Consider the following 55,893-nt stretch of genomic DNA (forward strand, 5'->3'; position numbering starts at 1 on the left):
GCACTCGCCGGGCGCGACGCCGAACGGCCGGCCACGCCTGTCGCGCCGGCCGCGCCCGGCGTAGGCCTGACGGGCACGCTGGCCAGTGCGACGGCGGCGGCCCCGGCCGGCGATACCGTCAAGCTCAGCGGCCCTGCCCAGCAATGGCAGGAACCGCTGCGCGAAGCGCTGGGCGAGCGCCTGCAGACGCAGATCTGGCGCAACAGCGAGCACGCGACGATCCGCCTCGAGCCGCCGATGCTGGGACGCATCGACATTTCCATCCGCCACGCGGCCGGCACGCTGCAGGTCAACGTCACGGCGTCGAACCCGGAAGTGCTGCGCCAGCTGCAGGGCATCGGCGACAACCTGCGCAGCGACCTGGCGCAGCGCCAGTACACCGAGGTGGCCGTGAATATCGGCGCCACCCCGCGCAGCCCCGCCGCCCAGGCCTTCGCCGAGGGCGATGCGCGCGGCCAGCGTCAGCCGGGGCGCCAGGATGACGATGCGGAACCGGGACGCGCCCTGTCCGACGGCAGCACTGCCCCCACCACTTACGCCATGCATGAGCGAGAGACTGCCTGATGAATATGAAAATGAAACTGATCGCCGGCTTCATCGCCGTGGCCGTGCTGGCCGCCGGCGCGGCCGGCGGCGCCATGTGGTACCTGGCCAAGCCGGTCGCCGGCCATGCCGATGCCGCCGAAGCGAAAGCCCCGCCGCCGCCCGCCACGGGCAAGAAGGCGCGCAAGTTCATCACGCTCGACAAGGTCATCGTGATGCTGCGCCGCGGCCCCGGCGACACGGACACGCACTACCTGTCGGCCGACCTGGTGATCGCCACCACGGAAGAGAAGGAAAAGCTGACCAAGGACCACCTGCCCCTGATGCGCTCGATCGCCGTCAGCACCCTGTCGAGCTTCCCGGTGGACAAGGCACAGACCATGACCGTGGAACAGTATGCGGAACAGATCAACAAGGCCTTCAATGTCAGCTATGAGCGCGAACAAATGGAAAAGCCCTTCACCGAAGTCATGGTGGGCAAGCTGATCATTGAATAAGCCGACACGCCAGCCGACCTAGTGGGAGATCCCTTGGCCTATGTAGAGCAATACCAGGAAGCGTACGGCGCCGGCGAATATGCGGCCGCCAGCGCTTGCGCGGCCGTGCTCAGCGTTGCTGAAGAGCAACAACATCTGGTGGCATACGCACCGCTGGTCAAGCGCATCGTGCGCCAGCTCAATTCGCAGGTGTCGGGCGCCATCGACCGCGACGACATGGAACAGATCGGCCTGATGGGCCTGCTCGAAGCCTTGCGCCGCTACGGCGTGCCCGACCAGTCCTTCGGCAGCTATGCCAGCCTGCGCATCCGCGGCGCCATCCTCGACGAACTGCGGCGCCAGGACTGGCGACCGCGCGCCGTGCGCCAGGAAAGCCACCGCCTGCGCGACAGCGTGCGCGCCCTGACCCGGCGCCTGGGGCGCGAGCCGCAGGAAGGGGAAATCATGGCCGCCCTGAAGCTGACGCCGGAAGCCTACCAGGAGTACCAGCTGGCGGAAAACGCCGAGCTGATCGCCAGTTTCGACGAAGTGCTGCAGGAAAGCCTGGGACAGGCCGACAGCGCACCGAGCCCGGAAGAGCAATTGATGGTGCGGCGCAGCCTGGAGCAGGCCCTGCGCGCGCTGGACGAGCGCGAACAGCGCGTGGTGCAGATGTATTACGAATTCGAACTGAGCTATAAGGAAATTGCCGCCGTGCTGGACCTGAGCGACGCCCGCGTCTGCCAGCTGAACAAGACGGCACTGGGCAAGATGAAAGCCATGCTGCAGGACGCATAAAGTTAAGCAACATCCATAAATTGACGCAGCACAATGACGCAGAAAGGCAGTTGACATGGTAATTATCGGTATCTTAATCGTGATGGGGTGTGTATTCGGAGGCTTCGCCCTGATGGGCGGCACCGTCCACGCGATCTGGCAACCGGTCGAGTTGATCATCATCATCGGCGCCGCCGTTGGCGCCCTGGTGCTGGGCAACCCCAAGCATGTACTCGGTGAAATGCTGCACCAGATGCGCAAGATCGTTACGCACAAGAAACAAGGCTCGGAATTCCAGCGCCAGTTGCTGCTGCTGATGTATGAACTGCTGCAGACGGCCGCCGGCGGCCTGAAGGCGCTCGACGCGCACGTCGAGGCGCCGCGCGAAAGCGCCCTGTTCCAGCGCTATCCGTTGGTGCTGGAAGAGCCGAAACTGCTGGCCTTCATCGTCGACAACTTCCGTTTGATGGCGATGGGCAAGATCAACGCGCATGAGCTTGAAGGCGTGCTGGAGCAGGAACTGGAAGCCATCCACGACGAATTGCTGCAACCGTCGAAGTCGCTGCACAAGATCGCCGAAGCCATGCCCGGCTTCGGCATCCTGGCTGCCGTGCTTGGCATCGTGATGGCCATGAATTCCGTGGCCGACGGCGCCGATGCGGCGGAAATCTCGGAAAAAGTGGGCGCCGCCATGGTCGGCACCTTCATCGGCATCTTCTTCTGCTACGGCGTGCTCGATCCGATGTGCAACATGATGAAGCAGCTGGTGGGCGAGGAAGGCTCGACCATGGAATGCGTGAAAGTCGTGCTCGTCACGCACGTGGCGGGCAAGCCGCCCCTGCTGGCCATCGATGCGGGCCGCCGCCTGGTGCAGCTGAACATCAAGCCGAGCTTCGCCCAGCTGGAAAGCTGGATCAATGCGCTGGAAGATGGCGGCGCGGAACAAGAGCAAGGCCAAGGCCGGGGAGGCCGCCGTGCTAAAGCCGCATGAGAAACATGAACAGGCCATCATCAAGCGGGCCGGCCGCAAGCACGATGACGATGCCCACGGCGGCGCCTGGAAGGTAGCGTTCGCCGACTTTTGCCTGGCCCTGCTATCGCTGTTCCTCGTGCTGTGGCTGATGGCCGCGCGCGAGCAGCAGGCGATGAAGGAAATCATGATGGACGCGACGGCGGGCAGCCGCCAGGGCGAAGGCCAGGGTGTCATGCCGGAACAGAAAGGCGGCCCGCGCGGCAGCCTGATCGAGCGCTTCCCCATGCCCCGCAAGGGCACGGGCGACACGCGCACGGAAGGCAAGCAGTCGCAGGACGGCAAGGCCGGTTCGGCCCCGCCCAACCAGACCAAGGTCAGCTACCAGTCGCCGGAAGACTTGCTGGCGCTGTCGCGCGCGCTCGACAAGCTCAGCGATGAAGCGGGACTGAAAAGCAACCTGCAATCCGTGATCACGCCCTACGGCCTGCGCGTCATGCTGCACGATACGGACAAGCAAGGCATGTTCGTGCGCGGCAGCGCCGTGCCGACGGACCGCTTCCGCAAGCTGCTGCGCCAGATGGGCCCGGTCTTTGCCCAGATGGAGAACCAGATGCTGATCGTCGGCCATACCGACTCGATGCAATACGCGAATACTGGCTATGAAGGCTATTCCAACTGGACCCTGTCGGCCAACCGCGCCATGTCGGCACGGGCGCAATTATTGATCGGCAGCATGAGTCCGGAAAGCGTGCTGCAAGTGGTGGGCATGGCCGACCGCGCGCCGCTGGACGTGAAAAATGCCAGCGCCGGCATCAACCGCCGCATCGAACTGTTAATATTGACGCGTGGCCAGGCCGACAGCATCGCCGCCATGTTCGGCATGGCCGGGCAAAAGGTGCAGGGCGAAGAGCTGCAAGTGGGTGAACCGGACGCGGGAACCTTGCAACGCCTGCGCGACAAGCTGGGCCTGCCCGCAAAGAAAGAACGGGATGAGCATGCAAATTAAGGGCAAGGGACAACGAATGAAAATCTCCTCCGGCAATACGGGCGCCACCGTGCGCAGCGGCGCCGTGGCGCCCGCCGAGGCGATCGCCGAGAACGGGGCCGCGGGCGCCGCCATGGCCGGCTCGTCGGCCGGGGCGGAACTGCAGTCGGCCGTGCTGCAGCCGGCCATGGCCGCCCTGCGCGCCATGCCCGAAATCGACCACGACAGGGTCGCCATGCTGCGCGACGCGCTGGCCAAGGGCGAATTGCCGTTCGACCCGTCGAAACTGGCGGGCCTGATCCAGCGCTTCCACGGCGGTGAGTCGTGACCGCAGCACGCAAGGGCATCACGCGCCAGGAAGCCGTGCGCCGCGTACTGCAAGGCATCGCCGATGATCATCAAGGCTATGCGGCCCTGTTGGCCTTGCTGGAAGAACAATTCCACGCCACCTTGCGCCACCAGAACGCGCAGCTGGCGGCGCTGGCCGAGCAGGTCATCGCCGCCGTCGAGTCGCTCGATGCGCGCCGGCGCCAGCGCGTCAGCCTCGTCACTGCCCTGCTGGGGCCGGAAGGCGACATGCCGAAATTATTTGCATCGCTGCCGGAAGATGCGCGCGCCACGGCGCAGCGCGACTGGGCCGCGCTGGAACAGATGGTGCTCGAATGCAAGCGCCTGAATGCCCGCAACAGCGAATTATTAACAGAACAATACAGCATCATGCAGCGCGTGCTGCATGGCGAGGAAGATACGTATGCGCCAGGCTGATTTCCCCACCCTCCGCGCCACGGCGGCGACACCATCGACGATGGCCGCCACGCCGGTGCAAAGCAATATGCGCGCCACCGATGCCACGGGTTCCGGCGGCAGCTTCGGCAGCGTGTTCCGGCAGGTACAGGGCGAAGTGGCCCGCTTCATCGAACAGGGCGGCGGCAGCGCCACCACCCTGCAGCCGCAGGGCCGCGCCTACCTGGAGCAGAGCCAGCCCGTGAACGTGCTGGGCAGCATCAACCAGGGTGGCGAGATCGGCGAAGTGCAGCAGCAGTTCCTTGCCTCGATCAAGCCGTGGACGGAAGAAACGGGCGCGCGCCTGGGCGTGGCGCCGGAAATCGTCGCCGCCCACGCGGCGCTGGAATCGGGCTGGGGCCAGCGTCCCCTGCGCCAGGGCACGGGGGCCGACACGAATAATTTGTTCGGCATCAAGGCCGGCGGCAAATGGCAGGGCGACGTGGCCAGCAATGTCACCACCGAATACGAGGCGGGCAGCGGCACGGCCCTGAAGAAGACGGAACGCTTCCGCAGCTACCCGGACCAGGCCAGCGCCTTCCGCGACTATGCGCAAGTGCTGCTGGACAATCCCCGCTACCGCGCCGCCCTGAACACGGGCAGCGACGCGGGCGCCTTCGCGCAAGGCCTGGCGCGCGGCGGCTATGCCACCGATCCCCAGTACGCCGCCAAGCTGACCCAGTTGGCGACGCGGCTGCAGCGCACGGCCGCCGCCGAGTAGTTCCCTTACCAGCCGGGCATCCCGGCCGGCTCTCCCCCCTTAACGGCCGGGAATGTCGGCCGGTTCCACCACGCCCGCATCGACCACCCTGGCCCGTATCACCGTGCCGCTGGTGGCGTTGCGCACGCGAATCACCTGCCCCAGCGCACCCGGGTCCATGGCTTCGCCGGCCATGCTCACTTCCACCTGCTCCTTGCGCGCGACGATGCTGACGGCACTGCCCCGCTTGACCAGCACGGGCGCGGCCAGCTGGCCCTGGCGCAGCACTTCGCCCGCGCGCAGGCTGCGCCGGCTCGTCAGGCCCACGGCATCGGCCGGGGAAGCAATGCTGTCCGGCAGCATCGTCACGTCGCGCCGCGCCAGCGCCACGTCGCCTGCCTGCAGCGGCGTGTTCGCCGTCACGGGCACGCCCGTCACGGCGACCTGGGCCGTGACGCTGCCGCGCACCAGCATTTCGTAACGCCAACCGTTGCTCCCAGGACACACTGCCACGAAGCGCATGCGCTGCGCCGAACGGCTGTCCGCCGTCTCGAGCGCGACAGGCGCCGCGCAGGCCGGCACGGGGCGCGTGCTTTTCACCACGGCGACCTGGAACTGCGGTTCCTGCAGTCCGGCCGCGGCGGCCTGCTGCGCCAATTGCTCGCGCGCCAATTGTTCCACACGCGAAAATATATTGTCGGCTGGCAATTCTGCGCGTCCTGCACTACTATATAGGCTGGTCAGTAAAAAGAGGCCCGGGAGCAGTATGTGAGGAGGTGGCAGCTTGTTTCGAATCATGGAAATACTGTTGAAATGAATCATTGCTAACCTTAATCAAAGATACTGAAGCGGCATGACCTTACCATGCGTCAACATGACCAGGCTGGGATTTTACCTCTGCAGTCACTATTTTCTAGCCCGAACAGCAAAAAGCACGATCGAATTCAACACAAAGGATGACCATGGGGATTAATTTCAAGGATGCGCTTGGCGTGCATGCCGATGCACTCGCGCTGCGTGCCGACCGTACCCGCGTGCTGGCGGCCAACATTGCCAATGAAAACACGCCCGGCTTCCAGGCCATGGACATGGATTTCGGCAGCGCCCTGCAGCAACTGCAGGACAATGAAGCTGGCCTGCTGTCGACCGATGACGATGCCAGCGCCCTGTACCGCGTACCCTACCACCCCAGCCGCGACGGCAACACCGTCGAAATCGGCGTCGAACAGGCGGCCTTCTCGCAGAATGCCACCGATTTCCAGACCAGCCTCACTTTCGTCAACATGAAACTGAAGGGTCTGGCCAAGGCCATTTCCGGACAATAAGGACCAGCATGAGCTTCCAGGATATTTCCAAGATCGCCGGATCGGCGATGGCGGCGCAAACCGTGCGCCTCAATACCATCGCCAGCAACCTGGCCAATGCCGATTCCGTTGCCGGTTCCGAAGGCGAGACTTACCGCGCGCGCAAGCCCGTGTTTTCCGCCGTGATGGATGGCCCTGGCGCCAGCGGCGCGGGCGGCCGCGTGCAGGTGCTCGACGTGGTGCAGAGCGATGAACCGCTGCGCAAGGTCTACGAGCCGGGTCACCCGATGGCCAATGCCGATGGCATGGTGTTCTACCCCAACGTCAATCAGGTGGCCGAGATGACCGACATGATGTCGGCCTCGCGCGCGTTTGAAACGAATGTCGAAGTTCTGGGCCGCATCAAGTCGATGCAGCAATCGCTCCTCAAATTAGGTGAAGCATAAGTCATGGAAACCACTCTCTTTACAAATAACAGCAGCAGCGGCTCCGGCAGCTCCAGCAATGCCGTGGCATCGCAAAACAATGCCACCCAGGACATGTTCACCAAGCTGCTGGTGGCGCAGATCAAGAACCAGGACCCGCTCTCGCCGACCGACCCGAGCCAGTTCGTCAACCAGCTGACGCAGCAGGCGCAGACGGAAGCGATGCAGAACCTGTCCGCGCTGACGAGCGCCAATGCCAGCGTGCTGCAAACCATGCAGGTGCTGGCACTGGGCGCGCAGGTGGGCTCGGAAGTGATGGTCAACAGCACCACCGTGCAACTCGACAGCAGCAAGGTCAACGGCAGCATTTCGCTGGCGGCCAACAGCAGCAGCACGACGGTGACCCTGAAGGGCGCCGACGACAAGGAATACAAGATCGAACTGGGCGCCAAGGCGGCCGGCAGCGTGGCCTTCACCATCGATCCCGTGGCACTGGGCTTGCCTGCAGGCACGTACACCATGGATGTCACTACCAGCAGCGCCGAAAAACCGACGGTCGACATCGCTGGCAAGCTCAATAGTGTTCGCCTGTCCGCCACGGGCAGCATGATACTCAGCGTCGCCAACCTGGGCGAGATCAACCCCGGCGCCATTACCGGCTTTAACGGCAAGACCAGCTGATACCAGCCAGCCACCCTGCTTCCTGACCAATTAATCCTGTCCTTCATTTAAGGAAACGACCATGAGTTTCGACATCGCACTGTCCGGCATCCAGGCCATCAACCAGCAGCTGAACACCAGCAGTAACAATATCGCCAATGCCGGCACCTACGGTTTCCGCAGCAGCCGCGCCAACTTCTCGTCCATGTATGCGGGTGCGCGCGCCACGGGCGTGGAAGTCGGTTCCGTCACTCAGAGCATGTCGCTCAATGGCGGCGTGCTCAATACGGGCCGCACGCTCGACGCGGCCATCGACGGCCGCGGCTACTTCGTCAGCCGCGATGCGCAGAACACCCTCACGTACAGCCGGGTTGGTATCTTCTCGGCAAGCAACAGCGGCTACCTGACGGACTCGAACGGCAAGCTGGTGCAAGGCTACGCCACCGTTCCCGGCCTCAACACCCTGGGCCCGATGGGCGACATCAAGATTCCTACCGGCCAGATTCCTGCCAAGGCATCGGAAAAACTGACGTACACGGGCAACCTGTCCTCGGACTGGGTCGCCAAGACCATTCCTTTCGACAAGGGCAACCTGCAAAGCTACAACGCCGTCAAGGGTTCGGTGGTGTATGACTCGCTGGGCGCCAAGCATCCCTTGAACCAGTACTTCATCAAGACGGACGACAATACGGTCAAGATCGAATACTTGCTGGACGACAAGCCACTCGCGGCGCCGGCCACGGCGACGATCCTGAAATTCGGCACGAATGGCCAGCTCGAATCGATCAATGGTGCAACGGCCACGAACATCCCCGTGCCGCCGGCTGTCAAGCCCGCCGACTGGAAGCCGATCTTCGCCACCGTCAGCATGGGCGCGACGATTCCCGGCGCCGATGCGCTGGCCTTTGCGGTCGACTACAACGACACCACCCAGTACGCCGGCGAAGCGACGACCTCGATCAACAAGGCCGACGGCTATGCCTCGGGCACCTACACGGGCGTGGAACTGGCGGACGACGGCTCCCTGGTGGCCAAGTACACCAACGGCGAAAAACAGAATGTCGGCACCATTGCCCTGGCCACCTTCGCCGACGAAGGCGCGCTGACGGCCGTCAACGATACCAGCTGGATCGCATCGACCGGTTCGGGCACGCCGCTGTACGAGCGTCCTGGCGTGGGCATGGCCGGCAAGCTGGCCACGAGCTCGCTGGAACAGTCGAACGTCGACATCACCACCGAACTGGTGGGCCTGATGACGTCGCAGCGCAACTATCAGGCGAACTCGAAGGTCATCTCGACCGAGAGCGCCATGCTGCAATCGCTGATGCAAGCGCTGTAATCGCCACGACGCAAGGGTAAAGCAAAATGGATGCGCTGATTTATACGGCCATGAGCGGGGCCGACCGGGCCCTGCGGGCACAGCAGGTACACGCCAACAACCTGGCCAACATCGAAACGGGCGGCTTCCGCGCCAACCTCGAGGTGTCGACCGCCCAGCCGCTGCAGAACGGCTACGGCTACGACGACCGCCACATGACGCAGACGCAGTCGAGCGCCGTCGGCACGCGCACGGGCGCCATCAAGGAAACGGGCCGCGAGCTCGACGTGGCCATCACGGGCAACGGCTTTCTCGCGGTGCAATGGCAAAACGGCGAAGCCTACACGCGCGCCGGCGCCATGGACCTCGATGAAACGGGCGCGCTGACCATCAACGGCCGGCCCGTGCTGGGCGAAGGCGGTCCCATCACGATTCCCGAGCACACCAGCCTGGCTATCGGCAGCGATGGCACGATTTCCATCCAGGTGCCGGGCACCGCGCAGATGCAGACCGTCGACAAGCTCAAGCTGGTCAACGCGGAAGCGGGCGAGCTGACGAAGAACGAGGCGGGCCTGATCGTGGCGCGCAGCGGCGAAGACTTGCAGGCCGATCCCACGGTACGCGTGCGCGAGCGCCACCTGGAAGGCAGCAACGTTTCGGCCGTCGAGGAAATGGTCGCCACCATGAGCCTGAACCGCAGTTTCGAGATGCAGATGAAAGTGTTCAAGGCCAGCGATTCGATGACGGAATCGGGCAACCGCCTTCTCGGTGCCTGAGTCCACCGCGATTAAATATTCAAGGAGCAATACATGAATCCAGCAATGTGGATCAGCAAGACGGGCGTGCAGGCGCAAGATGCAAAACTGCAAGCCATCGCGAATAACCTGGCCAACGTCAACACGGTGGGCTTCAAGCGCGACCGCGTCGTCTTCGAAGACCTGTTCTACCAGGTCGAGCAGCAGCCGGGCACGCAACGCGCCGACAATACCCTGTCGCCATCGGGCGTGCAGCTGGGTAACGGTACGCACATGGTTGGCACGCAAAAGGTGTTTACCACCGGCAGCCTGCAAACGACGAGCCGCGAATTCGACGTCGCCATCACCGGCAACGGCTTCCTGCAGGTGCTGCGCCCGAACGGCGAAGCGGCCTACACGCGCGCCGGCCAGCTGGGCATCAATGAAAACGGCGTGATGGTCAACGCCCAGGGCCTGCCCCTGGTGCCGCAGATCACCGTGCCGAACAATGCCACGGCCATCACCATCGGCGAGAACGGCATGGTCACGGCCACCGTGCCGGGCAACGTCAACGGCACCCAGCTGGGCCAGCTGAACCTGACCAGCTTTGTCAACCCGACGGGCTTGCTGGCACTGGGCGAGAACCTGTTCCAGGAAACGGCATCGAGCGGCACGCCGACGGAAGGCCGTCCCGGCGAAGGCGCCCTGGGCAAAATCAAGCAATTCGCCCTGGAAGGCTCGAACGTGCAGGTGGTCGAGGAGATGGTCGACATGATCGCGGCCCAGCGCACCTACGAAATGAATACCAAGGTGCTGTCGGCCGCCGACAACATGCTGCAATACCTGGCGCAAGCGGCACGCTGATGACGGTCGCCATGAAAGCCACGGCAGCCCTGCTGCTGGTGCTCGCTGCCGGCTGCGCCAGCCGTCCTGCCGCGCCCGTGGCGCCCAGCTTTTCCGACACGCCGCTGCCGGTGGCGCCGCGCAGCGTGGCGCGCGGCGGCGTGGCCGGCGGCGTCTTCAATCCCGACGCGGGCCTGGACCTGATCTCCGACAGCCGCGCCTTCCGCGTGGGCGACGTCGTCACGGTGGCCCTGCAGGAAACCACGCAGGCCAGCAAGAAGGCGGGCACCTCGTTCAACAAGGGTTCCACCGTCGGCGTGAAGGCGGCCAATGTCCTTGGCAAGACCCTGCCGAAGACGGGCTTGGACCTGTCCGCCGACCGCAATTTCGCCGGCGACTCGACCAGCACGCAGCAAAACGCGCTATCCGGCGCCATCACCGTGATCGTGCAGGAAGTCTTGCCAAACGGCTTGCTGCGCGTGCAGGGCGAAAAAACCCTGACCCTGAACCAGGGCGAGGAATTCGTGCGCCTGCGCGGCTACCTGCGCTCGTCCGACATCGACTCCAACAACCAGGTGTCTTCCCTGCGCATCGCCAATGCGCAGATCGCCTATTCCGGCCAAGGCACCCTGGCCGAAGCCAATACACCAGGCTGGCTGACGCGCTTTTTCGTCGGCCCATGGATGCCGTTTTAAGGTGACATCATGAAATTCCGCTCCGCCCTGCCCCTGGCAGCCATGCTGGCCGCGCTGTCCGGCTTTACCCTGCCCGCCAGCGCCGCGCAAGTGCTGCGCAACCTGGTCAGCATCGAGGGCGTGCGCGACAATCCGCTGGTCGGCTATGGCCTCGTCGTCGGCCTGAACGGCAGCGGCGACACCACCCAGGTGAAGTTTTCCAGCCAGTCCGTGGTCAACATGCTCAAGCAGTTCGGCGTGAAGATGCCCGATGGCGCCGAGGCGAAAAGCAAGAACGTCGCCACCGTCATGGTCAGCGCCGTGTTTCCACCAGGCTACCGCCGCGGCCAGGCCATCGACGTCACGGTGTCGTCCCTGGGCGATGCGAAAAGCTTGCGTGGCGGCACCTTGCTGCTGACGCAGCTGCGCGCGGCCGACAATGAAATCTATGCGCTGGCGCAAGGCAACGTGGTGGTGGGCGGCCTCAACGCCACCGGCAAGAGCGGCTCGTCCGTCACCGTCAACACGCCCACCTCGGGCCGCATTCCCAACGGCGCCAACATCGAGCGCGAGATCCTCAGCGACTTTTCCACCAAGCCCTCCGTCACGCTGAACCTGCGCCATCCGCATTTCGAGACGGCCATCAATATCGTCGAAGCCGTGAACCGCCGCTTCGGCGCCGTCGCCACCACGCGCGACGCCACCAGCGTGGACGTGCTGGCGCCGGAAAACCCGACCCAGCGCGTGGCCTTCATGGCCAAGCTCGAAGCGCTGACCGTCGACGTGGGCGTCGACACGCCGAAGGTGGTCTTCAATTCGCGCACCGGCACCGTCGTCATCGCCGAAGGCCTGCGCGTGAAGGCAGCCGCCGTCACGCACGGCTCGCTGAAGGTGGTCATTTCGGAAAGCTCGGCCGTCAGCCAGCCGGCGCCGTTCGGCCGCGGCCAGACCACTGTCACGCCGCAGTCGAAAGTCTCCGTCGACCAGGGCAACGGCAATATGTTCAAATGGCCGGCCGGCGCCAAGCTGCAATCGATCATCGACGTGGTCAACAGCCTGGGGGCCTCGCCCGACGACATCATGGCAATTCTGCAAGCCCTGGACCAGGCCGGGGCCATCGAAGGCGAACTGGTGGTCATATGATGAATATCAACGACAGCAGCGGCGCCCTGCCCTCGGCGCTCGACGACCGCTCTCCCGCCGCGGCCACGCCGGCCGACCCGCGCTACGCGGCCAAGGCCACCGAGGCGGCCGTCAAGTTCGAAGCCTTCTTCATCTCGCACATGCTGCGCCAGATGCGCTCGGGCACGCGCGAGATGGCGGGCGAGGACAGCGTCTTCAAGGACCCCATCAACAGCGACATGCTGGAAATGGCCGACAGCCTGGTGGCCGACAAGATGGCCGGCCAGCGCGCCTTCGGCATCGCCGACGCCATCCTGCGCCAGCTGCTGCCGCCTGCCAGCGCCCCCGCCGCGGCAGGCAGCGCTGTCAAAACCGACAATATTGCAGCGCCGCTTAATAAATCCGCCTGAAGTGTCGCCTGTTCAAGTTAAGAACGATACACAGCCTGCCCCGTCGCACGCGCCACACTGTTTACGAAAGAAACTTGCCCAATGAGCATCATCAGCAATGCATTGTCAGGCACCATCGCCGCCCAGGCCGCCCTTGGCGCCGCCAGCCAGAATATCGCCAACCTGCAGACGGCCGGCTATACGCGCCAGGGCGTGCTGCTGGCCTCGCTGGGCGCCGGCGCCGGCGTGCGCTCGTCCGGAAATGGCGTGGAAGTGTCGTCGCTGCTGCGCTTTGCCGACGCGTACAAGAGCCAGCAGATGTGGCGCGCCGCCTCGGACCAGGGTTTCCGCTCGCAGACGCAGCCCTACATCACCCAGCTCGAACGCATCATGGGTGATGACACGTCCAGCATCAGCAATGGCATCGACGGTTTCTTCAAGGCCCTGAACGCGGCGGCCGTGGACCCCACCTCGACGCCGCTGCGCCAGCAGATCATTACCGCCGCCGATGCCATGTCGCAAAATTTCAACAGCATCAGCAACGTGATGAACAACCAGCTGCTGTCCGTGCACCAGCAACGCGAAGCGATCATGCCGCAGGCCAATACCGCGCTGGCCAACATCGCCAAGTTGAACGAACGCATCAGCACCTCGACGGCCGCCGGCACCAACGTCTCGGCGCTGATGGATGCGCGCGACCAGCTGATCGACGGACTGGCTTCGCAAATGGCCATCGAAGTGACGGACCAGCCGGACGGCTCGCGCGATATCTCGCTCAAGTCAGGCCAGCCGCTGGTGCTCGGCTCGATGAGCAGCACACTCAGCAGCAAAATGTCGGCCACGGGCGACCAGACCCTGGACTTGAAGTTCGGCAACTCGATCTTCCAGCTCGATAACGTTGCCGTCGGCGGCCAGCTGGGCGGCCTGGGCGAGTTCGAGGAAAACACCTTGAAGCCCATGCAGCAATCCGTGCGCGACCTGGCCAGCACGCTGGCCACCAAGATCAATACGCAGCTGGCGGCCGGCAAGACCATGAGCGGCAGCGTGGGCGGCCCCCTGCTCGTCTACGACAATGGCAGCTTGTCCATCAGCAAGAATTTCACCGCCGCCGACCTGGCGCTGGCATCGCCCACGGGCGCGGCCGGCGACAGCCAGAACCTGCAAAGCTTGATCGACATCAAGAACCAGTCCGCCAGCGTCAGTTGGGTGGGCACCGTGCTGATCAGCGATGCGGATACGCAGCTCGTCGGCAAGCTGGGCATCTACAGCCAGCAGAACCAGTCGCTGCTGAAAACCGCCGATACCGTGCGCACCCAGGCCATCAATGACTGGAAATCCACCAGCGCCGTGAACAAGGACGAGGAAGCGATGAACCTGGTGGAATTCCAGAATATGTACCAGGCCAACATGAAAGTCATCTCGGTGGCCAACACCCTGTTTGACGCCACCCTGAAAATGATGGGCTAAGGAGAAGAATATGCGCGTCGCCAGCGGCCAGTACCAGTCATTGATTAATATTTCGATTCAACAAAACCAGGATCGCATCAATTTCCTCACGCAGCAAATGTCGTCGGGTTTGCGCATCCAGCTGCCATCGGACGATCCGGTCGGCAACGTGCGCATTTCGCGCCTGACGCGCGAGCAATCGATGGTGACCCAGTATCAGGAAAACATCGCGTCCGTGAAGACGCGCCTGCTGAAAAATGAAAACTACCTGTCGAGCATGGTGACGGACATGGGGCAGGCACGCGACCTGCTTGTCTGGGCCGCCGATGGCAGCAATGCGCCTGGCGACCTCAATGCGATGACCGAATCGCTGCGCGCCATGCGCGACAGCGTGTTCTACACGTCGAACCTGAAGGACCAGGAAGGCCGCTACATGTTTTCGGGCACCGCCACGGATACCCCGGCCCTCAAGTACGACAGCAGCCAGCCCGTCGGTTCGCGCTACAGCTACACGGGCAATACGGAAACCCAGACCGTGGTGGTGGGCAATGGCGTGACGCAGGCGGCGAACGTCGACGTGAAGAACCTGGAAACCTGGCTCAACAAGATGGACACCACCATCGACGCGCTGAGCGCGGCCAATGTCAATCCGGCCGACCCGGCCACGCGCGCCATCGTCATGGCGGGCCTCGACGGCACGGATGATGGCATGAACTTGCTTTCGGGAAAAATCGCCATTTTTGGCGGTGCGCAAAATATCCTGACCACCCTCGACAGCAACCTGGCCAACGTGTCGCTGTCGAACCAGACCGCGCTGACGGACCTGAAAAAGGCCGACATCGGCGCCGCCGCCATCGAGCTGACCGGTTACCAGACAGCGTTGCAGGCAACCTACAAGGCTTACTCAAAAGTGGGCAACCTTTCCCTGTTTGACCTTCTCTGACCATCATGCAAATCGCTCAGACTTCCTCCCCATCCGGCGTCAGCACCAAAGGCACCGGCACGACCCGCGTCGCCGATGATGCGTCCACCGCCATCGACGGCAGCGCCGGCACGCGCGCCGAAGGCACGGCGGGGAAGAGTTCGGCGACAAGCCTGAAGCGTGGCCTGAGCAACTGGGACCACCAGCTGCAGGGAGAAATTTCCAATGCGCAGCAAACGCTGGATTACCTGGAACGCAGCAGCAGCCAGCTGCAGGCGCTGAAAAGCGAGCTGGCGGCCAAGCTGGCCGCGCGCCAGGGCCGTGACGGCCAGGTCGAGGCCCGGGTACGCCAGTTCAGCAATACGTGGCGCCAGCGCGCCAGCGCCTCGGGCGGCAGCCTGGACGCGCAGCTCGGCTATACCAGCCCGCAGGTGGCGCAGCAGAATTTCAGCATCCGCGGCCTGACCATGGCCAGCCTGCAGGAAGGGCCGCAGGAAACCCTGGCCTTTTCCGTCGGCGGCGCCAGCCAGGCCATCCGCTCGGTCAACATCGAGCCGGGCCTGAGCGCAGAGCAGATCGTCGCCCGCTTCGACCAGGCGCTGATGCCGTCGGGCATACGCGTCAAGCAGGGGGAAAGCGGCGAACTGGTGTTCAGCACGCCGGAAGGTGCCTGGGCCAACGTGCGCGACAGCCTGTCCGTGCGGGGCGGCGGCATCCGCTTCCCGACGGGCCAGATGAACCGCGTGCGCACGGATGCGGAACCGGCCGCCATCGCCCCGGAAGAATGGGATACCAGCGACGTGGAAGCCCTGCGCGCCACGCTGCAGCAAGTGGTGCAGGCGCTGGCCCAGCTGCAGGCGGCGCGCAGCTCCGTCAGCCTGGCCCTGGCGCAGGCCACGGGGCGGGTGGCCAAGGCGCAGCCCGTGCAAGCCAATGTCAGCATGGATACCCTGGCGGAAAGTTTCACGGAAAAAGCCAGCAAGCCGGGCTATGAATCGCTGCTGGCGATCAGTTCGGCACTGGTCGGCATCAGCCGCGAGCGCGTCGTTGCCCTGCTGGGCTTGCGCTAACACAGCTTTCCTGTGCGCCCTGCGCTGGCGCACGCGGCAATAAAATCCGCGGCGCCCCTAGCTGCGGGGAGTGGAAATCCGTAAGATGCTGCTGGTACGCTTGCATATTGACAAGTACGCCAGCGCATCCCCGTCATCCATCTCCGGAGTTCCCTTGATAAAGACCGCCGCCCGGCTGATCAGCTATGCCCTGCTGGGCAAATCCGACAAGCAGCCCCTCGATATCGCCACGGTGCGCAAGGTATTGATTTTGCGCAACGACAAGATCGGCGACATGATCGTCACCACGGCCCTGCTGCGCGAACTCAAGAAAAACTATCCCCACTGGCAGATCGACGTGGCCGCCAGCAGCGCCAACCGCGACGTGATCGCCGACAATCCCCACGTCAGCGATATCCTCATCTGGGACAAGCAGCCGCTGCTGCGCGACTTGCGCACCACCATCGCCGACCTGCGCCGGCGCCGCTACGACGTCATCTTCAACCCCTACAACCGCTTTTCGATCCCCTTGCTGCTGCGCATTAAATGGCTGGGCGCGCGCTACCTGACGGGCTTTGCCATTCCCAAGTACGGCACGTCGACGGCCAAGCTGGGCATGTTCGACCACACGGTGCCCTGCGACCGCAGCCGCCACATCCTGCACAGCTACTTCGCCGCGTTCGCGCAATTCAAGCTGCGCGACATCGACCTGCGCTATGAGCTGTCCGGCGTGGACGCCCATGCGGCCGCCGTCGACGCGGCCTGCGACGCCCTGCTGCGCACGCATGAGGGCCTGTTCTGCCTGAATTTCCAGGGCAGCAATGCGCAGCGCACGGTCAGCGTGGCCGATGCCCGGCGCTGCTGCGCCGCCCTGGCCGCGCGCTACCCGCGCCATGCCCTGCTGGTGATCGCCGCGCCCGGCGCCGAGGCGCGCGCCGCCGAGATCGTGCGCGGCGCCGGCCACGCCAACGTGATGGCCGCGCCGCCTACCGGCCACATCCTGGAACTGGCGGCCCTGATCCGCCGCTGCGAACTGGTGCTCTCGCCCGACACGTCGGTGATCCACATCGCCTCGGCGTACGACAAGAAAATCGTCGGCTACTACATCCGCACGGACAACTACCGCTGGTTCTATCCGGCCAGCCGCCACTACCGCGTCATCCTGGCGCCGGGGCTGACCCTGTCCGGGGTGAGCGCCGACGACACGCTGGCCGCCGTGACAGCGCTGATGGACGGCGACGCGCCGGCGGCACTTCACGCCGCAGGCTGAGCGCCCAGCAGCCGCTCCAGCTGCCCTGCCGGCAGCGCGCCGGAAAAGAAATAGCCCTGGGCATAGTCGCAGCCGGCCGCGCGCAGCAGGTCGCGCTGCGCCGCCGTCTCCACGCCTTCGGCCACGACCTTCAGCCCCAGCCTTTGCGCCAGCGCAATGATCGCCTCGCACAGGGCCAGTTCGGCATCGCCCTGCCCCAGCGCGCCCACCAGCGAGCGGTCGAGCTTGAGAACGTCGATATCGAACTTCTTCAAGCATGCCAGCGACGTCTGGCCGCTGCCGAAATCGTCGAGCGCCAGCGCCAGGCCCATGGCGCGGAACTGGCGCAGCCGCTCGTTAACCTGGCGCGCCTCGTCGAGCAGCACGCCTTCCGTCATTTCGATGGCGATGGCGCCCGGCGGCAAGCCTTCGCGCCGCAAATGCTCGGGCCATCCCTGGTAGAGGGCGGCGTCGCCGCGGAATTCCACCGGCGACTTGTTGATGCTGATCTGGAAGCTGGTCCCATACGCCGCTTGCCACTGCTGCGCCTGGCGCACGGCCTGGCGGAAGACCCAGTCGCCGATATCGGTGATCAGCCCGTTCGCCTCCGCGAAGCCGATGAACTCGGCGGGCGCCAGCAGGCCGCGCAGCGGATGGCGCCAGCGCAGCAGCGCCTCGGCCCGCGCGATGCCCCCGTCGCGCAGGCTGACGATGGGCTGGTAATGCAGTTCGAACTGCTCCTGCGCCAGCGCCAGGCGCATGTCGCGCACGGTGTTGCGGCGCAGTTCCGCCGCCTGCTGCAGGGCCGGCGTGAAATAACGGTAGCCGTTGCGCCCTGCATTCTTGGCCGCATACATGGCCTGGTCGGCATGGCGCAGCAGGGTGTCCACCGAGTCGGCGTCGGCCGGGTACAGCGCCACGCCCACGCTGGCGGACACGTGCGCGCTGTCGTCGTCGAGCGCGAACGGCACGGCCAGCGCGGCGACGAGTTCCTGCACCACGCGCTCGATGCCGCCCAGCTGTGCCACGCCGGCCAGGATGACGGTGAATTCATCGCCGCCCAGGCGCGCCACCGTATCCGTGGCACGCACGCGCTCGCTGATGCGCCGCGCCGCCTGGCGCAGCAGCAAGTCGCCCTTTTCGTGGCCGAAGCGGTCGTTTACCTGCTTGAAGTGGTCGAGGTCGATGAACAGCAGGACCAGGCACGTCCCCTCGCGCCTGGCGCGGCGCGCTTCGTTGTGCAGGCGGTCGAGAAACATGTGGCGGTTCGGCAAGCCCGTCACCTGGTCGAAATTGGCCTGCTGCCAGATGCGCCCGGACGCCTCGCGCTGCGCCGTGATGTCGCTCACCAGCGCCAGCGCGCCCAGGTAGGCGCCGCCGGCATCGAAGATGGGATTGGTGGCCAGGGTGGCCCACAGGGCGCTGCCGTCGCTGCGCACGAACTTGAACTCGTGGCGCTCGGCGATGCCGTCCTGGCGCCGGGCGATGTTGCGCTCCAGGATGGCGCGCCCTTCCTCGTCCATGAAAGAGGCCAGCGGGCGGCCCAGCATGTCCTCGATCTGGCAGCCCAGCATGTGCGCCATCTTCGGATTGACAAAGCTGGTCAGCGCCTGCGCATCGATTTCCCAGATGCCCTCCTCGGCGCTGTGCACGATGCGCCGGAAGCGCTCCTCGCTGCGCTCGAGCGCGGCCAGCTTGCCTTCGGCCTGCTCCAGCACCAGGCGCAGCGCCTGGCCGTTCGGGTCGGCGCTGCCCAGCAGGCTGACGGGCAAGCCCGCCTCCTGCGCGCCGGGGTGCGGCGGCGGCAGCCGCACCTGCAGCTGGATGCGCTGCGGTTCGCTGCTATTGAGCACGCGCTGGACGAACTGCTCGTAATCGTGGCGGAACGCTTCATGCACATAGGCGCGGAACAGCACGTGGCCGGGCCGCGCGCGCGGCAAGCCGAACAGCTCGGCCGCCACCAGGTTCATCTGCACGATCGCGCCGTCGAGTCCCAGCACGAAATAGGCGACGGGCGCCAGCAGGTACAGATCGTTGAAATACGCCTGTTCGCGTTCAGCCTTCACGCGCTGCGGGCTGAAGACGCCATCGTCGAGCAGCGGCGCGGCTGGCCACGGCACGTGGCCGTGCCGGGAGGAATCCGGAGCAGGTACCGCAGGCGGCGTGTTGTCCATGGCTATCCTTTGCACCACCGCCCAGGCAGCCAGGCGGATGCTGTCCCGAGACTAGCACGCGCCGCGCGCAGTGTCGAGCCATGCGCGCGGCGGATAACGATTCTGCAACAGGACGGACGGTCTTCAGCGCCCCATGCCGCGCCGGCGCAGGCCGAAGTCGTGGCCGACCACGAGCAAGGTGCTGGCCACCAGACTGGACAGGCCTACGATCAGCTGGATCAGCTTATCGTCCGGCAAGATCCACAGCGACGAATCCGGCGTCCCGCAGCCCGTGGCGGCGCTGATCAGGGGCGACACCCAGGCCGCGTCCGGCGTCACGTCGAGCACGACGGCGCCGTCGGCGCTCGTCTGCATGTAGATGTCGCCGCCCTCGGCCAGGGTGAAGCAGATGCCCACGCCCGTTTCCGTGGCGCGGATATTGTCCTGCATGCTGCGGTTATGTTCCTCGATCCACACTTCCACGTCGTACGGGGTTTCCAGGTGTTCCCACGGACGGGGGCGGAAACGGGGGCGTTCCTCCGCGCTGGCTGGGGTATCGGCGGGGGTGCCTGGAATATTGCTGTCTGCTGCGCCTTGCATGCTCGTTGGCCTCTCTTGCGGTGATGCGGCGGGACCACTTGCCCGCCAGCCGCCATTATCCCCCGTTCGCGGCGTGCAGGGTATCCCACAGCCAATCCATCAGAAAAACTGACAGCTATTAACTTTTAACGTCAGCATGCCTGACTTAAAATGGCCGCCACTTCTACTTTACAGGCTTTACATGCAAGGCATCAAACGCAAAATCGTCTACGTCACCGCCTTTGAAATCATCGGCATGGCCATTTCCACCGCCTGGCTGACCCTGCTTTCGGGCGAATCGCCCACCAGCACGGGACCGCTGGCCATCATGATCACCACCATCGCCGTGATCTGGAACCTGCTCTACAACACGGCCTTCGAATATTGGGAAATCCGGCAAGTATCGCGCACGCGCACCGTCTGGCGCCGCATCCTGCATGCGATCGGCTTCCAGATCACCCTCGTCGTCTACCTGATCCCGCTGATCGCCTGGTGGCTGGACATCAGCCTGTGGCAAGCCTTCGTGCTCGACTTCGCCCTGATGCTGATCATCCCCTGCTACAGCTTCATCTTCAATTATTTCTTCGACGGCCTGTTCGGCGTGCCCCTGTCGGCGCAGCAGCCCAAGGAAAACGCCACCGACGTTCAGGCCGCTTCGCTGAGCAACTGAAGAAAGGACCGCGCCGCCATGCCCAGCGGCCGGTCCTTCATCCACACCAGGTGGATGGGCACGACCAGGCCATTGCCCGTGTTCTTGAAGGCCACGCAGCGCACCCTCCCCGCCGCCAGCGAGTCGCGGATCGCCGAGGCGGCAAAGTTGCCCCAGCCCAGCCCCGCTTCGACCATGGACAGGGCCATCGGCAAACTATCGGTGCGCCAGTAGGACAGGCCCACGACGGGCCGCGCATCGGCCAGGTCCAGCTCGCGGCTGGCGACGATGATCTGGCGCAAATTCACCAGTTCCTCGATGTACAGGGGGCGCCCCGCCGCGCTCGGTGGATGCTGCGTGGAAATAATCGCCAGCAGGGCGTCGCTGCCCACCAGCTGGAATTGCTCCTCGTGATTGATGCGCCCGCCGGCGAACGCCATGCAGGCGCTGATGCGGCCCCGGTGCAGCATGTCGAGCACGTCGTCCTGCGGCGCCGTCAGCACTTCGATGTCGAGCAGCGGGTGGCGCAGCGACAGCGCGCGCACGGCGGCCAGGAAGGGTGCATGGTCGAGTTCGGCCGCGATGCCCAGCGAAATGCGGCTTTCCAGCCCCTGCGACAATTCCTGCGCATGCAGGTGCAATTGCTTAAGCTGCTCGGCGATGAGGCGCGCGTGGGGAATCAGGGCGCAAGCGGCCGGCGTCGGCACAGCTTCGCGGGCGCTGCGGTCGAACAGGACGATGCCCAGTTCCGCCTCGATGTTGGCAATGGCCATGCTGACGGCCGACGGCGCCCGTCCCAGGGCGCGCGCGGCGCTGGAAAACGAGCCGCCGTCGACGACGGCCAGGAACAGTTCGATGTTATGGCTGGAAAGTTTCATGGGAAAGGTGGAAAGTGCGGCACTTCTGGCCGCGCGCGCGGTCAAACGGGGGAACGGCAGCAACACCCGGGAGTACACATGCGCCATCGATGCACTTACCGCCGCAGCGGCTACGTTTCGGAATTTACCCGCTTCATCGATGGCTACCTGCAGGCCCATCCCGAGGTGCAGGCCAGCCAGCGCCAGGGCTGGCGCATTTTCTGGGAGCGCCCCGTGAATTTCGGTGAGCTGCAGCGGGCCGGCACCGACAGCGTGCCGGAACCGCCATATCACTATGACTGATCAGGAGAACGCTTGACGCACCAGCGCGAACGGCCGCAAGGCGGCCGCGCGAGCAGTGATCGGTCAACCCTTCCAGGTGCGCTGGAGGCCCGTATCGGCATGGATCCAGCCGCCGCGGGGGCCGGAGCGGTAATAGAAGCCCACGCCGCCCTGCTTGAAGCTGCGCACGAGCGAACCGAGCACTTCCGCGTTCAGGTTGGCCACGCGGATGTCGGCGGCGCGGCCCGAGATGTGCAGCGACTGGCGCGCGGCCGGCACGCCTGCTTCGCGCAGCTTGCCGTTCGATTCGGCCGTGCGGTAGCCCGACAGGATCTCCAGCGGCTGCTCGATGCCGTAGCGGGCCACGAAGGCTTGCGTGCCCCACAGGGTTTCCAGCAGTTTCGGGTCGATGGGCGCCGTCTTCTTGCCGTTCACGTCGCGCAGCAAGTGGCACAGTTCCTGGTAGGCTGAATCGATGACTTCGCCATCTTTCCAGTACAGCAGTTTCGCTTTTTCATTGCTGGCCGGGCGCACCACTTCCAGGGTGCGGGGCTTGAGCCAGAATTCCAGGTCCAGCGCCTGCGCATCGAAGATGTCGGGCGGCGGTTCCAGTTCCGTGATGGCCTGGCGCGACTGCGACGTGAGCGAGCGGTCGACGCTGGCCAGTTGCGTCGGCTGCGGCGGCACGCCCGTGCCCGGCGCGCGGGGCTTGGCGCTGGCCGAAGCCGAGGCGGGAGCGGCCGTGCGCGAGGCGCAGCCGATGAGAGGCGTGGCTACCAGGCCCAGCGCGGCCAGGCCCATACCATGGTGTAGAAAATTTCTGCGCGATGCCATAGTCATTCCAATATAACGATACGAATACTATAGCCTATTGTGCTGCGAAGAAAAACCCTGTATCCCTATCGTGCCGCCCTGATTGCAGCACATTTTTTCGTCAGGCAGCGGCGGCGACGGGCGCGATGCCGTCCTTCGCCGTCGCCAGGGCCGTCAATGGCTTATCAAGCAGATAACCCTGCGCCACGATGGGCAAGCCCGTGGCGGCGGCGATGCGCTGCAGGGCCGCCAGCGCGGCCGGCGTGTCGAGGCGCTTGAAGACGACGCGGATCTTCGCCGCGTGGCACAGGGTGACGAAGCTGGCGACGGCTTGCTCGTCGCTGAGGTTGCCCGCGTCGAGCTTGAACGCATGCGGGTGCAGCCGCTCCAGCATGCCCGTCGCTTCGTGCACGCTGGCCACGTTGATGGCCAGGCGGAAACCGTTGCGGCGGTAATTGTCGGCCACGTAGTTGAGCAGCCACCCCTGGTTCGGCGTCACGGCCGGCAATTGCAGCACGATGCGCTCGATGGGCAGGCCCAGCGCATCGAGGATGCGCTGGAAGGCGTGGCCGTGGTTGCTGCTGACGGCGCTGAGCAGGCGGTCGTGCACGTTCAGGTACAGGTCGGACTGCTCCGCTTCCGGCTGGCGGAAGAAATTAATGGCGTGCAGCATGCGGCACAGCCGGTCCAGTTCCACGGATTCGTCGTCGCTGGCCGCATGGTCGAGCAAACGCCACAGCGACAGGCCTTCGTCCGCCTTCGACACGCTGCGCGCCAGGCCCTCGAACGCGAGCAATTTTCCGCTTTGCAGTTCGCGCAGGGGCTGGAAGGCGCTCGTCATGGTGCAATTGAAAAAACGCCCCAGCGCCCTGCCCTCGTCATCGAGCCAGACGCTGGTGCCGGCCTGGGTTTGATGCGACAGGCGGGCCAGGTAATTTTTCAGGACGGGAAATGGCATGGAAGCTCCTTCGTAGGGCTGCGCCGCCGGCCCTCGTGGGGCAGGCGACGCCAAAGTGTGCAGACTAAGGCAGGGTGAACCAAAGGAGAACGAATGGTTTCGCCATTTGATATGCGCCCGGCGCATAAGGGCATGGCGACGGCCAGCGCATAACGATAGTCGGAAACATTCCTTCCCGCCCCCGCCCGCGGCCAGTACTGTGGCCAGGTACCGATATCATCAGGAAGGGCCGCCATGTGCCAGTTACTCGCAATGAACAGCAGCAAGCCGGCCGCGCTGGGATTTTCCTTCGCCGGCTTCGCCGAGCGGGGCGGCCGCACGGACGAGCACCGCGACGGCTGGGGCATCGCCTATCACTCCAGTAGCGGCTGCACCTTGCTCACCGACCACCTGGCCGCCATCGATTCGCCGCTTGCCGCCACGGTGCAGCAGCATCCCGTCAAGGCGAAAAACATCGTCGCGCACATCCGCAAGGCCACGCAGGGCAGCATCGCGCCGGAAAACACGCATCCGTTCGCCCGCGAACTGTGGGGCAGGACGTGGTCCTTCGCCCACAATGGCGACCTCAAGACGTGGCGCGCGCCCGCCAACGCGCATTACCATGCCAGCGGCGACACGGACAGCGAACAGGCCTTCTGCCACCTGCTGGCCAGCCTGCGCGCGCGCTTTCCCGCCGGCGAACCGACGCGCGCCGACCTGCGCGCCGCCATCGGCGAGGTGGCGGCGGACATCGCAGCGCACGGCACCTTCAATTTCATCCTGTCGGACGGCGAGCTGCTGTTCGCCCACTGCTCCACGCATCTGCACTATGTGATCCGCGAATACCCATTTTCCGTGGCGCACCTGATCGACTGCGAACGCAGCATCGACTTTCGCCAGCACAACCACCTCGACGACCGCATCGCCGTCATCGCCACGCACCCGCTGACGGAGAACGAGCAGTGGCTGGCGTTTGCACCCGGCGAACTGAAACTGTTCGCCGGCGGCACCTTGCTGCAGGCGGACGAGCGCGCGCCAGGCGGCGTGTATATCCAGATCAGTTACTGAGGAGAAATATTCAAGGGGAAGAAAAGGCCCGCCGCAGGATGGGCGGGCTGCAGCGCCGGCTGGCCGTCAGGCCGAATTGCAGTTGCAAAAGCGCTTGCGCTTGGGGTCGCCGCTGGCGATGCCTGCGGGATCAATCTGTTTCCAGCAAAAAATCGTTTCCACGCCATACGGCGAACGCACATTGCCCGCCTCGACATAGCCCTGCTTGACGAAAAAGGCCTGGCTGCTGGCCGTGCTGTGCAGCTGCAAGGCCTTGATGCCCCACTCGCGCGCCTGCGCTTCCAGCCCTTCCACCAGCGCCTTGCCCGCACCGCGGCCCTGCGCCTCGGGCAGCAGGTAGCACAGGGCCAGCTTGCCGGCGCGCGTCAGCAGGCCCACGCCGACGACGGCGCCCTGCTCGACAGCGACGAGCGAAAAATTGGTGGGCGACGCGAACCAGCACGCCACCATCTGCGGTGTTTTATTGCCCAGCCAGGCTTCCAGGATGGCCGGATCGTCCCGGTGATCGAGGCTGCAGCATTCGACGATCGAGCGTCGTAATACATTGCACGCCTCGAAAGCGTCGGTCGATGTTGCAATACGAATTTCAAGACTCATGTACGCTCACAAAATATTCCAGTTGCCGATGCAGGCCGTTTCACCGTGTATCGCGCCATTCGACTATACACCAAGCGGCGCATTCGGGTTTTTTCGCGCCGCGCCACGGCCCTGTTCTGCCTGTGGCAGCCTGCTTGCAGACTAAGCCCGGATACGCGCCTTGCCCACGAATCATTTCAAAAATCCATATCTGTTTTTTGACAGAAACGGGAATGTGATCTAAGCATATTACGAAAAATTCGTTTCTTTTCCGGCCGGAATTTTAGACTATGTCTATCTATTCTCACAACAAGAGTTCACCATGTCCCCATTCAACGCCGTAAAGACCGCCGTCCCGACGCTCACCCAACGCTCGCGCCGCTGGTTCCTGGCCAGCGCCCTGGCCGCCTCCGCTGCCGCCATGAGCCTGCCCATGGCCGCCAGCGCAGCCGAACCGGTGGTCTTGCTGAACGCCTCCTACGACGTGATGCGCGAACTGTTCAAGGACGTGAATCCCGCATTTATTGCTGATTGGAAAGCCAAGACAGGTGAAACCATTACCATCAAGCAATCGCACGGCGGTTCCAGCAAACAGGCGCGTTCCGTCGCCGATGGCCTGGAAGCGTCCGTCGTGACCATGAACCAGGCCAATGACATCGACATCCTCGTCGACCGCGGCCTCGTGGTGGCCGACTGGGCCAAGAAATTCCCGAACAATGCGGCGCCGTTCTATTCCACCATGGTGTACCTGGTACGCAAGGGCAATCCAAAACACATCAAGGACTGGGACGACCTGGCCAAGCCCGGCATCAAGGTCATCGTGCCGAATCCGAAAACCTCGGGCAACGGCCGCTACACCTACCTGGCCGCCTGGGGCTATGCCCTGAAAAAAGGCGGCAGCGAAGCGCAGGCGCGCGACCTGGTCACCAAGCTGTTCAAGAACGTGCCCGTGCTCGACGGCGGCGGCCGCGGCGCCACCACCACCTTCACGCAGCGGGAAATCGGCGACGTGCTGGTGACGTTTGAAAACGAGGTGCAACTGGTGCGCGCCGAATTCGGCGACAACTTCGAAGTGGTCTACCCGAGCATTTCCATCCTGGCCGAATCGCCCGTGGCCGTCGTCGACAAGGTCGTCGACCGCCGCGGCATCCGCAAGGAAGCCACCGCCTACCTGCAATACCTGTACTCGGAACCGGGCCAGGAACTGGTCGCCAAGCACTACCTGCGTCCCCGTTCGGCGACAGTGGCGAAGAAATACGCGGCCAGCTTCAAGCCGATCAGCCTGTTCACCATCGACGAGGTCTTCGGCGGCTGGAAACAAGCGCAAAAGAAACATTTTGACGACGGCGGCGAATTCGACAAGATTTATCAGAAGTAAGTTTGCGCCACATCAAAAAAACCGGGACACGTCCCGGTTTTTTTATTGGCGCGCCGTCACTGCTTTTTCAGCATCAGCCTGAACTGCGGCAGCCAGCGCTCCCCCGCCTGGATTTCGCTGTACGCCTCATAGGCGTCGCCCGCTGGCGTCCAGCGCACGCGGTAGGTCAGCGCCTTGCCGTCCGCATCCACGTACTGCGTGGCAGGAAAGTCGAGGCCGCCGTTCGCCGGCTGCATCGTGCCGCGGCTGTAGCCGCCGCTGTTTTCCACGTACAGGAAGGCCACCTGCCGCGCGGCCGCGTCGTGGTAATACAGGGTTTCCCCCACGTAGTCGGGCTTGCCGGGGCTGCGCACCGTGTGCACGTCGCGCAGCATCCGGCCGCCATACAGCCACTGGAAGCAGTGTTCATCCGTTTGTGTCCCGCCAGGAAACTCCCCTTTCCAGCAGTGCCCCGCCAGGAAAGCCATCGGCTGCAGGGCAGCGACGGGCTGCGCCAGCACGGCGGCGGGCAACAGCAGGGGCAGCAGCAGGAACGACGGCAAACGTGAACGCATGGCAAGCCTCCCGTGGATATACGAACGAGTATAGGCGAATAATATGCTTGCGCCAGGGCTGGCGCACGCTTTGCGCATATCGATATGCGCATCGATTCGTGGTCAAAAGCGCGCGCGGGCCGTACTCTGGCCATGTCGCGCCGCACGGCGTATTACGGGCACAAAGGAAACATCATGGCTATCTCGGAAGTGAATGTACGCAACCAGTTTCGCGGCAAGATCAAGGAAATCATCTTTGGCCCCGTCGTCTCGGAAGTGGACGTGGAAACGCCGCACGGCATCGTCACTTCGGTGATCACCTCGCGCTCGATCAAGGACCTGGACCTGAAGGTGGGCAGCGAAGTCATCGCCCTGGTGAAATCGACGGAAGTGTCGATCGCCAAGATCCAGTAAGCCGCGCCCCCTTGCCGACGCCGCGCCCTTGCCCTCCGGCAGCGGCGCGGCGTTGTCGCATGGACTGGCCTCTATGGCTTGATATAGGCATACCCTTCCTGCGTCTGCAGGCGGCTCAGCTCGGCCACGCCCGAAGGCACGATGACGGCTTCCGGCAGCACGCGCTGGCGGTCGATGCCGCGCCCCTGCAAGGTGTTGTTGCAGACGCGAAAGCCCACGCCGCGCCGGACCAGTTCGCGCACCGCCACGTCATACGGGTAGCCATCCTTGTCGATGGCGCCATCGAGCAGGAAATCGATGCCGGCGCCGTGGGCGACGAGCACGATGGTCGCCTGCGGGCTGGCGTCCAGGTGATTGCGGATGTTCCGCAGCGCCGCCGCGGCATTGGCGGCGTCGTTGACGTGATACACCACCCTTTCCGGCTTCGGCGCCGCCTGCACGGCCGTGTACGACAACAGGGAAAGCAGGAAGGCGGCGAAGCAGCGGCGTAGCAGTGTCATGGAAATCCAGTCAGTGGCGTTAATGAAAGATTGCCATCATATCAATCCCGGAACAGATGCGTAAACGTGCGGCTGACGGGCAGCTTTTCCGTGCTGCCCCGCACCAGCACCTGCATGCGCTCGGCGTCGATGCGTTCGGCCGCCTCGATGGCTTTCACGTTGACCATGGTGCCGCGGTGGATCTGCCAGAACTGTTCCGGGTCCAGGCCGCCCAGCAAATCCTTCAGCGGCGTGCGCACCAGCGCTTCCGAGCCGGCCAGCACCACGCGCGTGTACTTGGTATCGGCCTGGAAGAACAGCACGTCATCGATATCGATCAGGCGGATCTGCTTGCCCACGCTGGCCTTGATCCATTTCATCTTTTCGCGCGGCGGCGCCGGCAGCGCGGCCCGCAGCGACTGCAGCAGGTGCGCCATGTCCGCCGGCTGGCCGCCCAGCTTGTCGCCCAGGCGGGCCAGCGTGCGCTGCAGGCGCTCGGCCTGCACGGGCTTGAGCAGGTAGTCGACGGCGCCCGCGTCAAACGCGTCGACGGCATACTGGTCGTAGGCCGTGACGAACACCACGTGGGCCCGCTTGCCGATGCGCTCGGCCACTTCCAGGCCGGACAGGCCCGGCATGCGGATGTCGAGGAAGACCACTTCCGGCTCGTGCTCGAGGAAGCCATCCCAGGCATCGTTGCCGTTTTCCGCCACCAGCACCACCCGGGCCTGCGGCCATGCCTGTTCCAGCAAGCCCTGCAGGCGCTCGCGCATCAGGGGTTCATCCTCGGCAATCATGATCGTCGTTTTCATGTGCTGCTGTCCTTTGCATTGACGGGTAACAAAATATCGGCGATGACGCCGCCCTCCTCCCCATTGCGCAGCTCCAGGCGGCCCGCTGGAGCGCCGTCCTGCCCCGCCAGCCGCAGGCGGCTGCGCACGTTTTCCAGGCCCAGCCCGCCACCGGCGGCGGGCACGCCGTGCTCCGCCATGCCCATGCCCGTATCCTGCACGCGCAGGCGCAGCATGCCGTCGACGTGCTCAGCCGAAATAGTGACGTCGCCGCCGCGCAGGGCCGGTTCGATGCCGTGCTTGATGGCGTTCTCGGCCAGGGTCAGCACGATCATGCTGGGCACCATGGCCTGCGCCAGGCCGGCCGGCAAGTCCAGGCGATAGCGCAGGCGCTGACCCATGCGCGCCTGCATCACGCGCAGGTAGGCGGCCACCATGTCGAACTCGCTCTGCAGGGGCACCTGCTCGCTGCGCATCTCGGCCAGGCTTGCGCGCAGGAAGGCGATCAGGTCGGCCGTCAGGGCGGCGGCCCGCGCGGCGCCATCCGCACCCTGCTCGGCCAGCTGCTGCACGGCGCCCAGCGTATTGAACAGGAAATGCGGCTCGATCTGCGCGCGCAGCAGCCGCAGCTGCGATTCGCTCAGCTCGCGCGCCAGGCGGTCGCGCTCGGCATCCTGCTGCAGCTGCAGGGTCAGCGCCTCGAACTGGCGGTTGCGCCACATGGCGACGATCCCCAGCGGCACGATGTACAGCAGGCTCACCACCAGCAGGGCGATGCCCAGGTTGCGGGCGATTTTCTCCGGAGAAAACACCATGGGCTGGTCGCTGAAGATGGCCGCCGCGCCCATGCCCACGGCCATGCCGCCCATGCAGGCCAGCAGGATGCGCAGCAAGGGCTTCAGCGAGCGGTTCGCCACCAGCGTGCGGTAGTTGAACCAGACGCCCATCAGGCCGCAAGCGAGCGAAAAGCCGATCAGGTTGCTCAACACCAAGGCTTCGACCCAGCTCAGCTTGCCTGGCCACAGCAGGTGCTGCAGCACGCCCAGCGCGCTGAAGGGGATGAGCAGGCTGGCGGCCGCCTTGTAGAAGCGGGCGCCGCGGTATTTCAGCAGGAATGCACGGAATTGCTGGCGCTCGATCAATGACATGGTGGCCAGCCGCGTGCCGATACAGCGCCGGTAGCCGGCCGGCAAGGTGGCGGCGGCGCCGGGCGATTCCAGCACCAGGATGGCGTCGTCGTCCATCTGCTGGTGCCACTGCTTGATTTTTCCCCACATGGTGCGTTCTCCTTGATAAGTTCAGATGCATGAACGCAGTCTGGGGGCAGGATGGCCCGGGGCACAGGGGCACATGACCAGGCACGAGTTTGCGGGTACGAGCGACGACGGCGGCCCATGTTGTATGCCAACCAGCAAGATTGCAGAAAGAGTATTAGATTTCCTAAATGAAATCAATAATACGGCGACAATTTTCAGTCAGGCAATAGTTACATGCCGGATCGCGATTATTTTCACCTTTCTCGCCGCAAAGCGGCTGACGCGGCCAGTGTGCCGTAGACATCGCAATATTTTTAATGGTATTGTCTACACTTGGCAAATATTGCCTCCGAGACACATACCGCGTCCCCGCGCGGCCCTGTCCCGGCTTTGCGCGCAGCGCCCACGGTGGCGCCCCAAAACTGCTTTCCCACATACGATCCCATGCTCAAAAAAATGTTCGCCGCGGTGCTGATGACGCTTTCGACAGCGGCCATCGCCGTGCCCTTCGGTTCCCAGTCGATACTGGTGGTCGAAGACGGCACAGGTAAAGTCTTGCTTGAAAAAAATTCCAACGTGGTGGTGCCCATCGCCTCGCTGACCAAACTCATGACAGCCATGGTCGTGCTCGACTCCAAGGCGAACATGCAGGAAGAGATCAGCATCGACCGCGAGGATGTCGACACCCTGAAACACAGCACCTCGCGCGTGCCCGTGGGCGCCACCCTGAGCCGCCACGACGTGCTGCAGCTGGCGCTGATGTCGTCCGACAACCGCGCCGCCGCCTCGCTGGCGCGCACCTACCCGGGCGGTCCCACGGCGTTCGCCGTCGCCGTGAATGCCAAGATCAAGGCCCTGGGCATGCGCCAGACCGTGATCGAGGAGCCGACGGGCCTGTCGCCGAACAACCAGTCGACGGCGGCCGACCTCGTCAAGATGGCCGTGGCCGCTTCGCGCTACCCGGAAATCAGCCGCATCACGACGGATTCGAAGGACGTGATCCAGATCAAGGGCCGCGACGTGGAGTACCATAACACGAACCGCCTGGTGGGCGCCAAGGGCTGGGACATCGGCCTGTCAAAGACGGGCTACACGAATGAAGCGGGCCGCTGCCTGATCATGCGCATCAAGTCGGCCGGCAAGTTCGCCACCATGATTCTGCTCAACGCGCGCGCCAATTCCGTGCGCGCCATGGACGCCGTCAACATCCGCCGCATGCTGGCCGCCGAAAACGGCATCGAAGAGCCGAAAGTCATGCGCGCTTCCGTCAGCCGGCACAAGAAGGCGCCGGCCAAGCCTTCGAAGCGCCGCCGCGCACGCTAAGCCGCCAAACCCTTGCACTGCCGGGGTCGGAACTTAAGTTCCGACCCCAGTCCTCGCCAAGGGTTCAGTTGCTATTTCGCTTGCCGGTTGGTCATCACCACGCCGGCGATCGTCACCGCGCCGCCCACCAGCATGGAGACGAGCACGGGTTCGCCCAGCAATGCCGCCGCCAGCACGATGCCGAACACGGGCACGAGGTTGTTGAACACGGCCGTGCGCGAGGGTCCCAGCGCCTTCACCCCTTCGTAATACCAGACAAAGCCGATCACCGTGCCGAACACGCCCAGATAGCCGATGGCGGCCCACACTTGCCAGCCGAAGCTGTGCCACGGCACCGTCGGGAATTCCACGGCCGCCCCCACCAGCAGGAAGGCCAGGCCCCACATCGACGCATACGTGGTGGCGGCGATGGGCGAGAGTCCCTTGAGCGCCACCCTGCCGATCAGGGTGTAGGCGGCCCAGCTGGAAATGCCGCAGAACATGAAGACTTCGCCGGCACCGATGCCGCCGCCGTTACCGTGCAGCACGCCGGCGAGGTCGCCGCGCGTGATGACGATGGCCGTGCCGCAGAATGCCAGCAGGATGCCCAGCCACTTGAACGATCCGAGCCGTTCGCGGAACAGCATGGCCGAGGCCAGCGCCGTAACGATGGGGTTCAGGGCGACGAACAGCGCCGTGCGCCCCGCCGGCATGCGCGACAGGGCCGCCAGGAAGCACAGGTTGTACAGGAAGATGCCCGTCAGGCCCAGGGCCGCCGTCGTCGCCAGCTGTTTGCGGTCCAGGCGCGGCAAACCCCCTTCCAGCTTCCATGCCAGCACGACGAGCAAGAGCACGGCCACGCCGAAGCGCCCGCTGGCCGCCGTCATGGGCGGCATCTGCTGCGCCAGCACGCGCCCCGCGATAAAGGTGCCGCCCCAGAACAGGGCGACGAAGATCAGTTTGATGTAGACGAGGGGCGACTGCACGGCGAGCAGCGGCGAAGGAGGTGCGGCGGTAGTAGGCATGGAAAGTCCTGTGATGCCGCTTGCGCGGCGGCTAGTGTCCATATATATTAATACTAATATCAACTCATGAAATAATGAGTAAATACTCATAACCCACAAAAGCCACGCCATGACCTTCACACAACTGGAAATTTTTACCCTGGTGGCCGAACTGCACGGCTTTTCCGCCGCTGCCGCGCAGCTGGGCATCAGCCAGTCGGCCGTCTCGCATGCATTAAAAGCGCTGGAAAAGGAGATGGGCGTGGACCTGATCGTGCGCCACCAGGCCTCGGCCGAGCTGACTGACGTGGGCCGCCAGCTGCTGGTGCGCGCGCGCGAAATCCTCGGCCTGTCCGAAGCCATGCGCCAGGAAGCGGCCGACGTGCTGGGCCAGCGCCAGGGCACCCTGCGCATCGGCTCCTTCGGCCCCACCTCGTCCCTGAACCTGCTGCCGGCCATCACGGCGCAGTTCCGCCTGCGCTATCCGGGCATCGACCTGCGCATCGACGAAGGGGCCGACCATGAAGTGGTGCAGTGGATACGCGAGCGCAGGGTCGACGTGGGCTTCGTCGTGCTGCCCGACGAGCGCTTCGACACGGCGCCGCTGGTGGAAGACCAGATGATGGCCCTGGTGCCGCGCAGCCATCCGCTGGCGCGGCTCGAAGCCATCACCCTGGCGCAGCTGTGCGAGGGACCGTTCATCATGTCGGAAGCGGGTTGCGCCTGCCTGATCGAGCCCCTGTTCGCCAACGCGGGCCTGCAGCCGCAGGTGCCCTACCGCATCAGCCAGGTCATCACCATCCTCGACATGGTCAGCCGCGGCGACGGCCTGTCCATCGTCGCCGAACTGGCGCTGCCGCAGCGCCTGCGCGAGCAGTATCCGGAGCTGGTCGCCCTGCCGTTAAATCCACCCGTCAGCCGCAAGGTGGGCCTGGCCGTGCGCGACCGGCGCCAGAACACGCCCGCCACCAATGCCTTTTTCGCGGTGGCCAGGCAGATGGCGCCGACCCTGGCGCCGCGGCGCGCCTGGCAGCGCACTGACAAAGCTGCTTAAAAAGTCTCCCACTCCTCGGACTGTTCCGCCTCGCGGGAAGCCGCCCTGGCGGCAGGGTGGCTGGCGATGCGCGGCGCGGCGGGCGGACGCGCCGCTGGTGCCGCGGGCCGCTGCTGCTGCGCCGGCGCCTGCCCGTCATCGAGCTTGAACACGCCCACCACCTGCGCCAGGGTACTGGCCTGCTCCTGCAGGCTTTCCGCGGCGGCCGCCGCCTCTTCCACCAGGGCCGCGTTCTGCTGCGTCACCTGGTCCATCTGCGCGATGGCCTGGTTCACCTGTTCGATGCCGGAACTCTGTTCCACGCTGGCGGACGTGATTTCGCCCATGATGTCCGTCACGCGCTGCACGCTGTCGACGATTTCCTGCATCGTCGCACCTGCTTCGCCCACCAGGCGGTTGCCCGTGTCGACGGCGCTCACGGAGTCGTCGATCAGGGCCTTGATTTCCTTGGCGGCCGCGCTCGAGCGCTGCGCCAGGCTGCGCACTTCCGTCGCCACGACGGCAAAGCCCCGTCCCTGCTCGCCCGCGCGCGCCGCTTCCACGGCCGCATTCAGCGCGAGGATGTTCGTCTGGAAGGCGATGCCGTCGATGACGCCGATGATGTCGACGATCTTGCGCGACGAGGCATTGATCGAAGTCATGGTATCGACCACCTGCGCCACCACCATGCCGCCCTTGCTGGCCACGCCGGAGGCCGACACGGCCATCTGGTTGGCCTGGCGCGCATTGTCCGCATTCTGTTTCACCGTGGACGTCAGTTCCTCCATCGAGGCGGCCGTCTCTTCCAGCGAACTGGCCTGCTGTTCCGTGCGCGAGGACAGGTCCTGGTTGCCGGCGGCGATCTCCATTGATGACACCTTCACCGATTCGCTGGCCGTGCGGATCTTCACCAGCACGGCGGCGATCTTGTCGATGAAGCGGTTGAAGGCGCCCGCGATCTGCGCCAGTTCATCCGCGCCGGCAGCGTCGAGGCGGCGCGTCAGGTCGCCCTCGCCCGAGGCGATGTCGTCGAGCGCTGCGCGCACCAGTTCCAGGCGCTTGAGCATGGCGAACACCAGCAGCGACAGCAGCAGCGCGGCCAGCCCCGTCAGCACCACGGCCGTGACGGTGGCCGTCGTCAGCATCGTCTGCAGGGCCTGCATGGCTTCCTGCTGGTCCAGCACCACGGCCAGCAGCCAGCCGGTGCCCGCCACGCGCGTGACGTACAGCATGCCGTCGCGCCCGCCCAGGCGCACGGCCTCGCTCCGGCGCGCACTTTCCAGCCCCTTGATCTGCGCGGCCGACAGCGCCGCGTCGAGTTTCGACACGGGCTGCAGGCTCAGCTCCTTGTCCGCATGGGCGATGATGGTGCCGTCCTCGCCGACGAGGAAGGCAAAGCTGTGCGGCGTGGGCTTGATCGCCACCACGTTGGCGATGACGGCATCGAGCGGCACGTCCGCGCCCGCCACGCCCACGGGCGCGCCCTTCGGCCCCACGGGCGCCGTGAACGACACCACCAGCTGGTGGCTGGCCGCGTCCACGTATGGCGGCGTGAGCATCGGCACGCCCGCCTTGACGGTATCCGTGTACCAGGCGCGCGCGGTGGGGTCGAAATCGGCCGGCCGCCCGGGATGCGTGAAAACGGAGCGCTTGTCCGCGTAACCGACGAAGACTTCCGAAAAGTCACCGGCCTTTTCCGCGATCTGGAAGGCGCGCAGGGGTTCGGGCGTCTCGGCCGACATCAGCACGGACGCCATGACCTTTTTCTTGCCATCCACCCATTGCGCCAGCACGGCGGACTGGCTGTGCAGCAACTGCTGCATCTGCTGGTCGGCCGACGCCAGCATGCTGCTGCGCGTGGTGACGTAATTGGCGACCGACAAGGCCAGCATGGACAGCACGACGATGGCGACGCAAATGAGCACCAGCCGCGTGCGCAACGATGAAAACATGGTGTACTCCTCGATTGTGATTTTTATGGTGTGAACCGGCAGCGATGCCGTGCTTGCCAGCCTACGCATTCTCACATAAAAATCGGAACATTATCACTCAATATTCGGAATACACAACATATATTACCTTTTAGCAACACCATCCGGGGCGGCAGCGCGCTTGCCCGGCCTGGCCCTCAGCCGATTACCTCCCGCAGCCCGCTGGCCCGCTGCGTGCGGCGCAAAACGGCGTCGAACAGCACCGCCTGCGTGGGCGAGACGAGGGTAAAGAAGTCGCGCGCGCGCGTGATGCCCGTGTAGACCAGTTCGCGCGCCAGCATGGCGCCGCCCTCCTGCGGCAGCACCAGCACCGTGTGGCGGAATTCCGAACCCTGCGATTTGTGCACCGTCATGGCGAACGCCGTCTCCACGTGGCGCAAGCGCGTGGCCAGCACGCTGCGCACGTTCTCGCCTTCCAAAAAGTACACGCGCAGGGAGCCGGGCCGCGCCGGATCGCGCAAGGTCAGGCCGATGTCGCCATTGAACACGCCCGTGCCGTAGTCGTTGCGCGTGACCATCACGGGGCGGCCCACATACCATTCGCTGCGGCGGATCAGGCCTTCCCTTTCCAGCCGCAGTTCGATGGCCGTGTTCAGCCCCGCCACGCCCCACTCCCCCTCGCGCACGGCGCACAGGATGCGGAACGCTTCAAAGCGGTGCAGCACGTCGCGCACCCAGTCGTCATGCTGCGCGTACGCCGCTTCGCCCGCATTCACCAGCTCCAGGTAGGGCAGATAGCCGCCCGGCGCGTCTGCCCGGCCGCGCAAGGCCAGGCGCAGCACCTCGTCCGGCTGCGCCGTCACGTTCCACGCCAGCTGGCCGCCGCTGTCGCCGGCGAAGCAGGCCTTGGCCAGGTCGGGCCGGCCCGCGTTCACGGCCAGCGCCAGTTCGCCGATCGGGCCGCTGAAACGGTGGCTGTGGCGCAGCATCACCGTCTGCTGCGCCAGCGCGCCCGCCGTCCCGGCAAAATCGGCGGGAATGGCCACGCCGCTGGCCGCCTGCGCATACGCGATGGTGGCGGGCGTGTAGCCGCCCGCCTGGGCGTCGTGGCACAAGTCGCCCAGCACGGCGCCCGCCTCCACGGACGCCAGCTGATCCTTGTCGCCCAGCAAGATCAATATCGCGGCAGGCGGCAGGGCATCGAGCACGCAGGCCATCATTTCCAGGTGCACCATCGACGCTTCATCGACGATCAGCACGTCGACGTCGAGCGGATTGCCCGCGTGGTGGGCAAAGGCGCGCGTATCGGGCCGCGCGCCCAGCAGGCTGTGCAGGGTACGGGCCGCGCCCATGCGGCGCGCCAGTTCCAGCAAGGGCAAGGCTTCCCCGACCTTTTCCGCCAGGCCGCTCAAGGCCTTGTCGATCGACTGCTTCAGCCGCGCGGCCGCCTTGCCGGTCGGCGCGGCCAGCGCGATGCGCAGCTGTTCCGGCTGCGGCGAGACGGCAAACAACAGGGTCAGCAAGCTGGCCACCGTGTACGTCTTGCCCGTGCCCGGGCCGCCCGTGATGATGGCCACCTTGCCGCGCAGGGCGACGGCGCAGGCCACCTTTTGCCAGTCCGGGGCGCCGTCCTTGGCCGGCTGGTCGAACAGCACGTCCAGCCATTGCCGCACCTGCGCCAGCGGCGGATTAGTCAAATCCTGCGCGCGCGCGGCGATCTTGCCGCCCACCAGGCGCTCGTCGCGCCAGTAGCGGCGCAGGTACAGGCGGTCGCCATCGAGCACCAGCGGCTGGCGCGCGTCGGGCGCATCCACCTGCCACACCTGCGGCGCGCGCGCCAGCAGCGCGCGCCAGCCTTCGAGCGACACCGGCAGCGGGCCGGCCACGGCCAGCACGCCATGCCACAGCTCTTCGCTCCAGCCCAGCAGCTGCGATGGCTCGCCGGCCAGGTCCGCCAGCATCAGGCAGCTGTGCCCCCGCCCTTCCAGCTCGGACAGCACGACGCACGCCACGGCCACGGCGGGCGCATGCGGCGCCCCCTCGTCCAGCGTGGCGATGAAGCGGGCAAAGGCGGCGCTCAGGCGGCGCAGGTGGCCGGCCTCGGCGACGCCGTCAAAGTGGGTAAACAAGGCGTCCATCTGCAAGGCCTCCATCTGCGCGTCATGCTGCATGGTGTTCCGTTTCTTCTAACAGTTGATCGAGGCCGTCCAGCAGTTCCCGCTGCGGCGCCAGCCAGTAGCAGCCGTGCGTGTCCGCATTCGCGATCCCGCGCAGGAACAGGAAGATGGCGCCGCCCAGGTGCTCGGCCGGGTCGTAGGCGTCGCCGAGGCGGCTTTGCAGCAGCCGGTGCAGCGCCAACATGTAGATGGCGCCCTGGATGTCGTAGCGGTGCTGCGCCATGCCGGCCGCCAGCGCGGCCGTGTGATAGGCCGCGTCATTGGCGCCCAGCGCATTCGATTTGTAGTCGAGCACCCAGTAGCGGCCTTCCCTTTCGATGACCAGGTCGGCGAAGCCTTTCAGCATGCCGTGCAGCTGGCGCCGCGGCAGCACGGGACGCGGCGCGCCGTCGAGCAACAAGCGCGTGCACAGTTTATCCAGCGCTTCGGTGGACAAATGCTCGCTGGGGAACCAGAACTCCATCTCCGACAGCGTGCTATCAAGTTCGGACAGCGACGCGTCCAGCAGCGGCAGCGGCGTGACGGCCACCTGCGTCAGCCAGGCGATGGCGTCTTCCTGGCGGTGGCCCCAGCCGGCCCGCTCGCAGCGCGCGGCCAGGCGCGTGGCGAAGTTGTCATCGTGGACGCAGTCGAAGCCTTCGCCGCCCATCCACTCGAGCTGCTCGTGCAGGAAGTTGCCGGGCACCGAGCCGCGCGGGAAGCGGTGCCACGGCGCGTCGGCCGCCTGCTGCGGCGGCAGGGCCGGCACGCCGGTGCCCGTGCCGTCTTCCAGCAGGGTCTCTTCCAGCGCCCGCTGCGGCACGTGCGCGGCCGCCACGGCGCCGATCTGGCGCGTCAGCGAGGTAAAGCTGCCCACCGACCAGTCGCGCTCGAAGTCTCCCGCGAACACGGGCGCGGGGCGCAGCTCCGGGCGCCGCTCGATGCGGTCGAGCACCGTGCAGGCGTCGGACTGCGCCAGCGAACCCACATAGATGGCGTCGCAGCTGCCCGCTACCTGCTGCCAGCGCAGCAGCAATTGCTCCGCCGGCAACCTGTCGCCGCCCGTCAGCAAATAGCCCAGCGCCGATTCGTGCAGGGTATTCTCGCCCGCCTTGCGCGCCGCCAGCGCGGCCACGCCCAGCCACAGGAAGTGGCGCGCGCGCGTCAGGGCCACGTACAGCAGGCGCAAGTCTTCCTCGATGCGCGCCTCTTCTACAAACGCCATGGCCTCGTCGGACAGCGACAGATCGAGGCGGCGCTCGCCGTGTGCGTCCGCATACTCGAAGAAGCTGCGGTTGCGCTTGTCCACCTTGCGCGCCGTGACGGCGAACGGCAGGTACACGAGCGGGTATTCCAGGCCCTTGGATTTGTGCACGGTGATGACCTTCACCAGCTCCGCATCGCTTTCCAGGCGCAGCACGCGTTCGTCGCCGCTCTCGCCCTCGCCGGCGATCTGCTCGGCCAGCCAGCGTATCAGCGCCTGCTCGCCATCGAGCTGGCGGCTGGCCGATTGCAGCAGTTCGGCCAGGTGCAGCAAATTCGTCAGGCGCCGCTCGCCGCCCGTCTGCTGCAGCAGCATGGCGGGCAGCTGCAGTTCGTGGATGAAGCGGCGCAGCATGGCCAGCACGCCCTGGCGCTGCCAGATCAAATGCAGGGCTTTCAGCTGCTCGACCCTGCGCTCCCATTCCAGCTCGTCGCTCGACAGTCGCGCCAGCTCGCCCAGCGACAGGCCGATGGTGCGCGTGGCCAGCGCGGCGCGCGCCAGTCCCCCGTCGAGCGGGTTGGCCAGCGCCGCCAGCCAGCGCAGCACGTCGGCCGCCTCCTCGCTGTCGACGACGGAATCCTTGTCGGACAGGTAGACGCTGGCGACCCGGCGGCGCGCCAGCGCGCGGCGGATGGCGGCCGCCTCCTTGCGGTCGCGCACGAGGATGGCCACGTCGGCCGGCTGCAGGCGCACGAAGCCGTCGGGGCCTTCGAAGCCCGCTTGCGCATCGCCCAGCATGGCGACGACGTGCTCGGCGCAATGCTGCGCGAAATACTCGCGGTAGCTGTCGCCGCGCAGCCCTTCGTCGCTGGCGCAGGCGGCCAGCAGCGCCGGCATGGCGCCATCCTGTGTAACCAGGCGCTCGGCGCGCCCCTTGGCGTCGACGGCCTCGAAGGGCAGCGGATTCTCGCCGTTTTTCCGGTAGCGGAAGGCACCAAGCGGCACCTCGGCGCGCTCGGCGTGCTGGAACAGCTGGTTGACGGCCGCCACCAGGGGCGCCGTCGAGCGGTAGTTGGTGCCCAGCTGGTAGTGGCGGCCGTTCGTCGCGCGCCGCGCCGCCAGGTAGCTCTGGATGTCGGCGCCGCGAAAGCCGTAGATCGACTGCTTCGGGTCGCCGATCAAAAACAGTCCCAGCGCCGGGTCGTTGTCGGCGATGCGGTACAGCAAATTGAAGATCTGGTACTGTGCCGGGGCCGTATCCTGGAATTCATCGACCATGGCCAGCGGATACTGGTCGACGATGCGCTGGCGCAGGGCTGCGCCATTCTCGCCGGCCAGCGCGTCGCGCAGGCGCTGCAGCATGTCGGCAAAGCCGAACTGGCGCGACTGGCGCTTCAACTGGTCCATGCGCCGCGCGATGGCCGCCGCCGCGTGCAGGTGCAGCTTGTGCGCCAGCGGCGTGATGGCCGCCAGGGCCAGCCCCAGCGCCTCCGTGTGTTCGAAGCACTCGGGCACCTGGGCCGTGAAACTCTTGGCAAACGCATCCTCGATGCCGAAGGGCGTCAGGCGCTCCCAGGCCTTGGCCGTGATGGCCGGCTGCAGCAGCAGCGGGTCTTGCGCCCAGCGGCGCAAGCCGTCGAACCACTTCGCCAGGTTCTCCGGCTTCATCTTGACGCCGTTAAAACACTTGGGATTGGCGGCGCGGTGGTCGTTGATCCAGGCGGCCATGCGGTCCACGCGCTCGACCCAGCCCGCCTTCAGGGTCGCCAGCTGCGCGGCCAGCGCCCGCTGTTCGCGCCCGATCAGCGCGGATAACGGCTCCTCCTCGGCCATGGCCATGATGTCGGCGCGCCGGGACAGCTCGCGCGTTCCCTTTTTCAGCGCTTCCACGTCGGGCCAGCAATCGAGCAGCACGTCGAGCGCCTGCGGCGCCAGCGGATACACTTGCTGGCGCCAGTAATCGTGGGCCGCATCCTCGAACAGCGCTTGCTCGTCGCTGACCAGTTCTTCGTCGAACAGGCTGCCGCTGTCGAAGGCGTGCTCGCGCAGCATGCGCTGGCACCAGGCGTCGATGGTGAAGATGGCCGCTTCATCCATCGTCTCGGCGGCCAGCATCAGCCGGTGGGCCGCCTTTTGCCGTTCGCCCTCGTCCGGATACGCTTCCAGCAAGGCGTCGAGGAAAGGGTCGCTGCCGCCGGATTCACTGCCAAATTCGTGGCGAAAATAGGCGGCGGCCTCGATCAGGCGTTCGCGCACGCGGTTCGACAGTTCGCGCGTGGCGGCGCGGGTAAACGTCATCACCAGGATGTCGGCCGGCAGCAGCGGGCGTACGAAACGGCTGTCGTCGTCGCCGTGCCCCAGCACGAGGCGCACGTACAGCGCGGCGATGGTCCAGGTCTTGCCCGTGCCGGCGGACGCTTCGATCAGGCGCGAGCCATGCAGGGGGAATGCCAGGGGGTTGAGCAGATGGCTCGTCATGCGTCTTCTCCGGCGCCGTCATGGGGCGCGCTGATCGGGTCTATGGTGATGTGTTCCTGCAGCCAGCCGGCCAGCGGTCCATACAGCTCGCGCGTGCAGTCCTGCCATGCTTCGTCCGCCGCCAGGGCGGAAAACTCGGGCCACAGGCGGGCCAGGCACAGTTCCTCGCGCTCGCCGGAGACTTCAAAGCCGCCATCGTAGACGGCACGCGGGTCGCCCTCCTGCACCAGCGCCAGGCCCGTCTTGCAGGCCGTGGGTAGCGGATGATTCATGCCTTCGCGCCACAGCGCCAGCAGGGTGGCCAGGGCGTCGCGCGACGAGGCCGGATCGAGCGGCACCATGCTGACGATGGCGTCGCGCGCCACCAGGTAGCCGGTGACGGGGAAACCGAGGGCGGCGGCGGCCAGCTGGCGCAGCCACATCAGCATCAGCTTGTCGCCGCGCGCCTGGCCGCCCTTGTCCGTCACTTTCGAGGAAATCTGCATCAGCCAGGCCGTTTCCTGGCCGTTGCTGCACAATCTGTCGAGCCAGTCGTCGATCTGCACCTCGCCGAAGGGCAGGTTGATGGCGCGCTTGTCGGCCGGCAGCGGGAACGAGGCGCGCAGGGACAGCCAGGCGCTGCGCACGGGCACCAGCGCCTCGACCAGCTGCGCCTGCACCTGCTGGCCGATCAGGCCGATGGGCAGCACGCCTTCGCGGGCCAGCTTTTCCGCGCGCGCCTCCAGGCTGGCGCGCACCTCGTCCAGCGCTTCCACGGCGCCGCCATCATCGAGCATGGTGTCTTCCAGCAGATAGCGCTCGAGCGCATTCAGGCCGAACGGCTCTTCATCCTCGCCCAGCATGGCCGCATCGGCGAAGTGCACGCTGAGGCGGCGGCGGAAGAAGTACTTGACGGGCTGGCGCAGGAAGCTGGCCAGCTCGCCCAGCTTCAGCCGCGTGCCGGGATCGAGTTCGTAGGGGCCCAGCGGCAGCTCCCCCGCCGGCGCGGCCGCATCCATGCCGGCGTGGGCCACGCGCCATTCGCGCGCATACGTGAGCAGGCCGCCCGCCTCGAAATAGCGGCGGCTGAACGGCTGCAGCGCATGCTCCGTCGTCAGCGATGCCAGGTGGCGGTCCAGCGACCAGCCGGCCGCCAGATAGTCGCGCAGCTGCGACACCAGCACGGACGGCGGCTGCTCGGCATTGTCGCGCACATTGCGCCCCACCCAGCTCACGTACAGCTTGTCGCGCGCGGCCAGCAAGGCTTCCAGCATCAGATAGCGGTCGTCGTCGCGGCGCGAGCGGTCGCCCGGGCGCGCCATGCCGGGCAGCGCCAGCAGGTCGAAGTCGGCCTTGGGCGCGCGGCGCGGGAAGTCGCCGTCGTTCATGCCCAGCAGGCACACGACGCGGAAGGGCACGGCGCGCATCGGCATCAGGGTGCAGAAGGTCACGCCGCCGGAGACGAACTGGTGGTTCAGGGTCGGCTCGTCGAGCGCGCCCAGCCACGCCACGCGCAGCACGGACAGCGGCACCTGTTCGACGAAGCCCGCGTGTTCGCACGTTTCCAGCCAGCGCAGCAAGGCGCCTTCCAGCTGCGCCAGGGTCAGGCGGTCGCCCTCGTCGTCGGCATCGAAGAAGGCGGCCAGCAGGGCGCGCGCCTGCTCACCCCATTCGGCGGGCGTGCGCGTGCCGGCCAGCACGCCGCGCCAGTGCAGCAGGGCCTCGACCAGCTGCGCCAGGGAGCCTGCCAGCGCCGCATCGAGGCCGCCCACTTCCGCATACGGCTCGATGCCGCCGAAGCTGGCGCCACCGCCGCTGGCATAGCCGAGCAGCATGCGCCGCACGCCGAAGATCCACGCATTCTGTTCGCCCGCCGCGCCCAGCCCCAGGCCGGCGCGGTGCTCCCGGTCCAGGCCCCAGCGCACGCCCGCGCCCTCGATCCACGCGCCCAGCGTGGCCAGGTCGTCCGGCTGCAAGCCGAAGCGGGCCGCCAGCGCCGGCACGTCGAGCAGGTCGCGCACCTCGCTCTGGCGGCAGCGCTGCTGCGGCAGGTGCAGCAGCCATTCGAGCGCGACGAGCAGCGGATTGACGCTGCGGTCCTTCACGTCGCCGATCTCGAACGGAATGAAGCGCTCGTCGTTGCGCCGGTACTGGCCGAAGACGGCGTGGATGGCGGCCGTGAAGGTGTCGATGTCGGGCACCATCACCACCACGTCGCGCGGGCGCAGCCCCGTCTCGGCGCTGTGCGCGAACATGGCCAGCAACTGGTCGTGCAGCACCTCCACTTCGCGCTGCACGCTGTGCGCCACGTGGAATTCGATCGAGCGGTCGGCCGCATCGGGCGGCGTTTGCGCGTGTTCGGCCAGCGGGCGCAGTTCGCGGATGGCCACCTGCACCTGCTGCAGCAGGGTTGTGCCCTCCTCCTCGCCGAACAGGTCGATGCGCAGGCTGTCGTCGCGCCCTTCGGCTTGCGCATGCTCGTCGAACTCGTCGAGCATGCGGATGAAATCGCGCCCTTGCCTGCCCCAGCTCGCAAGCAGCGGATGGCTGTGCGCATGCAGTTCTTCCAGCGGGATCTGCGCCAGGTCATGCCCGTTGCGCTGCTGCTGCCGCTTGTTTTGCGCGCGCAGCAGGTCACGCCCTTCGATGATGTCGCCCCAGTAGAACTGGCACGGGTTGGGCACGGCCAGCACCACCTGCGTGTGGCGCGCCAGCGCGGCCAGCGCCTGCAGGGTCTGGTATGGCAGGGCCGACACGCCAAACAGCACCACCCGGCGCGGCAGCTTGCCGGCAGGCCGGTCTCCGGCGGCGATGGCCGCCAGGAAGGCGTCGTGGATGTCGGCGCGGCCCGTATCGCGTTCGGCTTCGCCCACGTCGGCCGCCACGGCGCGCCACAATTGCGCCTGCCAGCGCTGGTCCACCTTCAGCGCGATGGCTTCGTTTCTGGCCGTGCGCAGCTGGTCGCGCCCCGCCGCCCAGTCGGCCAGCCAGTCGGCGCGGTAGACCTGGTACTGGTCGAACAGGTCGGCCAGGCGCTCAGCCAGCTGCAGGCGGCGCTCCGCGTCGCCGTCGGCGAGGAAGTAGCGCAGCGGCGCAAACACGGGGTCGGCCAGCAGGGAAGGTAAAAGACGCATCAGGCGCCAGGTCAGCGGCGACTTGTCGAACGGCGAGACGCGCGGCACGCGCTCGCGGCCCAGCATGCCCCGGTAGCTTTCCCACAACAGGCGCGCCGGCAGGGCGATGCGCGTGGCGGCGCACACTTTCATCTCCTCGGCCAGGGCGATCTTCAGCCACTCGGCCACGCCGTTCGACTGCACCAGGAAGATGTCCGTTTCCAGCGGCGCCAGCGGGTGGCTGCGCAGCCACTGGAAGACGGCGGCGCGCAGCTGTTCCAGCTGGTTGCCGTGCAGGATGAGGAGGCCGGGCGTGACGGTTGTTTGCATGCTGATCCGATGAGTTGGCGCGTCTCCGGCCGCATGGCCGGAGACGTCAAAGACGTATTATCGCCGCTGCCTGCGTCAGGGGGCGTCGCTGGCGGCAAATTCCAGCGAAATTTGTTCCGCCACCTGCGCCAGGGCCGGCCCCAGCGCCGTCAGCAAGGCGCGCGCCTGCTGCATGTCGCCGCCCAGGCGCAAGCCTTCGATCGACAGGCAAAGGGCGGCGAAAGCGTGCGCGCCCACGGCCAGCGCCGATGATTTGCTGCGGTGGCCCAGGTCCGCCAGGCGTCCCAGGTCTTCCAGCGCCATGGCCTGCTCCATTTCGGCGATGCCGTCGCGCGCCGTGTCGAGGAACAGCTGGGCATACTTGCGCATCTTGACGGCGTCATTGCTGAACGTAAGGGCCAGCGTGGCCAGGTCGAGGATGGCCGTGTCGCGCCCTTCCGGCGCCCGCGCCAGCGGCGCCGGCGCATGGCCCCTGCCCGCCGCCTGGACGTGGGCCATGCCGCCGATGCCGCCGCGCAGGCGGAACCATTTCGCCAGCAGGTGGAACAGCAGGTTAGGCGCGATCGGTTTGGTAACGAATTCGTCCATGCCCGCCTCCAGGCAGCGCGCGCGGTCCTCGCTGCCCGCGTTGGCCGTCATGGCGATGACCAGCAGGCCGGCCAGACGCGGATCGGCGCGGATGCGCCGCGTCGCCTCGAAGCCATCCATCTCCGGCATCTGCACGTCCATCAGCACGCAGTCATAGCGCTGGCGGGACAACAGCTCCAGCGCCTCGCGGCCGTTGCCGGCCACGCAGACAGTGGCGCCGGCATCTTCCAGCAGTTCGCAGCCCACCTGCTGGCTGAAGACATTGTCTTCCACCAGCAGGATGGACGCACCGCGGATCACGCCCAGCACTTCCGGCTCCACTTCGGCGATGCCTTCGTCACTGGCCTGCGCGCATTTTTCCAGGCGCGCCGTGAACCAGAAGGTGCTGCCCTGGCCAGGCTGGCTGTACACGCCCACCTTGCCCTTCATGAGTTCAGCGAGCTGCTTGCTGATCACCAGCCCCAGGCCGCTGCCGCCGTAGCGGCGCGTGGTCGACGGGTCGGCCTGGTGGAAGGAGCGGAACAGCTGCGCCACCTCTTCCTGGCTCATGCCGATGCCTCGGTCCTGCACCTCGAAGCGCAGCACGGTATGGCTGGCACGCTCCTCGGACTGGCGCACGCGCACGAAGATGCTGCCATTGTCGGAAAACTTGATGGCGTTGCTGGCCAGGTTCAGCAAGACCTGCTCCAGACGCAGCGGGTCGCCGCGCCAGCGCTGCGGCAATTCCGGCGCGATATCGAACTGCAGCACAAGGCCCTTGGCGGCGGCCGCATCGCCCAGCTGGCTGGCGATGTTCGCCAGCAGGGTATCGAGGCGGAAGTCCAGCACTTCCAGTTCCAGCTTGCCCGCCTCGATCTTGGAAAAATCGAGGATGTCGTTGATCAGGCCCAGCAGATGCTGGCCCGAGTGGTAGATTTTCTGCAGGTAGTCGCGCTGGCGCACGTCGGCCACTGATTTCAGGGCCAGGTGCGCCATGCCGATGATGCTGTTCATCGGCGTGCGGATTTCATGGCTCATGTTCGACAGGAAGTCGCTCTTGGCCTGGCTGGCCGCGTCGGCCTGTTCCTTCAGCCGGTGCAGCTCCGTCACGTCGGTGGACAGCCCGATCAGGCCCGTCACGGGGCCGGGCAGGCCGAGCGGCACCTTGACGCTCCACAGATGGTGCACCTGGCCCTGCCCATCGACGAAGCGCTCCTCGCCGACGAACTTGGTGCCGCTGTCGAAGACCTGGCGTTCGGTGCGCTGCGACGCGGCGGCCGCGTCACCGAGCATCAGCTCGCCGTCACGGCGGCCGATCACCTGGTCCACGGAGCGGCCCAGGATGGCCGCCGTGCGGGCATTCACGTAGCGGTAGCGCAGGTCTTCATCCTTCATGTAGACATAGGCGTCGACGCTGTCGAGCACCGTGTCGAGCAGCGTGCGCTGCGTAATGGCGCTGCGCCGCGAGCGGTACAGGGTGTAGATGTAACCGTAGATCAGCATGGTGCCCGCCAGGCCGACGGCCAGCGCCAGCCAGGGGAAATAGCGGTCAAAGCCGCTGTACAGCTCCGCCTTGCGCACGCGGAAATGCGCTTTCCATACCCCGCCCTGGTACACGATGGGCAGCACCTGGTCGAAATAGTCCGCATCGCTGCCCGGCTGCGGCGGCGCCACCGCCAGGTCGCCGTCATCGTTGAACAGCAGGCGGTCCTGCGGCGTGATGCGCACGTCGCCATCGGCCGGCAAGGGCTCCGTGGCGCTGTACAGGGTCAGGCGCAGCGGTTCGAGCGCGCTGCGTTCGAGCGCGCTGTGCACCAGCTGCGCCACGCCGAAGCCGATGCCCACGGAACCCTGGTAAGCGGCGCGGCGCTCGGCCACGCTGCCCTGCGGCATGCCGTTGCGGTACACGGGCAGGCGCATGCCCAGGCCCACGTGCGCGGGCGGCCCCTTGATCATGATCACCTGCCCCGAGGCGCCGACTTCGCCGCTGTCGCGCGCCTGCGCCAGGGCCTGTGCCACCAGCGGATTGGCGCCGATGTCGACGCCCATCCGTTCGGCCAGCAGGGAGTCGGGTTCCAGGTAGGTGAGCACCGCATACTCCGGGCGCTCGCCGGGCGGGCGGATGGCGAAGCCGGGATAGCCGCCCGGTGCCAGGCTGGTGTCCTTGCGCACGGCCTCGATATAGGCGGCGCGCTGCGCCGGCGTCACGGCCACCGCGTAGTTGACCGATTCGATGGCGGGAAACTGGCGCGCGATATCGAGGCCGGCCACGTAGTCGTGGAACTGGCGGCGCGTCAGATGGTCGCTGGTGCGAAACAGCGCCTCGAGGCCGCGCAGCAGGTCGGAATAGCTTTTGACGCGCGTGGCCAGGCTATGCTGGGCGGCGTACGTCAGATTGTCGAAACGCTGCGCGGCGTCGTCGTTGACCGTGCGCGCCGCGCCCGCATACAGGGCGCCGCCCACGGCCAGCGCCAGCAGCAAGCCTCCCGCCCAGATCCTGATGCCTGATACCGTCCCACCCTTGCTCAAAGTGTGCATTGTCGATCGCTTATTCCGGTTCCTCGAATGTAGGGCGCATTTGCGCACAGCAGGTACGAGGATACTATCAAAGCCCCTGCGCGACGCGCTTGCGGGCGAAAAAAAGCGCGCCCGATGGTTGCACTGGAAAACACCTCAGCCCGGCTGCCATGCCTCGGCCAGGAAGTCGCAGAAGGCGCGCACCCGTTGCGGCACGTGGCGGCCGTCGGGCGTCAGCGCATACACGCCACGCCTGGCCATGGCGTGCGACGGCAACACGCGCGCGAGGGCGCCACTGGCCAGCAGCGGCGCGGCGATGAACGATGGCAGCGCGCCCACGCCGATGCCGGCCACCAGCATGTCGGCCAGCATCAGGCTGTTGTCGGCGGAAAAACGCACGGGCAGGACGATGCTGCTGGCCCCTTCCGGGCCGTCGAGCTGCCACACGCCGGGGCTGTCGGCCAGGCGGTAGGCCAGGCAATCGTGGCCGTGCAGGTCCGTCGCCTGCCGGGGCGTGCCGCGCCGCGCCAGGTAGGCGGGCGCCGCGCAGATCATCTGCTCCACGTCGCCCAGGCGGCGCGCCACCAGGGTGGAATCGGCCAGCGCGGCGCGGATGCGCAGCGACACGTCATAGCCCTCGCCCACCACGTCGCGCAGGCGGTCGTCCAGGGTCAGCTCGGGCCTGACGTCCGGATAGCGCGCCATGAAGGCGGGCAGCAGCGGCGACAGCACTTTCAGGCCGAACGACAGGGGCGCATTCACGCGCAGCCGCCCCGCCACCTTGCCGGCGCAGCCGCGCGTGGCCACTTCCAGCGCGGCGATCTCGTCAAGCAGGCGGCAGCATTCAAGATAGTAGGCACGCCCGCCGTCCGACAGGCTCATGCGCCGCGTCGTGCGCACCAGCAGCAGCGTGCCCAGGCGCTCTTCCAACTGGCGCACCTGTTTGCTGATGGCCGCCGCCGACTGGTTCAGCTCGAGCGCCGCCTTGCTGAAACTGTCGCGCTCGACGACGGCGCGGAACACGCGCATGTGCGCCAGGACATCCATCATTATTTCCTTGCAGTTGAATATCTTATTATTTTATCGATGATTATCATTGAAATGGAAAACAATATGATGGCGGCTTCTTTCCTCACCCGACACAAGGAGCATCCATGTTCACATCATCCGCCACCCTGACCGCCCTGCTGCTGGCCCTGCTGGCAGGCGCAGCACAGGCAGGCCCGGCCGCCCCGACCGGCGCAACCCTGCCCGACGTGGGCATCAGCCCCTGGGGCCCGAAGGACGAGATCGGCCGCCTGAACCTGATGACGCAGGCCTCGCGCTCCGCCATCCTGGCCCGCATCGACGACGGCAGGAGCTATGACCTGGCCGTCGACTTCTATGTCGGCATGCCCAGCTGGCAGGCGGCCGGCGATCCGCCCTACCAGATGTGGATGACGCATACGCCGAAAGGCAACGTGGTGGCCGATTCCATGCACGTGGGCGAACAGATGAACCGCCACGTCAGCTACACGGGCTCGGCCGTGTCCATGTATGCGCACATGGGCACGCATATCGATGCCCTGAACCACTTCGGCCTGAACGGCAAGATCTGGAACGGCTTTACGGAGGAACACTACCTGGGCGACCGGGGCTGGACCGTGACGGGCGCGGAAAAGCTGCCGCCCATCGTCGCGCGCGGCGTGCTGATCGACGTGGCCGTGGCCAAGGGGTTATCGCAACTGCCCGACAACTACCGGGTCACGCGGCAGGATTTGCGCGCCGCGCTGGCGCACCAGCAGATCACCCTGGAAAAGGGCGACGTGGTGCTGATACGCACGGGCCGCATGCGGCACTATGAGCAGGCGCAAGCCTACATGGCCAATCCTCCCGGCCTGGCGCTGGACGCGGCGAAATTCCTCGTGGAAGACGGCGGCGCCATGGTGGTGGGCGCGGACAACCTCAGCTTCGAAGCCTTCCCGTCCGAAGTGGCGGGCAATTACCTGCCCGTACACACGTATCTGCTGGCGCAGCAGGGCACGCCCATCCTGGAACTGGTCGACCTGGAAGCGCTATCGCGCGACAAGGTCTACCAGTTTGCTTTCATCGGCGCCTCCTTGAAATTCCGTGGCGGCGACGCAGCCCCCATCCGTCCCGTGGCGCTGCCGATCCGCTAGGCGCGGACAGGCTCAGACGCAGGCGGCGTGCAAGCCCGGCGCGCCATGCGCATCCCACGCATCGGCGCAACGCACCACTTCCCCCACGACGATGATGCTGGGGCTGCCCAGGCCGCTGGCCAGCAGGTCGGTGGGCAAGGCTTGCAAGGTGCTCAGCAACTGGCGCTGCGCCGGCAGGCTGGCCGATTGCACCACGGCCACGGGCGTGCCCGGCGCCATGCCGCCGCCCAGCAAGCCCGCCTGGATGGCCGCCACCCTGGCCACGCCCATGTAGATGACGAGGGTGAGCCGGCTCTGCGCCAGTGCCGTCCAGTTCGGCTCCGACGCGCTGTCCTTGCCATGGCCCGTGACGAAGATGGCGCCCTGGCTCCAGCCGCGGTGCGTCAGCGGCACGCCGATGGACGCCGGCGCGGCCAGGCCGCTGCTGATGCCCGGTATCACTTCGACGGCCACGCCGTGACTGCGCAAATAAGCGCGCTCTTCGCCGCCGCGCCCGAACAGGCAGGGGTCGCCCCCTTTCAGCCGCACCACGTGCAGGCCGGCACGCGCTTCGGCCAGCATCAGGCGTTCGATGAAGGCTTGCGGCGTGGAAGCGCAGCCGCCCCGCTTGCCCACCTCGACCACGCGCACGCCGGGCGCCGCATGGGCCAGCACGGCCGGGTTGACGAGATCGTCAATGAGCACCACGTCCGCCCCTGCGATGGCTTTTACTGCCTTGATCGTCAGCAAATCCGGGTCGCCTGGGCCGGCGCCCACCAGGGTCACGCTGCCGAGTTGTGCCATGAGAAATTCCCTCTTCAAAAAAAGTTACCGATGGCAAACGACGCCGCATACGTTTCCGGCGCGCTGCCGTCCCAGACCACGCCGTCGCACAGGGTCGACGCGCGCATGAGGGACGCCGGCACGGGCGTCCCCGTCATCTCCGCCGCCTGGCGGTACAGGTCGATGCGGTTGACCTGCCCGGCCACGGCCTGGTAATCGGGTTCGTCGCGCAGCAAGCCCCAGCGCCGGTGCTGGGTCATGAACCACATGCCGTCGGACAGGTAGGGAAAATTCACGGCACCGTCGCCGTGAAAACGCAAGCCCTGCGCTTCATGCCACGTCCGGCCCAGGCCATCCTGGTAATGGCCGAGGATGCGCGGCGCCAGCATTTCCTGCGGCGTGTTCAGGTAGGCGGGCTCGGCCAGGGCGGCGGCCGTGGCCAGGCGATGCTCATCGCTGGCATCGATCCAGCGCCCCGCCTCGAGCACGGCGGCGATCAGGGCGCGGCAGCTATGCGGATGCGCGCGCGCGAAGGCGGCGCTCGTGCCCAGCACCTTGCCCGGATGCCCGGGCCAGATCTGCCCGCTGGTCACGGCCGTCACGCCCACGCCCTCGACGATGGCCTTGTAGCCCCACGGTTCGCCTGCGCAAAAGCCATCCATCTGGCCCGCGCGCAAGGCGGCCACCATCTGCGACGGCGGCACCGTCATCACGCGCGCATCGCGCAGCGGGTCGATGCCGTGCGCGGCCAGCCAGTATTGCAGCAGCATCGCGTGGTTGCCGGTGGGAAAAGTATGCGCAAACGCAAACGGACGCGCTGCGGCGCGCATGTGGCGCGCCAGCGAATCGCCGTCGCGTGCCCCCTCGCGCGCCAGCGCAGCCGACAGGGTCACGGCCTGGCCGCCGTGGTTGAGGTTCATCAGCACGGCCAGGTCATGCTGCTGCCCGCCGATGCCCATCTGCACGCCATACACGAGGCCGTACAACACGTGGGCCGCGTCGAGTTCCCCGCTGTTCAGTTTGTCGCGCACGCCGGCCCACGACATCTCGCGGCTCAGCTCGATCTTGATGCCGTATTTTTCATCGAGGCCCAGCCGCGACGCCATCACCAGCGAGGCACAATCGGCCAGCGGCAGGTAGCCGATGCGGATGAGCTGTTTTTCCGGATGCGTGGAGCGCATCACCTGGGCGCTGCTGTCCGCTGGCCTGCCCGTTTGCTCTGTCATACCCAAGTCCTTTGCTTGACGGCCCCGGCATGGATGCACCAGGATGGTGCGTTGCACCACGATACGTCACAAACCAGGTCACGAAAATAAGAATGCCCGTTCATCCCAGCAAATCCTCCACGTCGAGGATGCGCTGGGCGATATCGGCCAGTTTCAGCTTCTTGTTCATGGCCATGCTGCGCAGGCGCTGGTAGGCCTGCTCTTCCGTCAAGCCGTGGTGCGTCATCAGCAGGCCCTTGGCCCGCTCGATGACTTTGCGTTCCAGCAACTTGTGGCGCGATTCGCTCAATTCGGCCCGCAGTTTTTCCTCCTGGCGAAAGCGCGCCAGCGCCACGTTCAGCACGGGCAGGATGCGTTCGGCCTGCAAGCCGGCCACGATGTAGGCGGAGACGCCCGCCGCCATGGCCGCGTCGATGCTGGCCGTGGCGCCGTCTTCCGTAAACAGGACGATGGGGCGGCGTTCGTCGCGCGTGGCGATAACGATATGCTCGAGCACGTCGCGCGCATCCGATTCCGCATCGATGATGATGAGGTCAGGCTGCAGTTGCGCGATGCGTTCAGGAAGATAGAGGTCGGCCGGCAGCGAGGCAACGATGTCGAAGCCCGATTCCAGCAGGCCGATGCGCAAGGCATTGCCGCGCAGTACCTGGGCCGCCAGCGCCACGTCCGCGTGCATGCCGTGCTCGACGATGGCATTGACGACAACGATGCGCAAGGGGCGGTCTGGCGCTGGCGGGGTACGGCTGGACGTCATGGAAGTGATCTGCAATGGCTAAACAAGTAACCATTGCAGTAAGCAAGAAGCGAACCAGCCGGTTTTACAGCGGGATTACTTCAGGGTCGGCATGGCAAACTCGGCCCCGGCCGCCGTCGAGGCCGGCCAGCGCTGCGTGACGGCCTTCTGCTTTGTGTAGAAGCGCACGGATTCCGGGCCGTGCGCATGGTGGTCGCCGAACAGGCTGCGCTTCCAGCCGCCGAAGCTGTGGAAGGCCATCGGCACGGGAATCGGCACGTTCACGCCGACCATCCCCACCTGCACGCGGTGCGTGTACTCGCGCGCCGTGTTGCCGTCGCGCGTGTAGATGGCCGTGCCGTTGCCGTATTCATGCGCATTGACCAGCTCCAGCGCCGTGGCAAAGTCGGGCACGCGCACGATGCACAGCACGGGACCGAAGATTTCCTCCTTGTAGATCGTCATCTCGGGCGTGACATGGTCGAACAGGCTGCCGCCGAGGAAAAAGCCGTGCTCGTGGCCGGGCAGGACGAAACCGCGCCCGTCGGCCACCAGCTTGGCGCCTTCCTTGACGCCGGTGGCGATATAGCCGGCGATCTTGTCCTTGTGCACCTGCGTCACCACGGGGCCCATTTCCGCCGTTAAATCCATGCCTTGCGTGATCTTTAACGCCGCGATACGGGGCACCAGCGCTTCCACCAATTGGTCCGCCACATTGCCCACCGCCACGACGACGGAAATGGCCATGCAGCGCTCGCCCGCCGAACCGAAGGCGGCGCCCATCAGGGCATCGACCGTCTGCGGGATGTCCGCATCGGGCATGACGACCATGTGGTTTTTCGCGCCGCCCAGGGCCTGCACGCGCTTGCCCTGGGCGCAGCCCGTGGCATAGATATACTCGGCAATCGGCGTGGAACCGACGAAACTGACGGCGCGCACGTCCGGATGGTGCAGCAAGCCGTCCACGGCTTCCTTGTCGCCCTGCACCACGTTGAAGACGCCGTCGGGCAAGCCCGCGTCCGTCAGCAGCTGCGCCAGCAGCAGGCTGGCCGACGGGTCGCGTTCCGACGGTTTCAGTACAAACGTGTTGCCGCAGGCAATGGCCATCGGGAACATCCACATCGGCACCATCACGGGAAAGTTGAATGGCGTGATGCCCACGCACACGCCCAGAGCCTGGCGGATGGACCAGGCATCGATGCCGCCGGCCACCTGTTCCGAATACTCGCCCTTCATCATCTGCGGGATGCCGCAGGCAAATTCCACCACTTCGATGCCGCGCGTCACTTCCCCTTTCGCATCCGTGAAGACTTTGCCGTGCTCCGCCGTGATCAGCGCGGCCAGCTGGTCCGAATGTTCTTCCAGCAACTCCTTGAATTTGAACATGACGCGGGCGCGGCGCAGCGGCGACGTTTGCGACCAGGCGGGAAAGGCCGCATGGGCGGCAGCCACGGCCGCGTTCAGCTCGCTCGGCGTGGCCAGCGATACCTTGGCCGTCACGGCGCCCGTGGCGGGATTGTAGACGTCGCTCGTGCGCTCGGAGCGCGAAGCCATGGGGTTGCCACCAATAAAGTGGGCGATCATCGGGGTCGTCATTGTCTTGTCCTTGGTTATTTCGTCATCAGCCAGTCATGGGCCGGATCGTTTTTAAAATGCCACACGCGTTTCGGGCCGGCCATTACGTTCAGGTAATAGCCGTCGTAGCCATACGGCACGGTGACGGGGTGGTAGCCACGCGGCACCATCACCACGTCGTGGTTTTCCACGGCCATGGCTTCATCGATGGAACGGTCGTCCGTATACACGCGCTGGTAGGCAAAGCCCTGCTCGGGATTGAGGCGGTGGTAATACGTTTCCTCGAGCGAGCTTTCCAGCGGAATATTGTCGCTGTCGTGTTTATGGGGCGGATAGCTCGACGAGTGGCCCGACGGCGTGACCACCTCGACCACCAGCAAGCCGTCCGCTTCTTCCGTCTGCGGCAGGATGTCGCACACATAACGCGTGTTGGCGCCCTTGCCGCGCACGGAGCGCGTCATGCTGGCCGGTTCGATCAGGCGCGCCGGGCGGCGCGTCGTGGCCGGCGCGCTGCACAGGGCGACCTCGGCGGCGTTCACGGCCGTGATGCTGACCGTGGTTTCCAGCGGCACATATACGGCATAGGGCGAGACGTCCTCGAAGACGCTGGCGCGCTTGCCGATGGCTTCCCAGCTCTGCCCGCCCGCCTGCACCGTCACCGTGCCCGTCAGCACGACGATGCACAGCTCACGCTTGCCCGTGTCCAGGCTGATGTGTTCGCCTGCCTGCAACCTGTGCGCGGCAAAGCCCACGTGCGTCCAGCCGGCCGATGCCGGCGTGACCTCGACGATGGTCTGTCCCTGCCCCGCTTTCACCAGCAGCGGGCTCATGCCGCCTCCCGACCCAGGCGCGGGATCGCGTCGACAAGATTCGCCAGGTAGTCGTGGCCCATCTTCGCGTATTGATAGCTGGGCGCGACGGCCGGGTCCTGCTCCGCTTCCACCACCAGCCAGCCCGTGTAGCCGTGGCGGTACAGGGCCGCCAGGATGGCCGGAAAGTCGATGCAGCCGTCGCCCGGCACGCTGAAGGCGCCATTGATCACCGCCTGCAAAAAACTCCAGTGGCCATTGCGGGCCAGTTTCACCACATTGGGACGCACGTCCTTGCAATGCACGTGGCAAATACGATCGATATGATGATTGAGCACCGCCAGCGCATCGCCGCCGGCAAAGGTGATGTGGCCCGTGTCGAACAGCAAGCCCACTTCCGGCCCCGTCAAGGCCATCAACTGATCCACGTCCGCCGGGGTTTCCACGTAGGCGCCCATGTGGTGGTGGTAGGCCAGGCGCACGCCGTGGTCCAGCAGGTGGGCGGCAAAGGCCGTGAGTTTGTCGGCGTAGTCCTGCCATTGCTGCTGCGACTGGAAACGCGGGCGTTTATACAAGGGACGCGCTTCGCCCTGGATGGCGTCGGCCACTTCGCCATACACCATGACGGTGGCGCCGCTGCCGGCCAGCAGGCGCAGATGCGGGCCGACGGAGGCGATCTCTTCTTCGACAGAACGATGGGCCAGGCGGCCCGAATACCAGCCGGAAACGCACGCCAGACCATATTTGCCCAGCACGGCGTTCAGGGACGGGGCATCCTTGGGAAACTTGTTGCCCAGTTCAAAACCCACGTAGCCGATCTCGGCGCCCTCTTTCAAAGCCGTCTCCAGCGGCGTCTCGCCGCCCAGGCTCGGCAAATC

At 66.0% G+C, this 55,893-nt stretch carries 53 protein-coding genes (1 of these 53 only partly in view); 29 read left to right on the top strand and 24 right to left on the bottom strand.

All coding sequences use genetic code 11. The annotated features are described in order from the left end of the window. The 8 genes from AC07VL_RS10935 to AC07VL_RS10970 all read left to right on the top strand — a co-directional run. A partial coding sequence (locus AC07VL_RS10935; RefSeq protein ID WP_494805862.1) for a flagellar hook-length control protein FliK occupies nt 1–564 on the top strand: 564 nt, incomplete at its 5' end. Nucleotides 565–575: 11 nt separating this feature from the next. Further along, nucleotides 576–1,040, top strand: coding sequence for a flagellar basal body-associated FliL family protein (locus tag AC07VL_RS10940; protein ID WP_365955506.1), 465 nt, complete (start codon nt 576–578; stop codon nt 1,038–1,040). A 33-nt stretch (nt 1,041–1,073) separates the two neighbouring features. After that, nucleotides 1,074–1,817: a FliA/WhiG family RNA polymerase sigma factor gene (locus AC07VL_RS10945; protein ID WP_290604015.1), complete on the top strand. Its 744-nt coding sequence runs from the start codon at nt 1,074–1,076 to the stop codon at nt 1,815–1,817. Between the two features lie 55 nt (nt 1,818–1,872). After that, on the top strand, nt 1,873–2,787 hold the full coding sequence (motA, locus tag AC07VL_RS10950) for a flagellar motor stator protein MotA (protein WP_034757817.1): 915 nt from the start codon (nt 1,873–1,875) through the stop codon (nt 2,785–2,787). Continuing rightward, the gene (locus AC07VL_RS10955) at nt 2,771–3,775 is read left to right on the top strand and encodes a flagellar motor protein MotB (protein WP_494805863.1); all 1,005 of its coding nucleotides are present in this window, start codon (nt 2,771–2,773) and stop codon (nt 3,773–3,775) included. Before motA ends, AC07VL_RS10955 begins: the two co-directional genes overlap by 17 nt. A 16-nt stretch (nt 3,776–3,791) precedes the next feature. Continuing rightward, nucleotides 3,792–4,082 (top strand): flagellar biosynthesis anti-sigma factor FlgM, encoded by a 291-nt coding sequence (flgM, locus tag AC07VL_RS10960; RefSeq protein ID WP_290604020.1) that lies wholly within the window; start codon nt 3,792–3,794, stop codon nt 4,080–4,082. Further along, on the top strand, nt 4,079–4,519 hold the full coding sequence (gene flgN / locus AC07VL_RS10965) for a flagellar export chaperone FlgN (RefSeq protein WP_494805864.1): 441 nt from the start codon (nt 4,079–4,081) through the stop codon (nt 4,517–4,519). The genes flgM and flgN overlap by 4 nt, the downstream gene beginning before the upstream one ends. Further along, nucleotides 4,506–5,258, top strand: a complete 753-nt coding sequence (locus AC07VL_RS10970) for a glycoside hydrolase family 73 protein (protein ID WP_494805865.1) — start codon at nt 4,506–4,508, stop codon at nt 5,256–5,258. Before flgN ends, AC07VL_RS10970 begins: the two co-directional genes overlap by 14 nt. Nucleotides 5,259–5,297: 39 nt before the next feature. Here the strand turns inward: AC07VL_RS10970 and flgA are convergent, their stop codons facing one another. Continuing rightward, nucleotides 5,298–5,945 (bottom strand): flagellar basal body P-ring formation chaperone FlgA, encoded by a 648-nt coding sequence (gene flgA / locus AC07VL_RS10975; RefSeq protein ID WP_494805866.1) that lies wholly within the window; start codon nt 5,943–5,945, stop codon nt 5,298–5,300. A 254-nt stretch (nt 5,946–6,199) separates the two neighbouring features. Here flgA and flgB point away from each other — a divergent pair, with 254 nt between their 5' ends. The 13 genes from flgB to AC07VL_RS11040 all read left to right on the top strand — a co-directional run bounded on the left by flgB (nt 6,200) and on the right by AC07VL_RS11040 (nt 17,393). Beyond that, nucleotides 6,200–6,562, top strand: a complete 363-nt coding sequence (gene flgB / locus AC07VL_RS10980) for a flagellar basal body rod protein FlgB (protein WP_219135536.1) — start codon at nt 6,200–6,202, stop codon at nt 6,560–6,562. An 8-nt stretch (nt 6,563–6,570) separates the two neighbouring features. Beyond that, the gene (gene flgC / locus AC07VL_RS10985; RefSeq protein ID WP_102296958.1) at nt 6,571–6,987 is read left to right on the top strand and encodes a flagellar basal body rod protein FlgC; all 417 of its coding nucleotides are present in this window, start codon (nt 6,571–6,573) and stop codon (nt 6,985–6,987) included. Between the two features lie 3 nt (nt 6,988–6,990). After that, nucleotides 6,991–7,647: a flagellar hook capping FlgD N-terminal domain-containing protein gene (locus tag AC07VL_RS10990; protein ID WP_494805867.1), complete on the top strand. Its 657-nt coding sequence runs from the start codon at nt 6,991–6,993 to the stop codon at nt 7,645–7,647. Nucleotides 7,648–7,708: 61 nt separating this feature from the next. Then, the gene (locus AC07VL_RS10995; protein ID WP_494805868.1) at nt 7,709–8,965 is read left to right on the top strand and encodes a flagellar hook protein FlgE; all 1,257 of its coding nucleotides are present in this window, start codon (nt 7,709–7,711) and stop codon (nt 8,963–8,965) included. Between the two features lie 26 nt (nt 8,966–8,991). After that, nucleotides 8,992–9,720 carry a flagellar basal-body rod protein FlgF gene (gene flgF / locus AC07VL_RS11000; protein ID WP_494805869.1) on the top strand — a complete coding sequence of 243 codons (729 nt, stop codon included), beginning with the start codon at nt 8,992–8,994 and terminating at the stop codon, nt 9,718–9,720. Nucleotides 9,721–9,753: 33 nt separating this feature from the next. Further along, nucleotides 9,754–10,542 (top strand): flagellar basal-body rod protein FlgG, encoded by a 789-nt coding sequence (gene flgG / locus AC07VL_RS11005; protein WP_494805870.1) that lies wholly within the window; start codon nt 9,754–9,756, stop codon nt 10,540–10,542. 11 nt (nt 10,543–10,553) lie between these two features. Continuing rightward, nucleotides 10,554–11,216 carry a flagellar basal body L-ring protein FlgH gene (gene flgH / locus AC07VL_RS11010; protein WP_494805871.1) on the top strand — a complete coding sequence of 221 codons (663 nt, stop codon included), beginning with the start codon at nt 10,554–10,556 and terminating at the stop codon, nt 11,214–11,216. Nucleotides 11,217–11,225: 9 nt separating this feature from the next. Next, the gene (locus AC07VL_RS11015; RefSeq protein ID WP_494805872.1) at nt 11,226–12,338 is read left to right on the top strand and encodes a flagellar basal body P-ring protein FlgI; all 1,113 of its coding nucleotides are present in this window, start codon (nt 11,226–11,228) and stop codon (nt 12,336–12,338) included. Further along, nucleotides 12,335–12,727 (top strand): rod-binding protein, encoded by a 393-nt coding sequence (locus AC07VL_RS11020; protein ID WP_494805873.1) that lies wholly within the window; start codon nt 12,335–12,337, stop codon nt 12,725–12,727. Before AC07VL_RS11015 ends, AC07VL_RS11020 begins: the two co-directional genes overlap by 4 nt. Before the next feature lie 81 nt (nt 12,728–12,808). Beyond that, the gene (gene flgK, locus AC07VL_RS11025; RefSeq protein ID WP_494805874.1) at nt 12,809–14,173 is read left to right on the top strand and encodes a flagellar hook-associated protein FlgK; all 1,365 of its coding nucleotides are present in this window, start codon (nt 12,809–12,811) and stop codon (nt 14,171–14,173) included. 10 nt (nt 14,174–14,183) lie between these two features. Next, nucleotides 14,184–15,095 carry a flagellar hook-associated protein FlgL gene (flgL, locus tag AC07VL_RS11030; RefSeq protein WP_494805875.1) on the top strand — a complete coding sequence of 304 codons (912 nt, stop codon included), beginning with the start codon at nt 14,184–14,186 and terminating at the stop codon, nt 15,093–15,095. A 5-nt stretch (nt 15,096–15,100) separates the two neighbouring features. Continuing rightward, nucleotides 15,101–16,144: a hypothetical protein gene (locus AC07VL_RS11035; RefSeq protein WP_494805876.1), complete on the top strand. Its 1,044-nt coding sequence runs from the start codon at nt 15,101–15,103 to the stop codon at nt 16,142–16,144. 154 nt (nt 16,145–16,298) lie between these two features. Further along, the gene (locus tag AC07VL_RS11040; protein ID WP_494805877.1) at nt 16,299–17,393 is read left to right on the top strand and encodes a glycosyltransferase family 9 protein; all 1,095 of its coding nucleotides are present in this window, start codon (nt 16,299–16,301) and stop codon (nt 17,391–17,393) included. Here the strand turns inward: AC07VL_RS11040 and AC07VL_RS11045 are convergent. Both AC07VL_RS11045 and AC07VL_RS11050 read right to left on the bottom strand, forming a co-directional pair. Beyond that, nucleotides 17,378–19,546, bottom strand: a complete 2,169-nt coding sequence (locus AC07VL_RS11045) for a putative bifunctional diguanylate cyclase/phosphodiesterase (RefSeq protein WP_494805878.1) — start codon at nt 19,544–19,546, stop codon at nt 17,378–17,380. The two genes, AC07VL_RS11040 and AC07VL_RS11045, sit on opposite strands and share 16 nt — an antisense overlap. Before the next feature lie 123 nt (nt 19,547–19,669). Beyond that, on the bottom strand, nt 19,670–20,125 hold the full coding sequence (locus AC07VL_RS11050; RefSeq protein ID WP_494805879.1) for a hypothetical protein: 456 nt from the start codon (nt 20,123–20,125) through the stop codon (nt 19,670–19,672). Nucleotides 20,126–20,306: 181 nt separating this feature from the next. Here AC07VL_RS11050 and AC07VL_RS11055 point away from each other — a divergent pair, with 181 nt between their 5' ends. Then, nucleotides 20,307–20,774 (top strand): PACE efflux transporter, encoded by a 468-nt coding sequence (locus AC07VL_RS11055; RefSeq protein ID WP_494805880.1) that lies wholly within the window; start codon nt 20,307–20,309, stop codon nt 20,772–20,774. On the opposite strand, the gene AC07VL_RS11060 is transcribed toward AC07VL_RS11055, so the two are convergent. Then, nucleotides 20,750–21,631, bottom strand: coding sequence for a LysR family transcriptional regulator (locus AC07VL_RS11060; protein ID WP_494805881.1), 882 nt, complete (start codon nt 21,629–21,631; stop codon nt 20,750–20,752). The genes AC07VL_RS11055 and AC07VL_RS11060 overlap by 25 nt on opposite strands. Before the next feature lie 78 nt (nt 21,632–21,709). On the opposite strand from AC07VL_RS11060, the gene AC07VL_RS11065 reads away from it, so the two are divergent. Then, complete coding sequence (locus tag AC07VL_RS11065; protein WP_494805882.1) at nt 21,710–21,913, top strand: DUF3460 family protein; 204 nt, start codon at nt 21,710–21,712, stop codon at nt 21,911–21,913. A 63-nt stretch (nt 21,914–21,976) separates the two neighbouring features. Here AC07VL_RS11065 and AC07VL_RS11070 read toward each other — a convergent pair whose 3' ends face one another. Both AC07VL_RS11070 and AC07VL_RS11075 read right to left on the bottom strand, forming a co-directional pair. Next, nucleotides 21,977–22,726, bottom strand: a complete 750-nt coding sequence (locus tag AC07VL_RS11070; RefSeq protein WP_494805883.1) for a YcbK family protein — start codon at nt 22,724–22,726, stop codon at nt 21,977–21,979. Between the two features lie 100 nt (nt 22,727–22,826). Then, nucleotides 22,827–23,663, bottom strand: coding sequence for an EAL domain-containing protein (locus AC07VL_RS11075; protein ID WP_494805884.1), 837 nt, complete (start codon nt 23,661–23,663; stop codon nt 22,827–22,829). Between the two features lie 234 nt (nt 23,664–23,897). Here AC07VL_RS11075 and AC07VL_RS11080 point away from each other — a divergent pair, with 234 nt between their 5' ends. Beyond that, nucleotides 23,898–24,710: a class II glutamine amidotransferase gene (locus AC07VL_RS11080; RefSeq protein WP_494805885.1), complete on the top strand. Its 813-nt coding sequence runs from the start codon at nt 23,898–23,900 to the stop codon at nt 24,708–24,710. Between the two features lie 66 nt (nt 24,711–24,776). On the opposite strand, the gene AC07VL_RS11085 is transcribed toward AC07VL_RS11080, so the two are convergent. Then, nucleotides 24,777–25,307: a GNAT family N-acetyltransferase gene (locus tag AC07VL_RS11085; protein WP_290603252.1), complete on the bottom strand. Its 531-nt coding sequence runs from the start codon at nt 25,305–25,307 to the stop codon at nt 24,777–24,779. A gap of 301 nt (nt 25,308–25,608) precedes the next feature. Here AC07VL_RS11085 and AC07VL_RS11090 point away from each other — a divergent pair, with 301 nt between their 5' ends. Then, nucleotides 25,609–26,664, top strand: a complete 1,056-nt coding sequence (locus AC07VL_RS11090; RefSeq protein ID WP_494805886.1) for a sulfate ABC transporter substrate-binding protein — start codon at nt 25,609–25,611, stop codon at nt 26,662–26,664. A gap of 56 nt (nt 26,665–26,720) precedes the next feature. Here AC07VL_RS11090 and AC07VL_RS11095 read toward each other — a convergent pair whose 3' ends face one another. Then, nucleotides 26,721–27,218, bottom strand: a complete 498-nt coding sequence (locus tag AC07VL_RS11095) for a hypothetical protein (protein ID WP_494805887.1) — start codon at nt 27,216–27,218, stop codon at nt 26,721–26,723. A gap of 174 nt (nt 27,219–27,392) precedes the next feature. On the opposite strand from AC07VL_RS11095, the gene AC07VL_RS11100 reads away from it, so the two are divergent. After that, entirely contained in the window at nt 27,393–27,611 is a 219-nt protein-coding gene (locus AC07VL_RS11100; RefSeq protein ID WP_034757699.1) for a TOBE domain-containing protein, read from the top strand. A 71-nt stretch (nt 27,612–27,682) separates the two neighbouring features. Here the strand turns inward: AC07VL_RS11100 and AC07VL_RS11105 are convergent, their stop codons facing one another. The 3 genes from AC07VL_RS11105 to AC07VL_RS11115 are packed head-to-tail and all read right to left on the bottom strand — an operon-like array spanning nt 27,683 to nt 30,158. Then, the gene (locus tag AC07VL_RS11105; protein WP_494805888.1) at nt 27,683–28,111 is read right to left on the bottom strand and encodes a DsrE family protein; all 429 of its coding nucleotides are present in this window, start codon (nt 28,109–28,111) and stop codon (nt 27,683–27,685) included. 41 nt (nt 28,112–28,152) lie between these two features. Beyond that, nucleotides 28,153–28,902, bottom strand: a complete 750-nt coding sequence (locus AC07VL_RS11110) for a LytR/AlgR family response regulator transcription factor (RefSeq protein ID WP_494805889.1) — start codon at nt 28,900–28,902, stop codon at nt 28,153–28,155. Continuing rightward, entirely contained in the window at nt 28,899–30,158 is a 1,260-nt protein-coding gene (locus AC07VL_RS11115) for a sensor histidine kinase (protein ID WP_494805890.1), read from the bottom strand. The genes AC07VL_RS11110 and AC07VL_RS11115 overlap by 4 nt, the downstream gene beginning before the upstream one ends. 423 nt (nt 30,159–30,581) lie before the next feature. Between AC07VL_RS11115 and AC07VL_RS11120 the strand changes: the two genes are divergently transcribed. Continuing rightward, nucleotides 30,582–31,460 (top strand): serine hydrolase, encoded by an 879-nt coding sequence (locus tag AC07VL_RS11120; protein WP_092802288.1) that lies wholly within the window; start codon nt 30,582–30,584, stop codon nt 31,458–31,460. Between the two features lie 71 nt (nt 31,461–31,531). On the opposite strand, the gene AC07VL_RS11125 is transcribed toward AC07VL_RS11120, so the two are convergent. Continuing rightward, a complete protein-coding gene (locus AC07VL_RS11125) occupies nt 31,532–32,464 on the bottom strand; it encodes a DMT family transporter (RefSeq protein WP_494805891.1) in 933 nt (310 codons plus the stop codon). Between the two features lie 109 nt (nt 32,465–32,573). Here AC07VL_RS11125 and AC07VL_RS11130 point away from each other — a divergent pair, with 109 nt between their 5' ends. Further along, complete coding sequence (locus AC07VL_RS11130) at nt 32,574–33,497, top strand: LysR family transcriptional regulator (protein WP_494805892.1); 924 nt, start codon at nt 32,574–32,576, stop codon at nt 33,495–33,497. Here the strand turns inward: AC07VL_RS11130 and AC07VL_RS11135 are convergent. The 6 genes from AC07VL_RS11135 to AC07VL_RS11160 all read right to left on the bottom strand — a co-directional run bounded on the left by AC07VL_RS11135 (nt 33,494) and on the right by AC07VL_RS11160 (nt 48,798). After that, on the bottom strand, nt 33,494–35,428 hold the full coding sequence (locus tag AC07VL_RS11135; RefSeq protein ID WP_494805893.1) for a methyl-accepting chemotaxis protein: 1,935 nt from the start codon (nt 35,426–35,428) through the stop codon (nt 33,494–33,496). The two genes, AC07VL_RS11130 and AC07VL_RS11135, sit on opposite strands and share 4 nt — an antisense overlap. Nucleotides 35,429–35,604: 176 nt before the next feature. Next, nucleotides 35,605–37,578 carry an exodeoxyribonuclease V subunit alpha gene (recD, locus tag AC07VL_RS11140; RefSeq protein WP_494805894.1) on the bottom strand — a complete coding sequence of 658 codons (1,974 nt, stop codon included), beginning with the start codon at nt 37,576–37,578 and terminating at the stop codon, nt 35,605–35,607. Next, nucleotides 37,568–41,245 (bottom strand): exodeoxyribonuclease V subunit beta, encoded by a 3,678-nt coding sequence (gene recB, locus AC07VL_RS11145; protein ID WP_494805895.1) that lies wholly within the window; start codon nt 41,243–41,245, stop codon nt 37,568–37,570. The genes recD and recB overlap by 11 nt, the downstream gene beginning before the upstream one ends. After that, nucleotides 41,242–44,667, bottom strand: a complete 3,426-nt coding sequence (gene recC, locus AC07VL_RS11150) for an exodeoxyribonuclease V subunit gamma (RefSeq protein ID WP_494805896.1) — start codon at nt 44,665–44,667, stop codon at nt 41,242–41,244. Before recC ends, recB begins: the two co-directional genes overlap by 4 nt. 75 nt (nt 44,668–44,742) lie before the next feature. Next, on the bottom strand, nt 44,743–47,772 hold the full coding sequence (locus AC07VL_RS11155; protein ID WP_494805897.1) for a CHASE domain-containing protein: 3,030 nt from the start codon (nt 47,770–47,772) through the stop codon (nt 44,743–44,745). A 135-nt stretch (nt 47,773–47,907) separates the two neighbouring features. Then, nucleotides 47,908–48,798, bottom strand: a complete 891-nt coding sequence (locus AC07VL_RS11160; protein ID WP_290603318.1) for a LysR family transcriptional regulator — start codon at nt 48,796–48,798, stop codon at nt 47,908–47,910. A 107-nt stretch (nt 48,799–48,905) separates the two neighbouring features. On the opposite strand from AC07VL_RS11160, the gene AC07VL_RS11165 reads away from it, so the two are divergent. After that, on the top strand, nt 48,906–49,910 hold the full coding sequence (locus tag AC07VL_RS11165; RefSeq protein WP_494805898.1) for a cyclase family protein: 1,005 nt from the start codon (nt 48,906–48,908) through the stop codon (nt 49,908–49,910). A gap of 12 nt (nt 49,911–49,922) precedes the next feature. Here AC07VL_RS11165 and cobA read toward each other — a convergent pair whose 3' ends face one another. The 6 genes from cobA to iolE form a co-directional block, all read right to left on the bottom strand. Next, nucleotides 49,923–50,693, bottom strand: coding sequence for a uroporphyrinogen-III C-methyltransferase (gene cobA / locus AC07VL_RS11170; protein ID WP_494805899.1), 771 nt, complete (start codon nt 50,691–50,693; stop codon nt 49,923–49,925). A 14-nt stretch (nt 50,694–50,707) separates the two neighbouring features. Next, a complete protein-coding gene (locus AC07VL_RS11175; RefSeq protein WP_494805900.1) occupies nt 50,708–51,898 on the bottom strand; it encodes a CmpA/NrtA family ABC transporter substrate-binding protein in 1,191 nt (396 codons plus the stop codon). Between the two features lie 100 nt (nt 51,899–51,998). Beyond that, entirely contained in the window at nt 51,999–52,652 is a 654-nt protein-coding gene (locus tag AC07VL_RS11180; protein ID WP_494805901.1) for an ANTAR domain-containing response regulator, read from the bottom strand. Between the two features lie 75 nt (nt 52,653–52,727). Then, entirely contained in the window at nt 52,728–54,227 is a 1,500-nt protein-coding gene (locus tag AC07VL_RS11185) for a CoA-acylating methylmalonate-semialdehyde dehydrogenase (protein WP_494805902.1), read from the bottom strand. A 14-nt stretch (nt 54,228–54,241) separates the two neighbouring features. Next, nucleotides 54,242–55,036, bottom strand: a complete 795-nt coding sequence (iolB, locus tag AC07VL_RS11190; RefSeq protein WP_494805903.1) for a 5-deoxy-glucuronate isomerase — start codon at nt 55,034–55,036, stop codon at nt 54,242–54,244. After that, nucleotides 55,033–55,893, bottom strand: the 3' portion of a protein-coding gene (gene iolE / locus AC07VL_RS11195) for a myo-inosose-2 dehydratase (RefSeq protein WP_494805904.1). The gene runs 54 nt beyond the window's last position; only the last 861 of its 915 coding nucleotides appear in the window; the start codon falls outside the window, past its right edge; its stop codon occupies nt 55,033–55,035. Before iolE ends, iolB begins: the two co-directional genes overlap by 4 nt.

This window comes from Janthinobacterium sp. GW821-FHT03C08, assembly GCF_059420905.1.

Excerpts from the sequence above, each read along its gene's own strand:
- AC07VL_RS11050 (WP_494805879.1), bottom strand. The coding sequence starts at position 20,125 with ATGCAAGGCGCAGCAGACAGCAATATTCCAGGCACCCCCGCCGATACC.
- AC07VL_RS11045 (WP_494805878.1), bottom strand. The coding sequence starts at position 19,546 with ATGGACAACACGCCGCCTGCGGTACCTGCTCCGGATTCCTCCCGGCAC.
- AC07VL_RS11065 (WP_494805882.1), top strand. The coding sequence starts at position 21,710 with ATGCGCCATCGATGCACTTACCGCCGCAGCGGCTACGTTTCGGAATTT.
- AC07VL_RS11100 (WP_034757699.1), top strand. The coding sequence starts at position 27,393 with ATGGCTATCTCGGAAGTGAATGTACGCAACCAGTTTCGCGGCAAGATC.
- flgF (WP_494805869.1), top strand. The coding sequence starts at position 8,992 with ATGGATGCGCTGATTTATACGGCCATGAGCGGGGCCGACCGGGCCCTG.
- motA (WP_034757817.1), top strand. The coding sequence starts at position 1,873 with ATGGTAATTATCGGTATCTTAATCGTGATGGGGTGTGTATTCGGAGGC.
- AC07VL_RS11185 (WP_494805902.1), bottom strand. The coding sequence starts at position 54,227 with ATGACGACCCCGATGATCGCCCACTTTATTGGTGGCAACCCCATGGCT.
- AC07VL_RS11125 (WP_494805891.1), bottom strand. The coding sequence starts at position 32,464 with ATGCCTACTACCGCCGCACCTCCTTCGCCGCTGCTCGCCGTGCAGTCG.
- AC07VL_RS10995 (WP_494805868.1), top strand. The coding sequence starts at position 7,709 with ATGAGTTTCGACATCGCACTGTCCGGCATCCAGGCCATCAACCAGCAG.
- AC07VL_RS11085 (WP_290603252.1), bottom strand. The coding sequence starts at position 25,307 with ATGAGTCTTGAAATTCGTATTGCAACATCGACCGACGCTTTCGAGGCG.
- AC07VL_RS11055 (WP_494805880.1), top strand. The coding sequence starts at position 20,307 with ATGCAAGGCATCAAACGCAAAATCGTCTACGTCACCGCCTTTGAAATC.
- iolB (WP_494805903.1), bottom strand. The coding sequence starts at position 55,036 with ATGAGCCCGCTGCTGGTGAAAGCGGGGCAGGGACAGACCATCGTCGAG.
- AC07VL_RS11015 (WP_494805872.1), top strand. The coding sequence starts at position 11,226 with ATGAAATTCCGCTCCGCCCTGCCCCTGGCAGCCATGCTGGCCGCGCTG.
- AC07VL_RS11095 (WP_494805887.1), bottom strand. The coding sequence starts at position 27,218 with ATGCGTTCACGTTTGCCGTCGTTCCTGCTGCTGCCCCTGCTGTTGCCC.
- recC (WP_494805896.1), bottom strand. The coding sequence starts at position 44,667 with ATGCAAACAACCGTCACGCCCGGCCTCCTCATCCTGCACGGCAACCAG.
- recD (WP_494805894.1), bottom strand. The coding sequence starts at position 37,578 with ATGCAGCATGACGCGCAGATGGAGGCCTTGCAGATGGACGCCTTGTTT.
- AC07VL_RS11165 (WP_494805898.1), top strand. The coding sequence starts at position 48,906 with ATGTTCACATCATCCGCCACCCTGACCGCCCTGCTGCTGGCCCTGCTG.
- flgB (WP_219135536.1), top strand. The coding sequence starts at position 6,200 with ATGGGGATTAATTTCAAGGATGCGCTTGGCGTGCATGCCGATGCACTC.
- AC07VL_RS11070 (WP_494805883.1), bottom strand. The coding sequence starts at position 22,726 with ATGGCATCGCGCAGAAATTTTCTACACCATGGTATGGGCCTGGCCGCG.
- AC07VL_RS11130 (WP_494805892.1), top strand. The coding sequence starts at position 32,574 with ATGACCTTCACACAACTGGAAATTTTTACCCTGGTGGCCGAACTGCAC.
- AC07VL_RS11110 (WP_494805889.1), bottom strand. The coding sequence starts at position 28,902 with ATGAAAACGACGATCATGATTGCCGAGGATGAACCCCTGATGCGCGAG.
- AC07VL_RS11060 (WP_494805881.1), bottom strand. The coding sequence starts at position 21,631 with ATGAAACTTTCCAGCCATAACATCGAACTGTTCCTGGCCGTCGTCGAC.
- flgK (WP_494805874.1), top strand. The coding sequence starts at position 12,809 with ATGAGCATCATCAGCAATGCATTGTCAGGCACCATCGCCGCCCAGGCC.
- AC07VL_RS11160 (WP_290603318.1), bottom strand. The coding sequence starts at position 48,798 with ATGGATGTCCTGGCGCACATGCGCGTGTTCCGCGCCGTCGTCGAGCGC.
- AC07VL_RS10970 (WP_494805865.1), top strand. The coding sequence starts at position 4,506 with ATGCGCCAGGCTGATTTCCCCACCCTCCGCGCCACGGCGGCGACACCA.
- AC07VL_RS11155 (WP_494805897.1), bottom strand. The coding sequence starts at position 47,772 with ATGCACACTTTGAGCAAGGGTGGGACGGTATCAGGCATCAGGATCTGG.
- AC07VL_RS11175 (WP_494805900.1), bottom strand. The coding sequence starts at position 51,898 with ATGACAGAGCAAACGGGCAGGCCAGCGGACAGCAGCGCCCAGGTGATG.
- AC07VL_RS11080 (WP_494805885.1), top strand. The coding sequence starts at position 23,898 with ATGTGCCAGTTACTCGCAATGAACAGCAGCAAGCCGGCCGCGCTGGGA.
- AC07VL_RS11135 (WP_494805893.1), bottom strand. The coding sequence starts at position 35,428 with ATGTTTTCATCGTTGCGCACGCGGCTGGTGCTCATTTGCGTCGCCATC.
- AC07VL_RS11090 (WP_494805886.1), top strand. The coding sequence starts at position 25,609 with ATGTCCCCATTCAACGCCGTAAAGACCGCCGTCCCGACGCTCACCCAA.
- flgL (WP_494805875.1), top strand. The coding sequence starts at position 14,184 with ATGCGCGTCGCCAGCGGCCAGTACCAGTCATTGATTAATATTTCGATT.
- cobA (WP_494805899.1), bottom strand. The coding sequence starts at position 50,693 with ATGGCACAACTCGGCAGCGTGACCCTGGTGGGCGCCGGCCCAGGCGAC.
- AC07VL_RS11075 (WP_494805884.1), bottom strand. The coding sequence starts at position 23,663 with ATGCCATTTCCCGTCCTGAAAAATTACCTGGCCCGCCTGTCGCATCAA.
- AC07VL_RS11020 (WP_494805873.1), top strand. The coding sequence starts at position 12,335 with ATGATGAATATCAACGACAGCAGCGGCGCCCTGCCCTCGGCGCTCGAC.
- AC07VL_RS11115 (WP_494805890.1), bottom strand. The coding sequence starts at position 30,158 with ATGTGGGGAAAAATCAAGCAGTGGCACCAGCAGATGGACGACGACGCC.
- AC07VL_RS10940 (WP_365955506.1), top strand. The coding sequence starts at position 576 with ATGAAACTGATCGCCGGCTTCATCGCCGTGGCCGTGCTGGCCGCCGGC.
- AC07VL_RS11120 (WP_092802288.1), top strand. The coding sequence starts at position 30,582 with ATGCTCAAAAAAATGTTCGCCGCGGTGCTGATGACGCTTTCGACAGCG.
- flgC (WP_102296958.1), top strand. The coding sequence starts at position 6,571 with ATGAGCTTCCAGGATATTTCCAAGATCGCCGGATCGGCGATGGCGGCG.
- flgH (WP_494805871.1), top strand. The coding sequence starts at position 10,554 with ATGAAAGCCACGGCAGCCCTGCTGCTGGTGCTCGCTGCCGGCTGCGCC.
- AC07VL_RS11180 (WP_494805901.1), bottom strand. The coding sequence starts at position 52,652 with ATGACGTCCAGCCGTACCCCGCCAGCGCCAGACCGCCCCTTGCGCATC.
- AC07VL_RS10990 (WP_494805867.1), top strand. The coding sequence starts at position 6,991 with ATGGAAACCACTCTCTTTACAAATAACAGCAGCAGCGGCTCCGGCAGC.
- flgM (WP_290604020.1), top strand. The coding sequence starts at position 3,792 with ATGAAAATCTCCTCCGGCAATACGGGCGCCACCGTGCGCAGCGGCGCC.
- AC07VL_RS11035 (WP_494805876.1), top strand. The coding sequence starts at position 15,101 with ATGCAAATCGCTCAGACTTCCTCCCCATCCGGCGTCAGCACCAAAGGC.
- recB (WP_494805895.1), bottom strand. The coding sequence starts at position 41,245 with ATGACGAGCCATCTGCTCAACCCCCTGGCATTCCCCCTGCATGGCTCG.
- flgG (WP_494805870.1), top strand. The coding sequence starts at position 9,754 with ATGAATCCAGCAATGTGGATCAGCAAGACGGGCGTGCAGGCGCAAGAT.
- AC07VL_RS11105 (WP_494805888.1), bottom strand. The coding sequence starts at position 28,111 with ATGACACTGCTACGCCGCTGCTTCGCCGCCTTCCTGCTTTCCCTGTTG.